The sequence below is a fragment of the Mycolicibacterium canariasense genome, assembly GCF_002101555.1.
In the GTDB taxonomy this organism is placed as follows: domain Bacteria; phylum Actinomycetota; class Actinomycetes; order Mycobacteriales; family Mycobacteriaceae; genus Mycobacterium; species Mycobacterium canariasense.
Genome location: NZ_LQOL01000064.1, coordinates 55,509 through 109,365, shown reverse-complemented (window position 1 = coordinate 109,365; position 53,857 = coordinate 55,509). Strand labels below are relative to the sequence as shown.

Genomic DNA, 53,857 nt, shown 5'->3' with positions numbered 1-53,857 from the left:
TCATAACGAGACTTAAAAGACATCAAAGCGCCCTCAGCGCCCGGACGTGCATAAACAGTCACGGTTGATCTCCTGCCATGAGACGACGAAAGTGTGTCGGTCGTCACTCAATGTACGAAGAGCAGGGTTGCAGCACCGTTGCAACCGGCAGGCGGTCAGCCGAGTTCGAAATCGAGTCCGGCCAGATGGCCGCCGGCCTGGGCGCGGCCCACCGGGTCGATCGACGCGCTGTTGCGCAGCGCCTCCCACCCTTCCCGGTCGTCACGCCCTTCCGGCATCTCCAGCCAACGCCGCAGGGGCGCCATGTCCCCTCGGGAACACTCGGCCAGCACCGCACCCCGCATGCTCGCGGACACCTGCATGCGTAATCGGGCGATGGACGGCGACACCGACTGCGGCAGCAACGGGCCGTGATAGGCGTTCAGCGCGGCCTCGACGTCGCCGAGATCGAGCGCGTCGAACACCTCGCCGATATCGGTGGTGATGGGCGCCAGCAGCCGGTACGGCCGGGACGCCAGGTACTCGGCACCGATAACCTTGCGCAACCGGGACATCTCGGCCCGGACCGTCACCACGTCCAGGTCCTTGTCGTCGAGCAGCACGGCGAGGTGATCGGCGGACAAACCTTCGGGGTGCCGGCTGAGCAGGACCAGGATGTCGGCGTGCCGGCCGGTGAGCATGGTGGCCCGCAGGTGGCCGTACACATCGGTGGTCACCCAGCGCGGCCGGTCCGAACCCAGCACCACCAGGTGCGGCTTGCGGGTGGCCGGTTCCGGCGCGCACCCCGTCAACCGCAGCAGCGCGAGGTGGCTCTCTACCGCCAGCGCGGTCGCCCTGACCAGCGCCAACGTCTGCGACGACGCCGCCTGGGGACCGCCGGTCAGGTCGATGGCACCGAGCAGCGCGCCGGTGCCGGGATCGTGCAGCGGCGTCGCGGTACAGCTCCACGGCTGCACGACGCGGGAGAAATGCTCCGACCCGCGGATCTGCAGCTCACGGTCCAGCGCCAGCGCCGTGCCCGGCGCGTTGGTCCCGGCGCTGCGCTCGCTCCAGTCGGCACCCGGCACGAAGTTCATCTGTTCGGCTCTGCGGCAGGCTTTCGGATCGCCTTCAACCCAGAGCAGGGTGCCGTCGGCCGAGGTCACCGCGACGACGACACCCGCATCCATCGCGTCCTCGACGAGGAGCCGGCGAATGACGGGGAGCGCGGGCGCCAACGGATGCGAATCACGCAACTTCGCGATGCCGGACGCCACCGCCGCGGGCCGGGCCCGGTCGAAATCCGGGTCGACCCCCTTGGCCAAGCTGCGCTGCCAGCTCTTGGCAACGACCGGCCGCACCGTCGTGGGTTCCAGCTCAGTGACATCGACCTCGCCGGCCACGAAAAGCTCGTGCACAGCACGCAGCTCCCGAGCACTCGGACCCTTGATCGTCCTCACAAATGATCACGCTCCCGATCACGACCGGTCGCCTCACTGCCTCGGCCGCATCCCACACCATAGCGCCAATTCGTGCCGACCGGCACAAACCCGTAAGGGTCGCGGACTCCGCCCATCGCGAGTGGCATGTCGGACAGGACATTTGACTACGTTTGTCATGTCGGCACCTGCACCTCAACGCCCCCAGGCGTTGGCGGCCTGCCGATCGGTCGCGGCGATCTCGTCCGCGCCGGCACGCACGGCGTTGCCCAGACGGAAGAGGATGTCCTGCAGTGCCGACGCCGATTGATCCCAGCGCAATTGTTCGTCACGGTAGGCCTCGGCTGCCTGGCGGGTCCAGACCTGCTGCAGCGGGGCGATCTGGGCGCGCAGATCCTCCAGCGCCGCGCTCAGCCGCGCCGAGGTGGTGTGGATGTCCTGACGCACCGAATACTCGATCTCGTCGAAATTGTAGGAAAGCGTGCTGTCCATGATGGCTCCTTACAGGTGGTTGATGACGGCGCCGATCTGCTGCGAGTGACTCTCACCGGCCTCGCGTAGGGTGCGTTCGTTGAGTCGAATGGTGTCGGCGATGCGCGCCAGGGCGGTGTGCAGCGCCAGCGACTCGGCGTTCCACCGGTCGACGACCTCGCGGAAGCGCAGCGCCGCGGCACCACCCCAGACCGACGGCGGGACCGAACCCATCCGGCCGATGAACGCTGCGAGCATGGTCCGGATTTCCTCGTTGCGGTGGTCGATCTGCGCCGCGACCGCGTGCATGAGATCGAAATCGGTGTTGAGCGAAGCCATCTGCCGTCCTCTCGTTGGATGCCCTTACTGTGATTGGACGCCGGCGACGCCGGTTAGGTTCCCGCCATGTCACGAAATCCCGTGCGCGGACCGGATCACCTCGTCGCAGACCGCCACCATCCGCGCGGCCTGACCGGGCGGGCTCTGACATCCCACGGCAATCCGTACGGCGCCGTCGAGAAAGACGGCCCAGTCGATTTCCCGTCCGGCTCTGGTCTCGGTGTAACCGATGACGGTCCGGCCGCCACGCTCCACCGCTGTCCGCAGCGCCGTGAAAACGCCGGGATCCTGGCGCTGCAGCGCGGTGTCGAGCGTCGCCGCCGTCGCGGCCAGGTCGGCTTCGGCCCGGGACTGCACGATGAGCACGGCGCGGTTGCCGCCCGGCTCGACGGCTTGTACACGGCGGGAACCGGCTCCCGCCGTGATCCGTTCGACGGTCCAGCCCGTCGGCACCCTGGCCGCCACCCGCCCTTCGACGACCGATACCGTTGTGCCACTGTCCGGTTCATCGGGCAATGCCAACGTGGTTGCCGATACCGCCAGCAGCCCGGCGGCCACGATCCACGGAAGTATGCGGCGCGACGAGTCACCGGCCGCCGTGGTGGTATCGGCCCACCCGGTGGCGGCCCGGGACAGCTGCCGGTCGCCGGTGATGGCAACGTCGGTGCCGCCGCGGCGCAACCGGGCGGCGATATCGGTCGCGACGGTGCGCGCACCGGCCACCGCGGTGGGCACGTCGACGAGCACCGACGCCGGTCCGCCGAGGCCGGACACCACCGCATCCGCCGGATCGGCCTGCCGCGGGACCACCAGCGCCGCGGTGTAAGCCCCGTCCGTCAAAGCGCCCGCGACGACGAACTCGTCGGCGATCTCGATGAGCACCTCGACATCGGGGTGTGCTCGCCGGTACACCTGCGGCCGTTGCAGCACAACCACTTCCGGACAGTGTCCGGCGGCCGCGGCCCGGACCCGATGCAGCCTGGCGGCCGGCCACCAGCCGGGACAGATCAGGACGATCTCGCGGGGGCCGTCGCCGGCGGCGGTGCCCACGATGTCACCCAGTACGGCGTCCACCTCGACCACCCGATCGTCGACGACGGTGTGCCGGTCGTCCAACGCGGCCAGCCCGGCCCCCACCAGCTCCGCCGGCACCGCACAGGCACCGCGCACGGTCGCCGGACCGAAAACGACAGGCGTGGCGATCATGGCGGGTCCGCCCAGACGATCTGGACCCGTTCGTCCGGCGCCCCGCGGACACTGAGCGTCGCGCGGCCGGGAGGCAGCCGAACCGGCCGGGCGGAGCCCAGCAACACCCCCTCTTCCGGGCCCGCGCTCATCATCAGGCCCGCGCCACCGAGTTCTCGCAACCCGGCCAGGAGCGGGTCGAACAGGGCCCGCGCGGCCCCACCGGACCGCCGGGCCACGATGACGTGCAGGCCCAGATCCCCGGCGTGCGGCAGATATTCGAGCAGCGGCCCGAGCGGGTTGCCGGAGGCGGCAGCGACCAGGTCGTAATCGTCGACGACGATGTAGATGTCGGGTCCGGACCACCAGGACCGGTCCCGCAACTGTTGCTGTGTCACGTCGATCCCGGGCCGGCGCCCGCGTAACCGCTGCAGGACCGGCTCCAGCCGGGCCTGCACGGCGTCGGCCGAGATCGCGTAGCCGGCGAGGTGCGCGGATCGGACCACCCCGAGCAGGGCGCGCCGGTAGTCCACGATGAGCAGCTGCACGTCGTCGGGACCGCCGGAGCGGGTCAAGGCCAGGCACAACGCCCGCAGCGCGGCCGTCTTCCCGCAGCCGATGTCGCCGAGCACGATGAGATGCTGGTGGTCCGCGAAATCGATTGCCACCGTTTGCATTGCGCTCTCCCCGATGCCGATGGGGACGGCACCGGGGCCGGTGGCCGCGGGTGCACCGTCGGGCCAGGTCAGCATGGTCGGTAGCACCTCGATGCGCGGTGCCGCCGAATCGCCGTGCCGCGCGCGCAGCGCCTGGACAGCCGCTCCGGTGTCCAGGCCGAACAGGGTCGGTCGCGCGATCAACGAGAACAGGCCGTCGCGGGTGAGGCAGGTACCGGGGCCGCGGTCCACGAGCAGCCGGGCGCGTTTGCGATCCGTCTCCGATTCGGCGGGCTCGCCGAGCCGTAGTTCGATGCGGGTACCGAGCTGATCCTTGAGTGCCGGCCGCAACTCGGCCCACCGCGACGCCGCGATGACGACGTGGATGCCGTGCGCGAGGCCCTGGGCGGCCAGCGCGGTGATGGCGTCCTCCAGACCGTCGCACACCTGGCGCATGGCGGCCCACCCGTCGACCACCAGGAACACCTCGCCCTGATCGTCAGGCAGTTTCGCCTCCCGCCGACAGAGCAGATCGTGCAGGTGCCGTACGGCGCGCCGGGCCAGTTCGGCATCGGCACGGCCGGCGTAGACGCCGGTGTGCGGCAGTGCCTCCAGCGGTGCCAGGGCACCACCGCCGAAGTCGAGCAGGTAACACTGGACCTCGCCGGGACCGTGGGTGGCGGCCAGTCCCAGCACGATCGAGCACAGCGCGGTCGATTTCCCGGAGCGGGTGGCACCGACCACCGCGGCGTGACCGGTCGCGCCGGTCAGGTCGAGCAGCAGGGGGTCGTACCGTTGGGCGAACGGGTTGTCCACCAGTCCCACGGGTACCCGCAGCGGCCCGGCGCCGTGCGCGCGGAGCAGGTCGCCGAGCGGCGGCGACTCGGCCAGCGGGGGAAGCCACACCCGGTGTGCCGGCGTGCCGTGGCCCGCCATCCGGTCCAGGACGGTGTCGAGCAGCGTGGACCGTCGCGCCGGATTTCGCGCCGACCGGTCCGGCACCGGCGCCGCCGTGAACGGGCGCACCGCGGCGGCCGGTGTGTGCACCGGCGTGGTGAGGGGACCCGAGACGAACGCGGTGTGGAACCGGATGGTCTCGCCCGTCGGTGTGCGCAGGTACGCCGCCCCCGGCGCGGCGGGTAGCTGATAGGCATCCGGGATGCCCAGCACCGCACGGGATTCCCCGGTCGAGAAGGTGCGCAGACACACCCGGTAGGACAGGTGCGTGTCCAGTCCCCGCATCCGGCCTTCGTCGAAACGCTGGCTGGCCAACAGCAGGTGCATGCCCAGCGAGCGGCCCACCCGGCCGATGGCGACGAAGAGATCGGCGAAATCGGGTTGTTGGCTGAGGAGTTCGGAGAACTCGTCGACGACGATGAACAACACCGGCAGTGCCGGCAGATCGGCGCCGGCGGCCCGGGCGCGCCGGTAGTCGTGCACGCCGGCCAGGTTGCCGGCGGCCCGCAGCAGTTCCTGCCGCCGGTTCATCTCACCGGTCAGCGCATCCCGCATGCGGTCCACCAGGTGCGCCTCGTCGGCGAGGTTGGTGATGACGGCCGCCACGTGCGCGGCCCGGTGCAGGCCGAGGAAGGTGGCACCACCCTTGAAATCGATCAACGCCAGATTGAGTTCGTCGGGTGGATGGGTGGCGATCAGACCGAGGATCAGCGTGCGCAGGAACTCCGATTTCCCCGAACCGGTGGCGCCGATGCACAGCCCGTGCGGCCCCATGCCGCCGTGCGCGGCCTCCTTGATGTCGAGCGTGACGGGTTCGTCGCGCTCGCCAGGTGCCGTCGCGAAGCCGATCGGTACCCGTAGTCGATGCTCGTCCGCCCGCGGCCGCCACCCCTGGGCCGGATCGAAATCGCCCGATGCGACACCGATCAGTTCGGGCCAGCCCGGCGCCGCGCTCCGCGCACCGTCGGGCGCCTGCCCGGCGATCCGCCGGGCACACCGCAATGCCTGCCCGGGGCCGAGTTCGTCCGGGCGGCAACCGGCGGTGATGGCGATAGGCGCCGCACCGACATCGAACCGCGTCACGCCGGCGGCGACCGAGGTGTCCGAGACATCCACGCCGTCCACCACGATCACCGTTCGCACCGCACCGAGGGCTGCACAGGCACCCTGCGCGGCGGCCAGGTCGGTGAAGGTCAGCCGTCGCGGCCCGGCGCCGTCGAGCACCAGGGGATCCCGGTGGTGCGGCAGCCATTTCAGCCAGTCCCAGTGCGTGTCACCGGGTGGTACCACCGCGGCGATCCGGACGTCGGTCGGCCTGTGCCAGGTGGCGAGTTGACAGAGCATGGCGCGCACCGCGCTCCGCGACACCACCGGATCGGAGTGGGTCGATATCCGGTCGCACTCCCCCACCGCGAACGTGACCGGGACGCCCTCGAGCAGCGCCCACCGTTGGAGCACATCCCGCAGTGCGCCCTCGGTCACCGGGTCGGTGTCATCGGTCGAGCCGGGCTCCGGGGCAATCAGCGGGGTGGCCAGTGGCGCGGGGCCGAGACCGAGCCTGATCACCCCGAAATCCGGATCGCCGGGACGCCGCTCCCACATCCGCGGCCCGCCGGCCACGGTCCACAATGCCGCCGGGTCGGGATGCCTCCAGTGCAGCCAATCATGTTGTCGGCGTGCGGTCTCCGCTACGTCGTCCACGATGCCGTCGAGGTAGCGCAGGTAACCGCACCGCGCGGCATTGACCTCGGTGGTGCGGCCGCGGAAGGTGTGTGCCAGCGTGCCCATCGCCGAGGCCAGCATCATCACCGGGAAGAGCAGGAACATCGGATTGCGTGCGGTGCCCTGACCGGAACTCAGGTACACGGCGGCCATCCCGCCGATCGCCACCAGCATCACCACGGGCAGCAGCCGCGTCAACGGGTTGACCGGCTGGACCGTCGGCAGGTCGGGCGGCCGCCGCAGCTCCACCGCACCGGAGGCTGGTACAGCCGGCTCCACAAGTCCCACACCATGTTCGACGCAGCGGTGCGCAACCAGGTTCCGTCGGATTTTGGTGCACGGAGTACGGGCCGCCGCCGGTTACCGTCAGAGACGTGCAGGACTCGTGGTGCCGGGTATCGGTTGCCTACGCGGGCGCCGTGACCGATCTGGTGTTCTCGGCGGATATGGCCGTGGGCGCGGCGCTGCCCGACATCGTCGAACTGGTGGTCGCCCCGGACGCCCGGTCGGGCCGGAGCTGGCACCTGTGCCGACCGTCCGGTGATCGGTTGGACGAGGACATGACATTGCGCCAGAACGGCGTTCGCGACGGTGACGTGCTGGCCATCTCCGCGTCACCGGTGCCGGTGTTCGCCCGGCCGGCCGGCGATTTCGGCACCGTGGCCACGGCCGAGGCACCGCCACCGGGGCCGTGGGCGGCCGCGGCGTGGGCGTGGGGCGCGACGGTCGTCGCCGTCACCGTCCTGGGCTCGGTGCTGATGTGCGGGCTTCCGGTGGTGGCGTCGGTGGCCGCCGCCGCCGGCATCGCCGCGACGGCCGCCGTGGCCGCGCGCCGGGCGCCTACCCCACCGGTGGCCACCGCGGGCAGTGTGGTCGCGGTGGTGTTCAGCGCCGCCTCCGGATACCTCGCCGTCGGGACCGCAGCGCCCGTACCCGGGGCGTTGCTGGCGGTCGCCGCCGGTGCGTCGTCCGCCGTCCTGCTGGCCCGGCTGACAACTGCCGACACGGTACTTCTGACCGCGGTCGGGACCTGCGCGGCACTGCTGGCCACGGCAGCCGCCCCGGCGGCGCTGTGGGCGACCGGGCTCAGTGTCAACGCCGCGGTCCTGTGCGCGGCCGCCGTCGGCACCCTCGGCGTCGCCGCCCGGTTGGTGATCGTCGTGACCGGGCTGAACCCGGCGTTGCCGGGCCGCAACGACATCCGGGTCACCGGCCGGCGCGCCCGGCACGCGCGGCGGGTGTTGACCGGGATCGTCGGCGGTGCTGCCGCCGCGGCGGCGGTCGGCTGCGTCCTGCTGGGGATCGCATTCGCCGGCCGGGCGGCCGAACCGGTGCTGGCGGTGGTGGTCACCGGTGCGGTGCTGCTGCGCTGCCGGCTACATGCCGACGGCCGGTGCAAGGTGGCCCTAATCACCGGCGGATTGGCCAGTGCCACTGCCACTTCGGTGCTGCTGCTGCGCTGGATACCGGCGTACGCCGGCTGGGTGAGTGCCGTCGTCGCGGCGGTGGTCGCGGTGATGTATGCGCAGCGAAGCGCGGCGACCCCGTCCATGGCCCGCGTCGTCGACATCGTCGAGGTGGCGTTGCTGGCCGCGGTGGTCCCGGCGGCGGCGTGGTGCGCGGGCATCTTCGGTACGGTCCGCGCGCTGAGTCTGCCGTGGTGACCCGAGCGCTCGTCGCCGCCCTGCTGGCCATCGGTCCGGCGCTCGCGCCACCGGCGGCGCGAGCGATCACCCCACCGGCGGTGGACAGCGGTTTCTTGCCGGTACCCGGCCCGGCCGCCCCGCCGTATCCGACCGAACCGTCGGCTCCGTGCGCCATATCTGGATCCACCGTGTCCGGCCGCGTGCCGGATCGCCCGGATCTGCGGTCGGTGTGGGCGGTGACGCGCGGCGCCGGGCAGACCGTCGCGGTCATCGACACCGGCGTGGCGCGGCACCGCCTGCTGCCGCATCTGGTGGCCGGTGGTGATTTCGTGTCGACCGGGGACGGGACGCAGGACTGTGACGGGCACGGCACCATCGTCGCCGGGCTGATCGGCGCGGCACCCGACGACGCATCCGGGTTCAGCGGCATCGCCCCCGAGGCGACCATCATCGGGATCCGGCAGTCCAGCAGCAAATTTCGTGAGGCGGGTGGCGGTGCGGGCGTGGGTGACGTCGACACCCTGGCGGCGGCCGTGCGGCTGGCGGCGGATCTCGGGGCGACCGTCATCAACATCTCCTCGGTGGCGTGCCTGGCGGCCGGTGACGCACTGGACGACCGGGCGCTGGGCGCCGCACTGAGCTATGCGGTCGACGTCAAGAATGCGGTGGTGGTGGCCGCCGCGGGCAATGTGGGAGGCCACGGCAGCTGTCCGAAACAGAACCCCGTTGCCACGACCGGGCCGGCGCCGGACTGGCAGCGGGTGGACGTCGTGGCCAGCCCGTGCTGGTACGACGATCAGGTGCTGACCGTCGGGTCGGTGCGCGCCGACGGCACGGCTTCCGAGTACAGCCTTGCCGGCCCATGGGTCGACGTGGCCGCACCCGCCGAAGGCGTCGTGTCGCTGGATCCGGACGGTGAGGGCCTGATCGACCGAGCCCCGGATGACGCAGGGATGCAGCCGATTTCGGGCACCAGCTACGCCGCCCCGGTGGTCGCCGGATACGTGGCGTTGCTGCGTTCGGTGGCACCGCACCTGACGGCACGCCAGGTGATGAAACGGATCGAGGACACTGCGCTGCCCGCCGCGGCGGGCTGGAACCCGCGGACGGGTCACGGCATCGTGGACATTCGCAGCGCTCTGGACGGGGTCGGCGCCGCGGCCCCACTACCGGCGCGCCCCGTGCCGGGGGTCGCACCGACGGCGCCGGCCGACCCAACCCACGCCGGCCGGTTCGCGGCGGCAGGGGCGGCACTCTGTTTGGCCGTCGCGGTGGCGTCCATCGCGACCGGCCGGCTACGCCGGCGCCGTGATGGCGTCCCGCTGGACTGACGCGCGTGCGACACCGAGCGCGGGACCGCGAGGTAGCACGGCGAGCACCGGCCACGGGCCGCTGACGGCGTCCTCGGGCATCCCCAGGCTCGATGCGGACTCCTCGTCGTCGATGCCGTAGGCGACGCCGGCCCGATCCACCAGGAACAGTGGCCCCGTTGCGGCGCCCGCTCCCGCGGCACCGGTCGCGTGCACGTAGGCACCCTCGGTGTTCACGACCGCGTCGATGCGCGGGCCCGCACCGTCGGCCTGTGCCAGGACGACGGGACGGAGTTGCGGTGGAAGGCTTTTACGGGTCGATACGGTGACCTCCGGGGCGGTGCCCGCACCGCCGGGCACCCAGCGGACGCACACCTGGGCTGTGAGATCGGCACCGGCGGGTACCGCGGCGGCACGCGGAAAATGGTCGAGCGGAAGGGAATCGACCACGGGTACGTCGGCGATCCGGTCCGCCGGGACGGTCTGCACACGGTTGTCTTGATGCACCGCGAACCGGATCAGATCCGCGGCGACCTGCCCGATGCGTTGCACACCGGTGGCCAGCACCAGGTAATGGTCCGGGGCGGCATCGGCGCGGCGCACCTGCAGCACGGTGCCCACCGTGCTGGCCGGCAGTTGCGCCGGACCGGGTCGGCCTGCCCCGTCGATCACCGGTGCGGTGAGCGCGTCGACCGCGGGCACCAGGTTCAGCAGAACGGGCGAGATCGGCAGTGGTTCAACACCTTCCAGTCGTAGCGCGCGGACCGCCGGGCGATCCCGCAGATCGACCGCGGCGCGGCGGCCCTCGAACAGCAGATAGACCGCGGCCGCGCTCTCCCCGACCGGACGGACCAGCAACGGTGCCGCAGGCCCGTCGTCGAGTGCGGCGCCGATGATCACCGTGGTGGCCTCGCCGTCACACACCGTCCACGCCGCGGCGGCCGCGGAGGCAATCGGCGGCAGGGTGGCCGGCGCCCCGGGGATCCCCATCGACGGACCACGTTTGGCCGCCGCGATGCTGGCGGCACTGACCAGAGCCGGCGTCGCGGGTGTGCGCGCGATCAACCGGGCCGAGGCCAGGTTCAGCGCCGGATGCAGGGTGTCGCCCACCCGCACGTACACCTCGCCGGACTCACGGGCGACGACGATCTGGGTGGATCCGACGGCACCGCGCGGTGTGACCACCGAAAGCGCCACGCAGATTGCGAGTCCGATGGCGGTCAGGACCGCCCCTGTCGCCAGTGCCATCGACTGTGCCCGGATCGGGTCGTCGAGCATGCGGGTGTCGCGACACACCAATGCGTATTCCATGCGCCGCACAAGAAAGCGGTGGCCGCTGGCGAGCAGCCGGGTCGACGATCGCCCGTCCATGTGTTTCCCCCGGTGTCGACCTTAACGGTGCGACGGCGCAGTCAAGCGCACCAATTTACTTGCGTTTGCACATAACCTCCCTTTGCGAGGATCATCCGACGGCTCGCGAGATCCATGCTCATCAGCCACTCTCACACCGTGGGAAACGTTAAGCTGACGCATTGCGGCCGTACAGGCGGGAGCGGCCAGACGGCGTGGGAAGGCAGCGTCACGAGAATGGAACCGACGCGGCAGTGAAGACCCCGATACTCGATTTCGACGGACGGGTGGTCGACCGACGGCAGGAGCTGACCGACCTTCGCGAGGCCGTCGAGTCCGCGGGGCGAGCCGCGGGGTCATGCGTCCTGATCAGCGGTGTGTCGGGGGTCGGCAAATCGACACTGGTCCAGGCATTCGGTACCGAGGTATCCGAACGGAACTGCGTCTTCGCTTACGGACGGTGTCGTGACGGAGCGCCCGCGCCGTACACGGCGCTGGGCGAGGCCCTCAGCGCGCTGGTGTGCACCATGGAGTCCACGCCGGCCGCCGAACGCAACCATTGGCGCTCGGCAGTGATCAGTGCGACGCCGCCGCTGTCGGACGTGCTCGGTGCCCTGGTGCCCGAACTGCGTCACATCTCCACGCGGGATGCGACAGCCCCGGCCCCGACATCGCAGGCGGCCGATATGCGCCGCCGATTGCACCGCGCCGTCATCACGCTGCTTTCCGAGACGGCGGCCTTCCGCCCAGTCGTGTTGACGATTGACGATCTGCAATGGGCCGACGGCGATTCGCTGATGTTCCTATCCGAACTGTTGACGGTGTCGTTGCGCAACGTGCTGCTGGTCGGCGCGCATCGGGCCGGCGAATTCGAGCCGAGCGAAGCCGGTCTGACGGCGCCGACGACTCAGCGCATCGACCTTGCCCCGTTGTCCCGCCCCGACATCGAGGAACTACTCGCCGGCGTGAGCGGGCCCAGCGTCGAGTTGAGTCACGTCGCCAGGGAGTTCCATCATCGGACCGACGGCAATCCGTTGCAGGTGCGGCAATTGCTGTACCACGCCCAGCAGGCAGGCGCGCTCGTTCCGGTCGGTCCCGAAGGCCGGCCCCGGTGGGACCTTCGCATTCTGAGTTCGATGGAAATGTCGGCGTCGGCCGCGGAATCCCTTGGCCGCTACCTCGACCAGCTCCGACCGGTCGACCGGGACGTGCTCAGATCGTTGACCGTGATCGGCAGCGAGTTCGACCTCGCGGATGCCACGACCGCGGCGGCCGCCCCACCGGACACGGTGGCACAGACGCTGTGGACCGGCCTCGAACTGCGGTTGATCGAAGCCCTCGACCGGGACGGTAAGCGGATCGGCAACGCGATCAGCCATGAAGCGCGCTACCGATTCAGCCACGACAAGGTGAAGGAGTCGGCCCGCGAAGGGCTCTCGGCAGAGGACGCCCGGCACACCCATCTCCGGATCGGCCGGCGGCTGCTGGAGCTCGGCGACGACCGGCTGTTCGAGGCGGCCCGCCACGTCGGGCTGGGAGGTAGCGCCGCGACCGACGCCGGGGAGCGCTTGCGCTTCGTGGAGGTGCTGCATCGCGCAGCGAGCAAGGCCAGGGTCCAAGCCTCGTTCCCGCTGTGCCTGGAACACTGCCGCAATGCACTGGACCTGTTGGGCGAGCAGCGCTGGTCGACGAACTTCGACCTGACCCTGCAGCTGCAGCTCGAGGCGGCTGAGGCGGCGTTACTGGTCGGTGATGTGACAACGTTGCACGACCTGCTCGACGAGGCCGAAGAGGTGCTGCAGGACCCGGCCGACCGCGCCCGCCTCGCCTATCTGCGCCTCAAGGGCCGAGTGGCGCAGAACCGCATCCAAGAGGCCTTGTCGGTCGGGCTGCGGGCGCTCGACGAGCTCGGCGAGCCGCTCCCCTCCGATGCCGGCACGCCCCGAATAGTCAACGCGCTGGGGCGGATGAAACTCACCACGCGCCGGTGGAGTACCGAGCAACTCTTGCAGTTGCGGGCATGTGAGGACCGCCGGGTCATCGAGGCGCAACGCATCCTCGCCGAGTTGCGCAGCATGTCGTATATCGCGCGGCCCAATCTGTTCCCGCTCATCGTCCGTAAACAACTATCCCTCAGCCTCGCGCACGGCCACACCCCGTCGACGCCGTTGGTGCTGGTGAGCTATGGCGTGCTGCTGGTGATCGCCGGTGACCGCACCGGCGCCCAGCGCTTCGGCGAGGTCGCCCTGCAGTTGACCGAGCGCGCCGAGTTCCGACAAGCGCGGCCCGAGACCTTGTTCCTCTACCTGAACTTCATTCGGCATTGGCGCCACCCCGTGCGCGACGGTCTCGGCCAGGTCCGCGACGCCGTCACGGCGGCCCTCAACCAGGGCGATCAGGAGTACGCCGGATTCCTGGTCACCGTGCTGCTGGCGCAATCGTTCTGGGCGGGTACCCCGACGACCGAAATCGACACCATGGCCCGCTCGCTGATCCCACAGATCCGGTCGCAGCCGGTGCCCAGCACGCTCAGCCAGGCCCTGCACCAAATGTGCCTGAACCTACTCGGCCGCAGCGAGGACCCGATGCTGGTCGCCGGCGAGAGCGGCTACGACGAACGCGTGATCGTTCCGGCAGCCCGCCACGAAGGCGACGAGGTCACCTTGAGCGTCGCGGCCGATGTCAAACAGGGTCTTCATTTCTGGAGCGGGGACTATGCCGGGGCCGTCGCCGTGACCGAGGAGGTGATGCAGCACCTGGCCGGAACGGTGGGCACCACTGGCTTGCAGCTGGTGCACATGGTCAGCGCGCTCAGCCGGATCCACTGCGCTCCGGGCGACCGCGCGACCAAGAAAGCGGTGCACGAGTCGCTTGAGCTGCACCGCAAATGGGCGGCCGAGGCACCGGCGAATTATGCCGCACCGTGCGCGCTCGTCGAAGGGGCCTGGGCGCGGGCGCGCGGACGGCATCGCGACGCCGAACGGCTCCTGGACACCGCCATCGAGCTGGCCGACGAGCATCAGCTGCCCTTGATCGGCGCGCTGGCGCATGAGGAGGCGGCCGAGCTGTACACCGATACCGGCCGGGCCCGATTGCACGAGCACATGCTGCGGTCGGCCTACCAGCGTTGGCTGGCCCTGGGCTTCACATTGCGGGTCGACCGACTGGCCCGCCGCCACCCGTGGTTGCTCAGCCGCGAGTTGGTGCAATCCGGAGCCGGGATCGACCCGGTCGGGGCACACCACCTGGTGCGCACGCTGGCGGCGGCGCGAACGCCGGACAGCCTGGCCAAACTCACCCTCGGCGCCGCCGCGGACATGACGGGTGCCGATCGGGTGCTGTGCCTCACCGGCGAGCCGGACCAGCTGACCGTGCGCGCCGTCCATCAGGGTGGCGTCACCACAACCATCGACGGGCCTTGGACGAAGGTCCCCTACGACACGTCGGTGGTGCGCCGCGTCATCGCGACCGGAGCGCCGCTGTGCCTGAGCTCCGAAACATCGATCCTGGCGGCACCGATCAGGTTGCAGGACAAGACGATCGGTGTGGTGTACGCCGAGCGAACCGGAGCGGGCCCACACTTCAGCGCCCAGCACGAGGAAGCGATGGCCTTCCTGTGCGCGCAGGCGGCGGCACCACTGTGGAATTTTCAGCTCGAAGCCCAGCTGCGCGCCGCCGACGAGCACCGTCAGTCCCTGATGGATGTCCAATCCCGGTTCGTGCCCAACGAACTGTTGCGCATGCTGGACATCGACGACGTCCGCAGGGTGCACAGCGGGTACCGCGTCGAGCGGCAGATGACGGTGCTGGTGTCCGATATCAGGGGATACACCACGCTGCTCGAGGATATGGACGTGCTGGAGGCCAACACACTGGCCACCGGGTTCCTACGGGCGGTGGAACTGCCGATCGTCGCCTGTAACGGCATGATCCAGGACATGCGCGGCGACGAGATCCTCGCCGTGTTCGAGGGCAGCCCCGATGATGCGGTTCGGGCCGGTCTGGGCATGCTCCGCTCGTTGCGAGAGCACAACGGTGACCGGTTGGCGCACGGCTCCGAGGAATTGCGGGTGGGCATCGGTATCAACTCCGGGGTCGTCGGACTCGGCCTGGTCGGCGGTGTCAACCGGATGGTGCTCAGCACGGTCGGCGATGCCGTCAACCTGGCCGCACGGATCGAAGGCACCACCAAGCGCTACGACGCTGCGCTGCTCATCTCCGATGCCACCTACGCCGAACTCTCCGATCCCGCGCAGTTCTGCATTCGCCGGATGGAGCGGGTGATGGTGGTCAACCGCCGGCAACCGGTGACCATCTACGAGGTCTACGACGAAGATCCCGAGGATCTCCGGGCGGCCAAAATGGCGGCCCAGCCCGTCTTCGACGAGGCTTTCGACCTCTTCGACGCCGGCGACGTGGACAAGGCCCGCGCCGCCTTCGAACGCTGCCACCACCTACTACCCGACGATGCGGTGGCCACCCTGCACATCGCGCACTGCGACGCCATGCAACGAGGGGAATTGACGCCTGGCCAGGACGTGGCGCTGCGCCAAAAGTACGCCGATTGACCGACACAACTCCCACCCGGGAAACGGCGAGGTCTGCGATCATTTGAGCCATATCCGAGGGGGGTCGCCGCCATGTATCTCAGTGCCGAACGCGTCGCCATCGTCAACCACACGATCAAGGAGATGTTCGAGCAGACCTGCATCGCGTGGCAAGCCATTCCGCACTGGGATACCGGTGATCCCGGCCAGACCAAGGTCGTGAACGACAATCCGAACCTGACCAATGTCCCCGTGGTGCCGGCATCAGAAACCGTTCAGGTCACCGTCGCCGACCTGATCGCCCCGACGCCTGACGCGCTGCTGAGCAGGATCACCGACGCCGTGGTTCAGCTTGCGGCGGATGTCGACGAGTATGTGTTCCCGATCCTGCGCAATGCCGCGGCGAAGGTCATCGACCTCGCAGCCTTGGCTGCTGCCCCGGACATCCTCAATGGCCTCATCGACGCGCGGGTCGCCGTCGAGAACGCAGGTTTCCGCGCGCCGGCGAGTCTGTTCGCGGATACCGACACGGTCAAGGAGCTCTACACACTGGTCTCGGGCTATGCCCCGGTGAAGGATCCCATCCTGGATGCCGGCAACGTCAACGCGCTGCACCGCGTGGACACACTCGGCGACCCCGCCCCGGCCGGCGCCATCGCGGTCAATCCGAATACCAATCTGGTCCGCGCGATTGTGCTCGGCCGCCGTCAGCGCATCGCTCCCGGTTACGCCGCCGAGGCATCCCCGGGTGAGGAACCCGTCGACCTGGCTGTCAGCATCCCTCCAAGCTTCGAGGTCATCGGCGACATCGCTAAGAACAACATGATCGAGATTGTGGTCCGCATCCGGTATGCCGTACGCCCGAAGAACGGCGGCGGCCTGGTCGTCATCTCCAGCCCGTAATGACCACGGCCGCACCCGAAACACCTTCGGTCCCAGCGGCCCCCGACCCGCTGGAGGACTACCTCGCGCAGTGCAAGCAAGCCTGCGACGGTGAGATCGAGAGGCTCTACGGTGCCGGCCGCCGCGGCACCAGCAGCCTGCACGAGCTGATCCTCGACTACCCACTACGCGGCGGCAAGGCCCTGCGACCGGCCCTGAGCATCGCGATCTGCCTCGGCCTGGGCGGCCACCTCGACGCGGTGCTCCCGACCGCCGCCACCCTGGAGCTCTATCACAATGCCTTCCTCATCCACGACGATATCGAGGACGAATCCTGGTGGCGCCGTGGGAAACCCACCCTGCACATCGACCACGGCGTCCCGATCGCCGTGAACGTGGGTGACGCAATGCTCTCGCTCACCCTGCAACCGTTACTGGACAATGTGGAGCGCGTCGGGCTCGGTCCCGCGCTGCGCATCCTGCGTGCGGTGGCCCACATGACCAGGCAGACCGTCGACGGCCAGGCTCTCGAGCTGGAGTGGGTGAAGACCAATGCATGGCAACTCGACGACGCCGACTATCTCACCATGGTCGAGCTGAAGACCAGCTGGTATTCGTTCATCACGCCGCTGCAGGCCGGTGCCTTGGCGGCCGGAGCCGACACCGAGCGGCTCGCCCCGCTGGAGGCGCTGGGCCGGCACATCGGGGCGGCCTTCCAGATCACCGACGACCTGCTGAACCTGCGCGCCGACCCGCAGGACTACGGCAAAGAGATCGGCGGCGACCTGTGGGAGGGCAAGCGCACGCTGATGCTGCTGCATGCCCTGCGTAACGCGACGGCCGATGAACGTGACCGCGCCGTGGGCATCCTGGCCCGCCGGCGCCCCGGTATCGACGACGAGTTCAGCCTCGCCGACGTGCTGGAGCGACTCACGCGGCGTGGGGAGCTTTCGCACAGCGGACGGGACGAGATCATCGGTCACCTTCACCGGCAACAGCATTCGGAGCCCAAGCGGCTCGACGACATCCGCTGGTTGTTTGCGCTGATGCAGCGGGTCGGATCACTCACGCACGCCCGCAATGTCGCCGCCGGCCACGCCAGGGCGGCCGCCACGGTGCTGGCCGGGCTGGACTGGCTACCCGCCAGCAAGCATCGCGACATGCTCGCGGGCCTGATCGACTACGTGCATGGGCGAACCCGATGAACCCAGAAGTGCTGGTGGGCATGCTCACCGAATTGGAACGCATCAGGGAGGCCACCCTCGATCTCGTCGAACACGTTGCCCCGCAACTGCTTCCCACCCCCGACCCCGACTCCGACGGACCCGAGCGGGCGGTGTTCGAGCTGCTCAGGGGTGCGCGCCGAGCCGTGCTGGGCAACCCCGCCGCCGCACGACGGGTGCACGACATCCTGATCGCCGAAGGCGCCAGGTATGCGCGCACCCCCGAAGGCGCCCGGCTGCGGGAGGCACTCGCCGCGTCCGAGGCCGTCGAGAACCTGCGCCGCATCTGGGAAGCGGTGAGCCTCAACGTACTTGACGGCCCCAGCCATCCCGACGCCACTCCGCCGGCGTGGTCGGAGCTGCTGACCGACGCGATCGTCGGACACGGCCTCGACGACTCCATCCTCGCCCGCTTCCGGCCGGAAGGATTCGCATGAATCTCACCGACCCGCAATCGGCGCTGGCCGAAGCGAGCACCTTCGTCGACTACCTGGTGGGCTTGGCCGGACTCGGCCGATTGGTTCACTCGCTGGCGGCCGAAACCGGGGCCACCGCGACCGATGCCGACGATTTCGTCCACCTCTTGCTCGGCGTTGCCGGCATGGCTGCCCGGGTGGAACAGCTGGCCGCCTCACCGGCCGGCGCGGCAACCGCGTCCGAAGGCACCGCCTATCCGGACTCCGGGCGGTGGCTGCGATGACGGCGTCGCTGGCGGCAAGCGACTTCATGCGCACACCGATGCTGGGCACCGCCGAACCCGACGGCTTCAAGGAATGGCACCATTTCGTGGTTCATGCCAACGGTTTCCGACTGTTGATCAACTTCAGCCTGAACAACCAGACCACCGCACAGGGCGGTTTCCGGCTGATGCCCAGGATGATAGTGATCGGCCACGAGGACAGCTGGCACGGTGAGATCGCCCGGTTCGACGAGGCGGAGGTCGACATCTCCGCGACCCTCGGAGACCTGGCGATCGGCGGCAACCGGATGCTGGTGCGGCCGGACGGCTATCGGGTGATCGTGGACCTGCCCGCACACGGCGTGCACGGAGAACTGGACTTCGTGTCGGTGAGCCGGCCGTTCGTGGTGAACAACCAGCCTGTCGGGTCCGGACGGTTGAACTGGTTGTTCGTGCCGCGCTTGCACGCCACTGGCTGGATCCGGATGCGCGGGCGGGAGCACCGATTCGACGGCGACGTCGCCTACCACGACCACAACTGGGGCCGGTTCTGGTGGGGCGACGACTTCGGCTGGGAGTGGGGCACCGTACTGCCACGCGAGTCCGGCGATCCGTGGTCACTGGTGTATCTGCGGATGACCGACAAACGGCGCCTGCGCTATCTGTCCCAGGCGCTGTACGTCTGGCATCGCGACGAACCGGCGGCCATCTTCCGGCACGCCTCGGTACAGGTGCGGACCTCGGGGGTGCTCGCCCGCCCGCCGGATTGCACCCTACCGGCACCGATGCGGCTGCTGCTGGACGGCGACGTGCCAGGGGTGCCGGCCACCGTGGAGGTCACCGCGGCACACTCCGGCGACCTCGTGTGCGCACGCTTCTTCCCCCAGTCCTACGCTCGGTTGGCGCAGCCCAGCGAACTCGCCCTGGACGGCACCACCGTACTGTGCGAATCCAGCGGGACCGCCACGATGACCGGCTCGATCAACGGTGAGGGTATCGACTTCGCCGGCACGGGTGTATTCGAGTTCCTCCATGGCTGAGGCGGTTTCGTCCTTGCTGCGGCAGTCGGTCGACCATCTCGCCGACGAGGTTCCCGACAGTTACCGGTTGGTGCTGCGCACCCTCGGGCCGCTGGTGGTCGACCTGGCCGTGGACGGCGAACGCTTCTCGCTGCGGGGCGGCCGGCGGCTGCAGGTGTGCGGTGGTGACGACCGCGCGGGGACCCGGGTCGTCACCACCCGAGCCGGCATCCTTGATGTGCTCGACGCCGCGATCACCCTCGACGAGGCCGTGGAGAGCGGTGCAGTCGGGGTCCGCGGCAGCCTGGATGACGTCCTGCGCGCCCACGACACGATGCGGGCTTACGTGCATGCGGCGGTGCGCGCCCCGTCCCAGCCGGCGCTGCTGTCGGCCCTGCGGGCAGGCATGCCGTGAACCCACCGATCATCCCGCCCGCGGCTCAGCGCAGTCGGCCCACGGTGGCGGTGCTGGGAGCGGGTATCGCCGGCCTGACCGCGGCCCAGGAGCTCGCCGAACGGGGTTTCACAGTCACCGTGTACGAGGCGCGCGCCGATGAGCGCGCCGACCTGCAGTCTGGCCACCCACCGGTCAAACTGGGCGGTCTGGCTGCGTCACAGTTCGCGAAGGTGGGACCACACAAGGGATCTCACGGTGAGCTGCGCCCCTTCCCCGGCCGGCGTGGCCAACCTCCGGCACCCGGCCAGGCGGTGGCGGGTGAACACGGGTTCCGTTTCTTCCCGGCCTACTATCTGCACACCTGGGACCTGTTCAACCGCATCCCGATCTATGACCGGGTCAGTTCCGCCGGCGCCGAGCACTGGGTGCCGACGTCGCGCACCGTACTGGACAACGTCCGGCGGGTGGTCACCCAGGGCACGACCGTGTCCGGCAAGCCTTCGCTGGTCTTTCCGCGTGAGGCACCCCGTAGCCTGGCCGAGTTCCTCAGCGTGGCAGGACAACTCACCGGTCTGGGTTTCACCGTCGCCGATGTGCAGACCTTCATCGGCAGGTTATTGCGCTACCTGGTCACCAGCCCGGTCCGCCGGGCGACCGAATTGCAGAACCTGTCCGCCTACGACTACTTCGTCGGCCGGGAGGCCGACGGAACCCGCCGGTTCTACTACACGCCACGATTCGATGCGCTGCTACTCGAGATGCCCAGGGTGCTGGCAGCTTTCGATTCCCGGTGGGGTGACGCCCGCACCAATCTCACGACGTACCTGCAGTTGCAGTTGCAGATGGACCGGCGCGACAACAAAGCCGACGGTGTTCTCAACGGGCCGACCACCGAGTCCTGGTTCGATCACTGGTACCGGCACCTGGTTCAGCTCGGGGTGCGGTTCGTCCGCGCGGCCGCCGAATGTCTGGATCCGCCGGTCGTCGACCCAGACCAGCCGCCGCATCTACGCCCGCGGGTCCGGGTGACGTTCGCCGACGGAACGCGGGTCACCCCGGATTACACCGTGGTGGCCGTCGACGCCCCGACCGCGGAGCGGATCACCGCGGCCCTGCGCGCGGCAGGCACCGGGGGAACCGTTGCTGGCCTGGATGGGTTCACCACGTCGATGCCCCCGCCCGACGGACCGCTGCAGCCCGGCACCACGCGGTCGGGCGCTCGGCGCGATCCGTATGCGATGGATCAGATGGGCCGGTTGCCGTGGGACCGTTTTCAGACGCTGTCCGGGATCCAGTTCTTCTTCGACACCGAGTTCCAGTTGCTGCGCGGGCACATGTACTACTCGGGCACCGAGTGGGCGCTGTCGTCTATCAACCAGCATGGATTGTGGCAGAAGCGGCCCAGCCTGGCCCGTGACGGTTATGTGTCGGTGCTCTCGGTCGACATCGGTGATTTCAACACGCCGTCAAAGGCATTGGTGGACGAACGAGGGCACGGTAAGGCCGCCCGCGACTGCACGCCCGATGAACTCGCCGCCGAGGTCTGGCGCCAGATCGTTGCGGCCCTGACCACCGATGCTGGCGGTTCGCCGGAAGAGATCATCCCGTGGCCCGCGTGGTACACAGTGGACCGGGGGCTGATCACCTCGCCCGATACCGGGCTCATCGTGCGCAACGAGACCCCCTATCTGGTGCCGATCATCGGCGATTGGCCCAATCGCCCCGGTGGTTACCCGTGGAATCCGCACGGTACGTCCTGGACCTACCGCCCGACCGAGTCGTGGTGGTCCGACGACCTGTGGTTGCGCTACGTGTGGCAGGCTCGGCACGGTGGTTACCAGGTGCACCACAACTCCGTGGTGTTCGCCGGCACGTGGACCAAGACCTTCACCAGGATGACCTCCATGGAGGCGGCCTGCGAATCGGGACGCCATGCCGTGAACGCGATTCTGGATCACTATGTATGGGTGGGATCCGATGGCGCCGACCGCCGGGAACATACCATCCTGGACTGGCGGTTTCCCTACGGTTTTCTCGACCAGGGTTTGTCGAGTCCCATTCGGATGCCCACCCCCGCCGGCGATTATTGCTACATCTTCGATATCGAGAATCGCGAGCCGGCCGACGCGCGGCCCCTGCGACTACTCGATTCCCAGTTCGCCGCGGAATCGCTGCCGCATCCGCTGGATGCCCCCACACCGCCGCCCGCGACCAGTCCCCTATCGCCGTTCCAGATGCCGGAGGCCGACACATGACAGCACCACGGTTCGACGCGAATCTGCTTGCCTACCTGCAAGCCTGGCGCCAATACCTGGAACAGATGGCCAGTTCGGCGACGATGGGCTTCGGAGTACCCACCGCCGCCCAGTGGCCCGTCACGGCAGCGCCACCCATGCCGCCCATTCCCGCCCCGCCAACCATGGCACCGGTTCCCCCCATGCCGCCGGCACCGCCCGCGCTCGCGCCACCACCGGCGTATTCGCCGGCCCCGCCGATGGATTACACGCAGCAACTGCTGGCCACCCTGCAGGCCTGGCGGCACTATTTGGAGCAGGCCACCCCGGCCCAGGGCGCGCCCCCGGCCACTCCGACTGCGGCGCAGGAAACGGTGCCTCCACCGGTCGAGGGGCCGCAAATCACCGCGCCGACGTACACCACGTCACCACAGCCATCGGCCCCGGCCCACCGCACGGGCTCGGCCTACACCTCCAAGACCCCTTCGGCGACAACCGGTTACGCCCCACCGCCGCCGCGATCGCTGTACAGCAGTGCCGCGGTGCCCGATGCCGGCGGCCCCGGCGCCACGACCACGTGGTGGGACGGTGGCCGCCCACCGTCCGGCACCCCGAAACCACACTCGATCCCACAGGCGCCTCCCAACCCACAGGGCAGCCAGATCAAGGCCCCGCCGGATCTGGAGCCGCAGGCACCGATCCACGAAGGTTCGGCTGCGCCGCAGATGCAGGCCGTCCCCCGGGATCAGCTGGTTCAGCCGTCCTTCGACCGCCGTTCCCGATAAGCGGCCACGTGCTGGCGGTTCCCGCAATTACCGGTATCGCAGAACATCCGGGACCGGTTGCGCGACAGGTCGAACAACGCCGCATCGCAATCGGGTGCGGCACAGATCTTGAGCCGGCGCAGCTCGCCGCCGCGGATGAGGTCGGCCAGCGCCATCGCCATTTCGGCACCCATCCGCTGCCATAGCGGGTCGTGGATGGACGCCAGGTGCAGATGCCATTCCGGCATCTCCGGGTGCCGGGTCAGCCAGGGTGCGGCATCGGTGTCCGCCAACAGCGCGTTGACCTGTCCCACGACGCGTTCCTCGTCGCCGGCAGCCGCCCAGATCCGGCCGAGCCGCTCACGTAGTTGCTGCACCGATGCCAACTCGGCGGCGTCGCTGTCCCGACGGCCGGTCCAGCCGAAGCCGTCGAGGTAGTCGTCCAACGCGGCGGTGTCGCCGAGTTGTTCACCGTCGACGCGGTTGCTGTTGATCAGGACACACGCGGCGCGCAACGTGAGCTCCGTGTCATGAGTGAAAATCATTTGACGCCTGACTCCCCTCCCCGCTAACGTCATGACCAATCACTATTTTACTCATGACAGCTCGGGGGTTTCCGATGAGCGTGATCGACACGCGCGCCGACACCGGCCGGTTCCGGCTCGGCCTGCTGTTCGCCGTGGCGTCCGCCTTCACCTTCGGGATGTCCGGGCCGCTGGCCAAAGCCCTGATGGAGGCCGGCTGGACGCCCACTGCCGCCGTCACCGCCCGACTCGTCGGTGGCGCGCTGGCCATGGCCGTCTTCGCGAGCTTCGTCAAGCCGGACTGGATCCGCGACGCGGTGGCCCACCGCAGGACCGTCGTGGCCTATGGCCTGATCCCGATCGCCGGGGCCCAACTGTGCTACTACAACGCCGTCGCCCACCTGTCGGTCGGTGTCGCCCTGCTGCTGGAGTACACCGCGCCCGTCCTGGTTGTCGGTTGGTTGTGGGCCACCACCAAACGCCGGCCCGGCCGGCTCACCCTCGCCGGCGTCGCGCTGGCCGTCGCCGGCATCATGCTGGTGCTCGACGTCTTCGCCGGAGCCCGTGTCAACACCGTCGGCGTGAGCTGGGGCCTGGCCGCGGCCATCTGCGCCGCCTGCTACTTCATGATGTCCGACGAGGCCACCGCCGACGGCGACGGAGATGGCCTGCACCCCATCACGCTGGCCGCCGGCGGGCTGATCGTGGGCGCCGTCGCGGTGGCCGCCCTGGGCGCGTCGGGCGTGCTGCCGATGGTGTTCACCACCCACGACACCATGGTCGCCGGGCATACGCTGCCGTGGTATCTGCCGGTCGTCGCGATGGCGCTCATCCCTACCGCTATCGCCTACACGCTGGGCATCTTCGGCGTGGCCCGACTCCGGCCCCGGTTCGCATCACTGGTCGGTCTGGCCGAGGTGCTGTTCGCGATCCTCATCGCATGGGCCTTTCTCGGCGAAGCCGTCACCGCGATGCAGGCGTTCGGCGGCGCGGTGGTCCTGCTGGGGCTCGGCCTGGCCCGACTCGGCGACCGCGCCGAGAACGCACTGGAAACCGGCTGGCCGGATGTTCCTCCGGGCCGGCCGCATGCCGAGCAAGCGATTGGCAGCAACTAGCCCGCAAGTGTCAAGATGCTGTCCGTGACGTTGCCCAAGTTGTCGGCGCGGATAGCCGCCGTCGGTTCTGCCCTGGTCGCCGCCTTCGCCTTCCTGGCCGGTCCAGCACCGGTGGCGAGCGCCGAGCCGTGTTCGGATGTCGAGTTGATCTTCGGCCGCGGCACCAGCGAGGACCCCGGCATCGGTCGCGTCGGCCAGGCCCTCGCCGACGCTCTCATCCCACAGCTGGGCGGCCGCACGCTGAGCACGTACGGGATCAACTATCCGGCCACCTACGACTTCCTGACCGCCGCCGACGGCGCCTATGACGCGCAGTCGCGGATCGCGACCCTGGCCGCGCAGTGCCCGTCCACCAAGATCGTGCTGGGCGGCTACTCGCAGGGCGCCGCGATAGTCGACATGCTCATCGGGATTCCGCCCGTCGGCGACCGGATCGGTGAGTTCGGCTCGGCCCCGCCGCTGCCCGGCAACCTGGCCGGAAAGGTCTCGGCCGTCGCAGTCTTCGGCAATCCAGGTGCCAAGTTCAGCCACCCGGCCAACACCGCACCGGCGCCCTACGGCGCCCGGGCCATCGATCTGTGCGCCGACGGCGACCCGATCTGCTCGCGCGGCCGGAACCCGTTCGCGCACACCCGGTACGAGTCCTCGGAGTTCATTCCGCAGGCCGCCAGCTTCGTGGCAGCACTTGTTTAGCTAAGCTTCGCGTTAGAATGCGGCGTGACGTTTGATCTTGTGCGCCGTGTCGCCCTGGCCGCAGCCGCTGCCCTGCTGACCGCTACCGCGGTGATCGCCGGCCCGGCATCACTGGGCAGCCTTGCTGCCGCCCACGCCGACGGCTGCCCCGATATCGAGGTGGTCTTCGCCAGGGGGACCAACGAGGACCCCGGCCTCGGCCGGATCGGCAATGCGTTCGTCGGCTCCCTGCGCGGCAAGGTCGGCGGTCGCTCGGTGGGCACCTACGCGGTGAATTACCCCGCCAGCTACGACTTCCTGGCCGCCGCCAACGGTGCCAACGATGCCAGCGGGCACATCCAGTGGATGATGGACAACTGCCCCGCCACCCGGCTGGTGCTCGGTGGATACTCGCAGGGCGCCGCGGTGATCGACGTCATCAGCGCCGTGCCGTTTCCGGCGATCGGATTCAACGCTCCCCTGCCGCCCAACGCTCCCGACCATGTGGCGGCCATCGCGGTGTTCGGGAACCCGTCCGCGAAGCTGGGTCTGCCGCTCACCTCCAGCCCGGTGTGGGGACCGAAATCCATCGATCTGTGCAATCCCAGCGACCCGATCTGCACCGACGGTGACAACGTGGAAGCACACCGCGCCTACACCGGCGGCCCCACCAACCAAGCCGCGAACTTCGTCGCCGGCCTTCTGTAGAAGAATTTAGGAAAGTCACAGAGATTCGTTCCCGCGGACGGGAATGCGCCGCACAGACCTCTCGTTGATCTTGTTACGAGTTACCGCTAGTGCAAACAAGATTGATGGGGAATCTGGGAACATGAACGCGCACAAGATCTCTCTGAGTGGCGCCCGCGTGCGGGTCGCCGCCGTGGGTGGCCTCGCATGTATCGGCGCATTGGCCACCGGTGCCGTGCTCCAGCAGTCGCAACTGTCCGTCGCGGACGGTGGGGACATGCAACTCGGCACCACGCAAACCAGCAGCACGCCGCTCAAGGCGCCGGCCATTCCGAAGGCCGAACCCGCCATCAAGGGCCCGGCTCCGCTGCCCATCGAGGAGCAGGGCCTGCCGGGCTGACGCGTGAGCGGCCCGACATACGCAGCCCGATCACTCCAGCGGGACGGCTAGTATTTGCTGGGTGGTCACCTTATCGATCTCCGTACGGCGCTCTGCCGCCTCCATTCTGGTGGCGGCGAGCGCCGTCGGTGTTTTCACGGCATGGTCGACGGCGGGACCGCCCGCCGCGTTGCCGGTCGCGAGCGCCGACCCGTGCCCGCCCGTCGAAGTGATCTTCGCGCGCGGTCGCAACGAGCAACCGGGCGTCGGTCGCCTCGGCCAGGCATTCGTCGACGCGCTCCGCGCCCGGGTGCCCGACAAGGAGATCGGCGTGTACGGCGTGAACTACCCCGCCGACACCCAGATCGCGGAGGGCGCCAACGACATGAGCAACCGCATCCAGTACATGGCCGGCGCGTGCCCCGACACCCGACTGATCGTGGGCGGCTATTCGCTGGGAGCCGCATCGGCCGCCGTGGCGCTGTCGGCCACCGGCGGCGGTTTCGGCTTCAAGAATCCGCTGCCACCCGGCGTGGATCCCCATATCGCCGCCGTGGTGCTGGTGGGCAATGTGACCCGGCGGATGGGCGACTCATCCATCGCGCCGCAGTACCAGGGCAGGACGTTCGAGGCGTGCAATCCGGCCGATCCGGTGTGCGGCGACGGTTTCCCGCGGACCATCGCCGACCTACAGCGTGACTGGAGCAGCCACCTGCAGGACGCGTACATCGGTTCGGGAATGGTCGACCAGGCCGCCGACTTCGCCGCGGGCCGGGTGCAATAACGCCGACTGGCAGTACATCTCGGCAACAAAAGACAGATAAACGCCCACGTCAATTGTTACCGCTACAATCGAACCGGTGATCTTGATGTCGAGGGGTCGATTTCGCTGGTATGCCGCATTGCTGGCCGTGGTCGGTGGGGTACTGGTCGCGGCGGCACCCGGCGGCATCCTCCCGTCCGCATCGGCGGCCGCCTGCCCCGATGCCGAGCTGATCTTCGCCCGCGGCCGGATGGAACCACCCGGGGCCGGGCAGATCGGCAATGCACTGGTCGCGGCGCTACGCCAGAAGACCAAGAAGAACATCACCCTGTACTCGGTGAACTACCCGGCGGACACCCAGATCGACCTCGGCGCCAACGACATGAGCCGGCGCATCCAGGCCACCATGGCCAACTGCCCCAACACCCGGCTCGTCCTCGGCGGCTACTCACTGGGTGCGGCCGCCACCGATGTGGTGCTGGCGGTGCCGTTCCCGGTGCTCGGCTTCAAGACGCCGCTACCGGCGACGGCCGATTCGCATATCGCCGCAATCGCGTTGTTCGGCAACGGCATTCAATGGGTTGCGCCGATCACCCAGTTCAACCCCGCCTTCCAGAGCCGCACCATCGAGCTGTGCCACGGCGACGACCCGATCTGCAATCCCACCGATATGGAGAACTGGCAGGCCTACTGGCCCGATCACCTTGCGCCGGCCTACATCAAGGCCGGCATGGTGACCCAAGCGGCCGACTTCGTGGCCGGCAAGCTCAAGTAGGCCTGGTCCGCAGGTCCCGGGTGATCAGGATGCGGGCCTCCAACTGGTCATCGGGCGGGTAGTCGACCCCGACCAGGGACAGCCCGCGCGCTGGGGCGGCCGCGAAGGCGCTGGAGCGCACGGTCGCGTCCAGCAGTCCCGCGCACCACGCTGCCTCGCGACGGCCTTCCCCGACCGCGAGCACCGCGCCCACCAGGGAGCGCACCATCGACCAGCAGAACGCGTCCGCGGTGACGTACGCGGTGACCAGATCCCCGGCTACCGCCCAGTCGAAGCGCTGCAGATCCCGGATGGTGGTGGCGCCCTCACGATGCCGGCAGAACGCGGCGAAGTCGTGCAGGCCGACCAGACCGGCCGAGGCCGCCGCCATGGCGGCGACATCCAGCCGGCGCGGCCACGGGGTGACGAAGCGAGCCTGTTGCGGTGTGGCGCCGAAGGCCGCGGTGGTCAGCCGGTACTCGTAATGTCGGCGCAGTGCCGAGAATCGGGCGTCGAAACCGGCGGGGGCACGGACGATATCGAGCACCCGGACGTCCTCGGGCAGGAATCGGCCCAGCCGGCGCACCAGGGGGCCGAATTCCGGGTCCTGCGGCCGGGGGGTGCGTGGGTAGGCGTTGTCCAGCGCGGCCGCCGGCACGTCCACGTGTGCCACCTGACCGCTGGCATGCACCCCGGTGTCGGTTCGCCCGGCGGCACGCAGCACCACGGGGGTGCGGAACACCGTCCCGAGCGCCTCCTCGAGCACGCCGGCGACGGTACGCTGCCCGGCCTGGGTGGCCCAACCGGCGAATTCGGTTCCGTCGTAAGCGATATCGAGCCGCAAACGAACAAACCCGCCATCGGGATCGATGGCGGGTTCGTTCGTTGCGTCGTTACTTGGCGTCATCCTCGGAGTCAGCCTTGTCGTCCTTGGCTTCCTCGGTCTCGGTGGCCTCGGTGGCCTCGTCGACCGGGGCCTCGGTGGCCTCGGCGTCGGTGGTCTCCTCGGTCACGGCCTCGTCGACGGTCGTGTCCTCGGCAGCCTCGGGCGCGGCCGCAGCCGCCACCTTCTGGGCCGCATCCACGCGCCGCGCCCGGTCGGCTTCGGACGTCACCGTCTTCTCCCGCACCAGCTCGATAACCGCCATCGGGGCGTTGTCGCCCTTGCGGTTCTCGACCTTGATGATGCGGGTGTAGCCGCCGTTGCGGTCCGCGTAGAAGGGTCCGATCTCGGCGAACAGGGTGTGCACCACATCCTTGTCGCGGATCTTCTTGAGCACCTCACGCCGGTTGTGCAGCGTGCCCTTCTTGGCGTGGGTGATCAGCTTCTCGGCGTACGGACGCAAGGCCCGGGCCTTGGGCTCGGTCGTCTTGATGCGGCCGTGCTCGAAGAGCGAGGTCGCCAGGTTGGCCAGGAGGGCCTTCTGGTGCGAGGACGACCCGCCGAGGCGAGCACCCTTGGTGGGCTTGGGCATTGCGACTATCTCCTAAATGGGGCCGGCCCCCGTATCAGGTAGGACCGGGACGGATTCCGGGCGGGCGAAGCCCGGGGGTTGCGCCCTGTTAGAGCTGTTCGGTTTCGGCGAAGTCCTGGTCGGTGTCCAGGTCGTAGCCGGCGTCACCGGTCCAGGTGCCGGTGGCGACGTCGTAACCGGCGACCTCGGACGGATCGAAGGTGGCCGGGCTGTCCTTGAGCGACAGACCCAGCTGGTGCAGCTTGATCTTGACCTCGTCGATGGACTTCTGGCCGAAGTTGCGGATGTCCAGCAGATCCGACTCGGTCCGCGACACCAGTTCGCCGACGGTGTGTACACCCTCGCGCTTGAGGCAGTTGTACGACCGGACGGTCAGGTCCAGATCGTCGATCGGCAGCGCGAAGCTGGCGATGTGGTCCGCCTCGGCCGGCGACGGGCCGATCTCGATGCCCTCGGCCTCCACGTTCAATTCCCGTGCGAGCCCGAACAGCTCGACCAGGGTCTTACCGGCCGAGGCCAGCGCGTCCCGCGGGCTGATCGAGTTCTTGGTCTCGACGTCGAGGATCAGCTTGTCGAAGTCGGTGCGCTGCTCGACACGGGTGGCCTCGACCTTGTAGGTCACCTTGAGCACCGGCGAGTAGATCGAGTCGACCGGGATGCGGCCGATCTCGGCGCCGGAAGCCTTGTTCTGCACGGCCGGCACGTAACCGCGACCCCGCTCGACGACGAGCTCGACCTCGAGCTTGCCCTTCTCGTTGAGGGTGGCGATGTGCATGTCGGGGTTGTGCACCGTCACGCCGGCCGGCGGCACGATGTCACCGGCGGTGACGGCACCCGGGCCCTGCTTGCGCAGGTACATGGTGACCGGCTCGTCCTCCTCCGAGGACACGACCAGACCCTTGAGGTTCAGGATGATGTCGGTGACGTCTTCCTTGACCCCCGGAACGGTGGTGAACTCGTGCAGCACCCCGTCGATGCGGATGCTGGTGACCGCCGCGCCCGGGATGGACGACAGCAGCGTGCGCCGCAGCGAGTTGCCGAGGGTGTAACCGAAGCCGGGCTCCAGCGGTTCGATGGTGAACCGGGACCGGTTGTCGGCCAACACATCTTCGGACAGGGTGGGCCGCTGAGAGATCAGCATTTTTTCTATCTCCTTCTCGGCACCCGCTATTTGATGCCGGTTGGGTGATCCGCAGGACCGGTTGGCCTGCGGACATCTTCATTACTTCGAGTAGAACTCGACGATGAGCTGTTCGGTCAGCGGCACCTGGATCTGCGCCCGCTCGGGCAGCTGGTGCACCAGGACCCGCTGACGCTCGCCGACCACCTGCAGCCAGCCCGGGATGGGACGCTCACCGGCGGTGGCGCGTGCGAGCTCGAACGGCAGGGTGTTCAACGACTTGTCGCGGATGTCGATGATGTCGTACTGCGACACCCGGTAGCTGGGGATGTTGACCTTCACGCCGTTGACGGTGAAGTGCCCGTGGCTGACCAGCTGACGCGCCATCCGTCGGGTCCGGGCCAGGCCGGCCCGGTAGACGACGTTGTCCAGCCGGCTCTCCAGGATCTGCAGCAGCTCCTCACCCGTCTTACCCGGACGCCGCACGGCCTCCTCGTAGTACTTGCGGAACTGCTTCTCCATCACGCCGTAGGTGAAGCGGGCCTTCTGCTTCTCCTGCAGCTGCTGGCGGTACTCGCTCTCCTTGATCCGCGCGCGGCCGTGCTGGCCGGGCGGGTAGGGGCGCTTTTCGAACGACTGATCGCCGCCGACGAGGTCGACGCCGAGACGACGCGACTTGCGGGTGGCAGGGCCGGTATAACGAGCCATGAGTCTCTAGTCTCCTTCTAGACCCGGCGCCGCTTGGGCGGACGGCAGCCGTTGTGCGGCTGCGGGGTGACGTCGGAAATGGCGCCGACCTCAAGTCCGGCGGCCTGCAGTGAACGGATCGCGGTTTCGCGGCCCGAACCCGGGCCCTTCACGAACACGTCGACCTTCTTCACACCGTGCTCCTGCGCCTTGCGGGCAGCGTTCTCGGCGGCCAGCTGCGCGGCGAACGGCGTCGACTTACGCGAACCCTTGAAGCCCACGTGGCCCGACGACGCCCAGGCGATGACATTGCCCTGGGGATCGGTGATCGACACGATCGTGTTGTTGAACGTGCTCTTGATGTGCGCGGCGCCGAGCGGGATGTTCTTCTTTTCCCGGCGGCGGGTCTTGGCGGCACCCTTCTTCGGAGCGCCCTTCTTAGCTTGTGCCATCTCGGGTTACCTGGCCTTCTTCTTGCCGGCGATGGTGCGCTTGGGTCCCTTGCGGGTACGCGCATTGGTCTTGGTCCGCTGGCCACGCACCGGCAGGCCGCGGCGGTGCCGCAGACCCTGATAGCAGCCGATCTCGATCTTGCGGCGGATGTCTGCCTGAACCTCGCGGCGCAGGTCACCCTCCACCTTCAAGTTGGCTTCGATGTATTCGCGGAGCTGGCTCACCTGATCGTCGGTGAGGTCCTTGCTGCGCTGGCTCCGGTCGATACCGGTGGCGTCCAGGATCTCCTGGGAACGGGTACGGCCGATGCCGTAGATGTAGGTCAGCGCGATCTCCATGCGCTTGTCGCGCGGCAGATCGACGCCCATGAGACGTGCCATCAGGCAGTGTTTCCTTCTTCTATGCGGAGGTCTGGTCCCAGCCCGTTCCCTCGTCTTGATGGGGTCCGGCCTCCGTGCCGGACGTGTATGCGGGCCCTATGCCCGCACTGGAACTGGGATGTCTGCATTCAGTTGTGGGTGGAGCTACTGCTCGAACAGGGCTAGCCCTGCCGCTGCTTGTGCCGCGGATCAGAGCAGATCACCATGACCCGCCCGTGCCGGCGGATCACCCTGCACTTGTCGCAGATCGGCTTGACGCTCGGGTTCACCTTCACGGCTTCGCGATCCTTCTTGGTTGGGCGGTGACGAGCGCGAGCGCGCGCCACCGCTCTGGTGGTGGTTGCGGTTGAGGGGCGTGTTACTTGTACCGGTACACAATGCGGCCCCGGGACAGGTCGTATGGAGAGAGCTCCACCACGACGCGGTCCTCGGGCAGGATGCGGATGTAGTGCTGCCGCATCTTGCCGCTGATGTGGGCCAGGACCTTGTGTCCGTTCTCCAACTCAATGCGGAACATCGCATTGGGCAGGGGTTCGACCACGCGACCCTCGACCTCGATGGCACCGTCTTTCTTGGCCATACTGTCTAGCGATCCTTGCTTTCGTTTCGTATCGTGCGCCCGCTTCTGCAGTAGGTGCACACCGTCGTTCCGACTACAAGACGTGGGCTGGATCGGCAGAACGCTGGTTCCGGCGAAACACAGGGTCCATGGACAGGCACGCAAACAGTCGGCGCGGAGGCCGCACCGTTGTTCCACAATACCCTCTGCGCGGGCTGCACCCAAATCGCCGCAGGCCGCCGCCTCCGGCGGCCATGTGCGGAGGTCAACCGCCAAATCAGTGGACGGCGGGAGCATAATTGAGGGCGATATGACTGGACCCGCGGCCCAGCCCCGCAAACCCGTAATCCTCACCGTCGACGACGACCCTGCCGTGTCCCGTGCCGTGGCCCGCGATCTGCGCCGCCACTACGGCGAGCGGTACCGCATCGTGCGCGCCGAATCCGGCCTCGACGCGCTCGAAACCCTGCACGAACTGAAGCTGCGCGGCGACACCGTGGCGGTGTTCGTGGCCGACTACCGGATGCCGCAGATGAGCGGTATCGAATTCCTCGAAGCCGCGATGGACCTCTACCCGATGGCGCGCCGCGTCCTGCTGACCGCCTACGCCGACACCACGGCCGCCATCGACGCCATCAACGTCGTCGACCTGGACCACTACCTGCTCAAGCCATGGGACCCGCCGGAGGAGAAGCTGTACCCGGTGATCGACGGACTGCTGGAGGCCTGGCACGCGGTCGGCGACCGCGCCATCCCCTACACCAAGGTCATCGGACACCAGTGGAATCCGCGGTCCTGGGAAGTGCGCCAGTTCCTGGCCCGCAACGGCTACCCGTTCAAGGCGTTCACCGCCGAGGAACCCAAGGGCAAGCAGCTGCTCGACGCGGCCGGGCTCGACGGCAGGCAACTGCCGGTCGTCATCACCGAGGAGGGCACCCCGCTGGTCGAACCCTCGGACGCCGAACTGGCCGACCTGTTGGGGCTGTCCACCAACCCGTCCCTGGAGATGTACGACCTGGCCGTCATCGGCGGCGGGCCCGCCGGGCTGGCGGCGGCGGTGTACGGCGCCTCCGAGGGGCTGAACACCGTGCTCATCGAGCGGGCCACCACCGGCGGGCAGGCCGGGCGCAGTTCGCGCATCGAGAACTACCTCGGCTTCGAGAACGGGATCTCCGGCGTCGAGCTGACCACCACGGCCCGCCGGCAGGCCGAACGGTTCGGCGCCGAGGTGATCACCACCCGCAAGGCGATCAAACTGCAGGCCGGCGAGGTCGGCACCGCCCGCACCATCTCGTTCGAGGATCACAGCACCATCGGTGCCCGTGCCGTCATCCTGGCCACCGGCGTCGACTACCGGGAACTGTCGGTCACCGGTTGTTCGGCGGCCGAGGACTCCAATCTCATCGGCAAGGGCGTGTACTACGGCGCATCGGTGTCGGACGCCTCGGAGTGCGCCGGGGAGGACGTGTACATCGTCGGGGGCGCCAACTCGGCCGGTCAGGCGGCCATGTTCATGGCCAGGGAGGCCAAGTCGGTGACCCTGCTGGTGCGCGGGCCGTCGCTGGAGGCCTCGATGTCCTATTACCTGATCCAGCAGATCGAGCAGACCCCCAATATCCACGTGCGTACCTGCACCGAGGTGGTCGGCACCACCGCCGAGGACGACCACCTGGCGGGGCTGACGCTGGAGAACAAGCGGACCGGCGAACGCGAGGACGTGCGCTCGACCCGGTTGTGCTGTTTCATCGGCGCCACCCCGCGTACCGAATGGCTCGACGGTGTGGTGGCCCGCGACGACCACGGGTTCATCCTGGCCGGACCGGACCTGCGCGACGTGTGCGGATGGACGCTGGAACGTCCGCCGCACCATTTGGAAACAAGTGTGCCCGGTGTGTTTGTTGCAGGAGATGTGCGCGCCGAATCCGCCAAGCGGGTGGCGGCCGCCGTCGGCGAGGGGTCGATGGCGGTGATGCTGGTGCACCGCTATTTGGCAGAAGCATGATGGCCGGCCGGCTTGACGGGAGTAGATGACAACGATGGGCGAGACCTGCGTGCGCGACGAACTTCGGACCTTGTTCCTGTTCGAGCACCTGTCGGACGAGCAGCTCGACACGCTGTGCGAGGCCGGCACCATCGAGACGTTCCCGGCCGGGCCGATCGTCACCGAAGGGGACCCGGCCACCTGCTTCTATGTGCTGATCGACGGCGAACTGATCATGTCGAAGCGTTCCGGCGGCGTCGACATCCAGACCAACCGCACCTCGCAGCGGGGCGTGTACTTCGGCGCGTGGTCGGCCTACATCCCGGGTGAGGAACACATCTACCAGGCCTCGGTTCGGCTGGTGGAGCCCTCCCGGGTGTTCGTGCTGGACGCCGAGGGGTTCGCGGCCTTCATGCGCTCGCAGTTCCCGATGGCCGTGCACCTGCTGGAGGGCCATCTGGTCGGCGGCCGCCGGCAGAGCCAGATCATCGGGCAGCGCGAGAAGCTGCTGGCGTTGGGCACCATCACCGCGGGGCTCACCCATCAGCTCAACAATCCGGCGGCGGCCACCGCACGTGCGGTGGCCGATCTGCGCGAGGGTGTCGGCAAGATGCGGCACAAACTGGCCATGCTCGCCGACGGCAAGTTCTCCCCCGACGCGCTGCGGGTGCTGATCACCATCCAGGACCAGGTGGCCGAACAGGTCGCCAAGAGCAAGGGCTTGGAGCTGACGGCGCTGGAGACCTCCGACCGCGAGGACCAGATCGGGGAATGGCTGGAGGACCACGGCATCGCCAGCGCCTGGGACTATGCGCCGACGTTCGTCGAGGCGGGCCTGGACATCGACTGGCTGGAGCGGATCTCGGTGTCCTGTGAGGACGCTGATGCGACGGCATCGCTGCAGAGCGCGATCGGCTGGCTGAAGTACACCATCGACACCGAGCTGCGGATGAACGAGATCGCCGAGGCCAGCCGGCGCATCTCCGCGTTGCTGGCCGGCGCCAAACAGTACTCGCAGATGGACCGCGGCTCCTATCAGAGCGCCGACGTGCACGAACTGCTGCGCAGCACGATCATGATGTTCGGCGACAAGATCGGGCATCAGGGCAAGCCGATCACCCTGGTCAAGGACATGGACAAGTCGCTGCCCGAATTGCAGTGCTACCCAGGCGATCTCAATCAAGTGTGGACCAACATCATCGACAACGCGATCCAGGCCATGGACGGGCACGGCACCCTGACCATCCGCACGGCACGCGAGAGCGATCAGATGATCCGCGTCGAGATCTGTGACGACGGCCCGGGGATCCCCGAGGACATCATCGGTCGCATCTTCACCCCGTTCTTCACCACCAAGCCGTTCGGCGAGGGCACCGGCCTGGGCCTGGACCTGGCCTGGCGCATCGTCGTCGAGAAGCACGGCGGTGATCTGCGGGTGATGTCCGAACCCGGCAACACCCGGTTCATCATCTGCCTGCCGCTGGTCGCACCGCGCCCCGCCGAGGCCGACCCCGGCGAATAGTTTCTGCTCATGCGGATCGAATCGGAATACCGCCGCACCGGCGACCGGTTGATCTGAACCATGACCCAGAACACAGCCAAACCCGATCTCGGCCCTTTCGGCGTCTTCGGCCACTACACCCAGTGGCAACAGTTCTCCCCCGCCCAACTGCGCAAGATCGAGGCGCTGGGCTACGGCGCCGTCTGGGCCGGTGGCTCGCCGCCCGCCGAACTGGACTGGGTCGAACCGATCCTGGCCGCCACCGAAACCCTGCAGGTGGCCACCGGCATCGTGAACATCTGGACCGCGGATGGGGGCGCCACCGCCGAGTCGTTCCACCGCATCGAGAAGGCGTATCCCGGCCGCTTCCTGCTCGGCATCGGTGTCGGCCACCCTGAGGCCATCACCGAGTATCAGAAGCCGCTCGACGCCCTCAACGCGTACCTGGACAGGCTCGACGAGCACGGGGTGCCCAAGCACCGCCGGGTGGTGGCCGCGTTGGGCCCGAAGGTGCTGCAACTGTCGGCTGACCGATCCGCGGGCGCACACCCGTACCTCACCACGCCCGAACACAGCAAGCGGGCCAGGGAGCTCCTCGGCGCCGATGCCTTCATCGCGCCCGAACACAAAGTGGCGGTAACCACCGACGCCGAGCAGGCGCGCGCCGCCGGCCGCAAGACCCTGGAGATCTACCTGAATCTGGACAACTACCTCAACAGCTGGAAACGCCTGGGATTCACCGATGCTGACGTGGCCAAGCCGGGCAGCGACCGTCTCGTGGACGCGGTGGTCGCCTACGGAACCGTCGACGCGATCGCGGCTCGGCTACGCGAGCACCTCGACGCGGGCGCCGATCACGTCCCGGTGCAGGTTCTGACGTCACCGGACAAGGTGTTGGACGCTCTGACCGAACTCGCCGGGCCGTTGGGCCTGCGGTGAACCGAAAGGGATTGTGATGACGATCGACGTGGGCCGGTACGGGGTGTGGACGTTCGGCAAGGTATCACCCGAGCAGGCGGCGGCCATCGAGCAACTGGGGTACGGCGCGGTGTGGATCGGCGGTTCACCCTCCGGTGATCTGCCGTTCGCCGAGGCCATTCTGGACAGCACCGACACGCTGCAACTGGCCACCGGCATCATCAACGTCTGGTCGTCGCCGGCCAGTCAGGCCGCCGAGACCTATCACCGGCTGGAGAAGTCCCATCCCGGACGGTTCCTGCTGGGTATCGGCATCGGCCATCCCGAGCACACCGAGGAGTACCGCAAACCCTACGACGTGCTGGTCGAATACCTCGACGCGCTGGACGCCGCCGACGTGCCGGCGCAGCGCCGGGTGGTGGCCGCGCTGGGCCCCAAGGTGCTGCGGCTGGCCCGTGATCGCAGCGCCGGTGCGCATCCGTACCTGACCACCCCGGAGCACACCGCCGAAGCTCGAAAGATATTGGGCGACGGCGTTTTCCTGGCTCCGGAGCACAAGGTGGTGCTCACCGACGGGTCCGCGGAGGCGACGGCCGAGGCCCGCAGGATCGGCCGTGAGACCGTCGACTTCTACCTGAATTTGAGCAACTACCTGAACAACTGGCGCAGGCTGGGTTTCACCGAGGAGGACATCGCCAAGCCGGGCAGCGACAAGTTGATCGACGCGGTGGTGGCGCACGGGACGGCCGAGTCGATCGCCGCGCGGCTGGCCGAACATATCGACGCCGGCGCCGACCACGTCACCATCCAGGTGCTCGGCGGATGGGACAAACTGTTGCCCACACTCACCGCGCTCGCCGGGCCACTCGGCCTGAAGGGCTAGATCGGCTTCCCTTCAATCCCGTTGATCGGCAAGCGCAGCCACGCTGCGCTTGCCGATTTTTCTCGTCATGGGACCCGCTCGGAGCCAGACCTTGCCAACCACACTGCGCCATTACTAGGATATGCAAGTATCTCCTGATCGGGATTCTTCGTGCACACCCTTTGGACGGACGCCATGACCACACAGATTCAGCACTTCATCAACGGCCGGCGCACCGCCGCCGGCTCGACCCGCACCGCCGACGTGCTCAACCCCAGCACCGGCGAGGTCCAGGCGCAGGTGCTGCTCGCATCGGCCGCCGATGTCGACGCCGCGGTCGCCGGCGCCGCCGAGGCCCAGAAGGAGTGGGCCGCGTTCAACCCGCAGCGCCGGGCCAGGGTCTTCATGCGGTTCATCGACCTGGTCAACCAGAACGCCGACGAGCTGGCCGAACTGCTGTCGCTGGAGCACGGCAAGACGGTGGCCGACTCGCTGGGCGACATCCAGCGCGGTATCGAGGTCATCGAGTTCGCCGTCGGCATCCCGCACCTGCTCAAGGGCGAATTCACCGAGGGCGCCGGAACCGGTATCGACGTGTACTCGATCCGCCAGCCGCTCGGCGTGGTCGCCGGGATCACCCCGTTCAACTTCCCGGCCATGATCCCGCTGTGGAAGGCCGGACCGGCGTTGGCGTGCGGAAATGCCTTCGTGCTCAAGCCTTCCGAGCGCGACCCGTCGGTTCCGGTGCGGCTGGCCGAACTGTTCATCGAGGCCGGCCTGCCACCGGGGGTCTTCCAGGTGGTGCACGGCGACAAGGAGGCCGTCGACGCCATCCTGGAGCACCCCGCCATCCAGGCCGTCGGCTTCGTCGGGAGTTCGGATATCGCGCAGTACATCTACTCGACCGCCGCGGCGCACGGCAAGCGGTCCCAGTGCTTCGGTGGTGCCAAGAACCACATGATCGTGATGCCCGACGCCGACCTGGACCAGGCCGTCGACGCCCTGATCGGTGCCGGTTACGGCAGCGCGGGCGAACGGTGCATGGCCATCAGTGTCGCGGTGCCCGTCGGCGAAGAGACCGCGAATCGGTTGCGCGCCCGCCTGGTCGAGCGGATCAACCAGCTGCGCGTCGGCCACAGCCTGGACCCCAAGGCCGATTACGGGCCGCTGGTCACCGGCGCCGCGCTGGAGCGGGTGCGCAACTACATCGGCCAGGGCGTGGACGCCGGTGCCGAACTGGTGGTCGACGGCCGCGAACGCGCCAGCGACGACCTCACCTTCGGCGACGCCGATCTGTCCAAGGGCTACTTCATCGGCCCCACCCTGTTCGACCATGTCACCACCGACATGTCCATCTACACCGACGAGATCTTCGGTCCGGTGCTGTGCATCGTCAGGGCCGCCGATTACGAAGAGGCCCTGCGTCTTCCGACCGAGCACGAGTACGGCAACGGCGTCGCGATCTTCACCCGCGACGGTGATGCCGCCCGGGATTTCGTCTCCAAGGTGCAGGTCGGCATGGTGGGGGTGAACGTACCGATCCCGGTGCCGGTGGCGTATCACACCTTCGGCGGCTGGAAGCGCTCCGGCTTCGGCGACCTGAACCAGCACGGCCCGGCCTCGATCCAGTTCTACACCAAGGTCAAGACCGTCACCGAGCGCTGGCCCTCGGGGATCAAGGATGGCGCCGAGTTCGTCATCCCGACGATGAAGTAGCTGGCGCGGATGAGCGCTTGCACGAGGAGACGATGACGGTGGACCTGCACGACCTCGATGACGACGAACGCGTGATCGCCGAGACGGCGGCCGCATTCGCCGAGAAGCGCATCGCACCGCATGCGCTGGAGTGGGACCAGACCCACCACTTCCCCACCGATGTACTGCGCGAGGCCGCCGAACTCGGGATGGCGGCCATCTACTGCAACGAGGACACCGGCGGCAGCGGGCTGCGGCGCCTCGATGCGGTGCGCATCTTCGAGGCACTCGCCGCGGCCGACCCCACCATCGCGGCCTTCCTGTCGATCCACAACATGTGCGCGTGGATGATCGACACCTACGGAACCGACGAGCAACGCAAGACGTGGGTGCCGCGGCTGGCGTCGATGGCCTCGATCGCCAGCTACTGCCTGACCGAACCGGGCGCCGGCTCGGATGCCGCCGCCTTGCGCACCAAGGCCGTCCGGGACGGATCGGATTACGTGCTCGACGGGGTGAAGCAGTTCATCTCCGGTGCCGGCGCCTCCGATGTGTACGTGGTGATGGCCAGGACCGGCGATCCCGAAACCACACCGGGACCGAAGGGCATCTCGGCGTTCGTCGTCGAAAAGGGTTCTGCGGGACTCAGTTTCGGCGCCAATGAGGCGAAGATGGGCTGGAACGCCCAACCCACGGCACAGGTGGTGTTCGACGGCGTCCGGGTTCCGGCCGACGCCTTGCTCGGGGGTTCGGAGGGCACCGGTTTCGGGATCGCGATGAACGGTCTCAACGGTGGCCGGCTCAACATCGCCGCGTGCTCACTCGGTGGGGCGCAAGCCGCCCACGACAAGGCCGTCGCCTATCTGGCCGACCGGCAGGCCTTCGGCGCCGCCCTGCTCGACGAACCCACCATCCGGTTCGCGCTGGCCGACATGGCCACCGCACTGGAGACGTCGCGGAACATGTTGTGGCGGGCCGCGACAGCACTGGACAACAACCACCCGGACAAGGTGACGCTGTGCGCCATGGCCAAGCGATACGTCACCGATTCCTGCTTCGACGTGGCCGATCAGGCACTGCAACTGCACGGTGGGTACGGGTATCTGCGCGAATACGGACTGGAGAAGATCGTCCGGGATCTGCGCGTGCACCGCATCCTCGAAGGAACGAACGAAATCATGCGCGTGGTGATCGGCCGCGCAGCCGCCGCACGGGCCTCGGCCTAGCGGCATAGCGGCGTAGAAAGGACTCGCCATGAGCACGATCGCATTCCTGGGACTCGGCCACATGGGCGGCCCGATGGCCACCAACCTGGTGGCCGCCGGGCACACCGTACGCGGGTTCGATCCGGTTCCGGCCGCCATCGAGGCGGCAAAAGCCAACGGCGTCACCGTGTTCGCCTCCGGAGCCGAAGCGGTGGCCGGTGCCGACGTGGTGATCACCATGCTGCCCAACGGCGCGCTGGTGAAGAGTTGCTACGCCGAGGTGTTGCCGGCCGCGACGGCGGGCGCGCTGTTCATCGACAGCTCGACCATCTCCGTCGACGACGCCCGCGAGGTCAACAAGCTCGCCGCCGAGCACGGTTTCGCGCAGCTGGACGCGCCGGTGTCCGGTGGCGTCAAGGGCGCGGCGGCCGGGACGCTGGCATTCATGGTCGGCGGTGCCGCCGAAGCGGTGGAACGCGGCCGCCCCGTGCTGGAACCGATGGCGGGCAAGATCATCCACTGCGGCGACTCCGGTGCCGGGCAGGCCGCCAAGGTGTGCAACAACATGGTGCTGGCGGTGCAGCAGATCGCCGTCGGCGAGGCGTTCGTACTGGCCGAGAAGCTCGGCCTGGACAAGCAGTCGCTCTACGACGTCATCACCGGCGCCACCGGCAACTGCTGGGCGGTGCAGGTGAACTGCCCCGTTCCGGGACCGGTACCGACGTCGCCGGCCAACAACGACTTCAAGCCCGGGTTCGCCACCGCCCTGATGAACAAGGATCTCGGGTTGGCGATGGCCGCGGTGGCCTCCACCGGCGCGACGGCACCGCTGGGCACGCACGCCGCCGAGATCTACAGCAAGTTCGCCGCCGAGCACGCCGACAAGGACTTCAGCGCCGTCATCGAGCTGCTGCGCGAAGGCTAACCGCGATTCCACCAGTGCCGGTGCAACCGCACGCACCCGTCGACCGTCCACCCCTCGTAATCACCACGGACGGCCGCGGCACCGGTGAAATCCTGGCCGGCGGTGTAGGCGGTCGGGACGACCACGGTGGCCAGCTTGGCCGCCGCGGCGGCGCGCAGCCCGTGCGCCGATCCGGCGATCGCCAGTGCGCACTCCGGGCCGATACCCAGTTCCCACAGCGCGTGGCCGTGCAAATCCGGTTCGCGAGCCGGCGACACGTCATCCGGGGTGACCACCACCTCGGCGATGCCCTCACCGATCAGCTGACGCACCAAGGGTTCCACCCATACCGGTGATCCCACGCTGACCGCCGCGATCGAGATGCCGGCGGCATACAGGCGGTTCGCCAGGTCGACCAGCCCCGTACGCGGTGTGACGTCACCGTCGAGCACCCACTCGACGAAGATGTCGTTCTTGGTGTGCTGGATATAGCTCGCGATCTCCGGGCTGATCCGCCCGTACCCGCGCCGGCGCAGCGCCGACGCGATGCGCCGACGCTCGTCGCCGATCCGTACCAGCCTGCCGTACTCGGCTACCGACCAGGTGATATCGAAGCCGTGCTCGGCGAAGGCAGCGTTGAACGCGCGGCGCTGGCCGTCCCGCTCGATATCCCCCAGCGCGCCGTCCACGTCGAAGACGACGGCCCGCAGCTCCTCGACGACAGCCCCCGCAGGCCGACCAGCATCCCACCAGAAACATCGCCCAGGTGTATCGTCCCGCATACCTCACAGCGTGGCCCAGGTCACACCTTGCCGGCCTCCCCCAAAGGGGGGATTTGGGAGGCCAACTTGCGGACAATGGTCGCCATGGCTAGCCAGCCGGCACCCGAGAGCGGTCCACGCACCGCTCTACGCCTGGTCCTGGTCGACGACCACGAAATGGTCATCGAGGGGCTCAAGGCGATGCTCGCCGCCTTCGGTGACCGGGTGCAGGTGGTCGGCCAGGCCGTCGGCACCGACCGCGCACTGGCGGTCGTCGACGAACTCGACCCCGACATCGTGCTCTGCGATGTCCGGATGCAGGGGTCCAGTGGGTTGGATCTGTGCCTGCAACTGCGCGGACGCGATCCGAACCGCAAGGTCGTCATGCTGTCGGTATACGACGACGAGCAGTACCTGTTCCAGGCGCTGCGGGTGGGCGCATCGGGCTACCTGCTCAAGAGCATCGGCAGTGACGAACTGGTCCGGCAGCTGGAGTTCGTGCATCTGGGTCAGACCGCACTGGATCCCGGGATGGCCGCCAGGGCCGCCGACACCGCCGCGCGCCTGCAGCGCGACGAGTTCTGGCCGGGAGCGCGGCAGGGCCTCACCCAGCGGGAGAGCGAGATCCTGTCCTATGTGGTCGACGGGCTGTCCAACCGCGGGATCGCCACCAAGCTGGTGATCGGGGACGAAACGGTGAAAAGCCACCTCAGTTCCATCTACCGCAAGCTCGGCGTCACCGACCGCACCGGTGCCGTCGCCACGGCGCTGCGCGAGGGGATCTACCGATGAGCGACCCGGCCCCTGCCCCGGGCCGCAACGTCCTGACCGCCGATCGCGAACTCGCTCTGCTGCGCGAACTCATCCAGGCCGCGTCCAGCGGGCCGGGGGTGGAACCCCTGGCCGCCGCCGCTGCCCGGATGATCACGGCGGCCACCGGCACCGACGTGTGCTTCGTGCACGTGCTCGACGACACCGAACGGTCCCTGACGCTGACCGGCGCGACGCCGCCGTTCGACAGCGAGGTCGGCAGGATCCGGCTGCCGCTGGGCGAAGGCGTGTCCGGCTGGGTGGCCAGCCACCGCGAGCCCGTGGTGATCATCGCCGACAAGGAAGCCGACCCGCGCTACCGGCCGTTCGAGACGCTGCGTGGCTCCGATTTCACGTCGATGGTCTCGGTGCCGATGGAGACCGATCCGGGTGGATTGGTCGGGGTGCTCAATGTGCACACGGTGGCCCGGCGCGAATTCGGTGCGCGCGATGTCGAGCTGCTCCTGGTGATCGGCAGGCTGATCGCGGGCGCCATGCACCAGGCCCGGTTGCACCGGCAGTTGGTGGCCCGCGAACGGGCCCACGAGAACTTCGTGGAACAGGTGATCCAGGCCCAGGAGATCGAGCGCAGGCGACTGGCCGGCGATATCCACGACGGCATCTCGCAACGGCTGATCACCCTGTCGTACTGGCTGGATGCCGCCACCCGCACGGTGGCCGAAAGTCCCGCCGAACTGTCCAGGGCGGGAGACCAATTGCGTCGAGCCCGCGAACTGGTCGACCTCACCCTGCAGGAGGCGCGCACGGCGATCGGCGGCCTGCGGCCACCGGTGCTCGACGATCTCGGGTTGGCCGGCGGATTGGCCAGTCTGGCGCGCTCGGTGCCCCAGCTACGCCTGGAGCTGGACCTGGCCGACGAACGGCTGCCCGACCACATCGAGGTGGCGCTGTACCGGATCGCCCAGGAATGCCTGCAGAATGTCGTCAAGCATGCGCAGGCCGGCACGGCCAGGCTGAGTTTCGCGGTAAAGGACGACACCGCGCGTCTCGAGATCGTGGACGACGGTGTCGGTTTCGACACCTTCGAGAACCCGTTGGGCAGCGACGAGATGGGCGGCTACGGCCTGCTGTCGATGGCCGAACGCGCCGAGATCGTGGGCGGGCGGCTCAACATCAGGTCCCGCCCCGGATCCGGTACCGCGGTGACGGCGACCATCCCGGTGCCATCGGTATGACCGGCCGGGCCGCCGGCTTCACCGCCCGCCTGCCAGACACACCGCGACATCGGCATCTGCGAGAAGCTTCGTGCTGGTGGCGTCGAGGCCGGCGTCGGTGATCACTTCATCGAGCTCGGCCAAGCCGATGACGCGATACGCCGCGGTCGCACCGTATTTCGACGCGTCGGCGAGCAGGATGTTGCGTCGGCTCACCGCCATGGCGGCCTGCTTGAGCGCCAGTTGACTGGCGCGGCGCACCGTCAGGCCTCCTTCCAGGCTCCATGCACCCGTGCTGAGAAGACACACGTCGAAAGTCAGCACCTCGAACATCCTGGTGGCCAACGCCCCTGTGGTGGAGCCGCTTTCGGCGTCAATGCCGCCACCGAGATGGACGGCTTCGATCTGCGGGTGCTCGAGTAACGCCACCGCCGAGTACAGATCGTTGGTGACCACGGTGAGGTTTCTCTTGCGGACCAGATGCGGCACGAGCGCCTCACATGTGGTGCCCGCGTCGATGAAGATCGTCGCGCCGTCGGCGACCCGCGCAGCGGCCTCAGACGCTATCGCTTGCTTGGCGGCGATCTGCAGTTCCGCGCGTTGCCGGCGTCCCGTCGGCGTCTGACCATCACCGGCATCGACGAGACGCACACCGCCGGCCACCGATTCGACGAGTCCGTCCGCCTCCAACCGGGCGATGTCGCGGCGAACCGTCATGTGGGACACACCGAGCTCGTCCGTCAGCACCTTCGTGCTCAGGACACCGTGGATTCGCAGCAACTCCATCAGCGCTTTGTGCCGCTGGAAGGGGATCATCACTTTCCTGACGCTCGTCGGACGCTTCGAGTGTGCCGGTGCCGAGCACACGGCGGCGGCGCGACGCACCCATCTCACTCAGGGTCACAAAAATTCACTCTTTATGTTCATATCTGTGAAACTTTGTCGTATGGTGAGACGGTGATCACAGCACAGCGCACCTTGTCCCTGCTCGAACGCACGGGCGCCATCCTGATCCTTCGCACCGCGGCGGCCGACCCCGCCGAGCGCATTGCACACGCCGCAATCGCCGGCGGTTTCACGGTCCTGGAGATCCCGCTGACCGTGCCCGACGCCCTCGGGGCGATCTCCCGCTTGCGCAAGGAGTACGGCGACGAGATCAGCGTCGGCGCCGGCTCGGTTCTCGATGCCGACCTCGCCGAACAGGCCCTCGACGCCGGGGCCACCGTCCTGGTCACTCCTCATGTCGCCCCGGACGTGATCGCCACCGCGAAGTCACGCGATGTCGCCGCCATCAGTGGCGCCTTCACTCCCACCGAGGTGGTGCAGGCACACCGAGCCGGAGCCGATCTGGTGAAGCTCTTTCCCGCCGAGTTGCACGGCCCGGCCTATCTGACGAGCCTGCGCGCCCCCCTGCCGCACATCCCGATCTGTCCGACCGGCGGCGTCACCCCGGACAACGTGGGCGAGTGGTTCGCTGCGGGCGCTGTAGCGGTCGGCGTCGCCGGCCACATCGCCCGCGCCGGCGGCCCCGAGCTGGACACAGACCGAATCCGCACGGCCGCAACCGAATTCCTCGACCTCCTCGCGGACATTCGAGCCTGACCCGCCCACCCAGCCCAGCAACCGACCCCGAGGAACGCCCGCATGACCACTCCAGCCACGGCCTCTCACCGCCACACCGGCCAGACGCCCCGCCGCACCATAGCGGCCTCCCTCAACCGACTCCGCTGGATGTTCGTCGCGCTGCTGGTGCTCGGCGGGATCGTGAACTACCTCGACCGCAGCACGCTGAGCGTCGGCAACACGACCATCGCCGGTGACCTCGGCCTGTCCAACACTCAGATGGGCCTGCTGCTGTCGGCCTTCTCCTGGCCCTACGCGATCGCCAACCTGCCGGCCGGCTTCCTGGTCGACAAGTTCGGCCCCAAGAAGATGTACGCCGCAGCGGCCGGGGCCTGGTCCGCGGTCACCATGCTGACCGCGGTGGCCTCGAGCTTCGGTCCGCTGTACGCGGCTCGGGTGGCGTTGGGCATCGCCGAATCACCGTTCTTCACATCGGGACTCAAAGTCGCGGAACGCTGGTACGCCAAGGACGAACGGTCCATCCCGCTCGCCGTGGTCAACACCGGATCCCAGATCGCCAACGCCATCGCACCGCCGCTGCTCACCTTCCTCATCATCGCCTTCGGCTGGCGCGGGATGTTCGTCGTGCTGGGCGTAACCGGCGTCGTCGTGGTCGCGCTGTGGTGGCTTGCCTACCGCAACCCCACGCCGGAGGAAGAGGCGTCGATCAAGCAGAACAGCGTGCTCAGCGCAGCGGAGCAGGAAGCGACCGATGCCGCCGGCGTGACGCAGGAGTCGACGATGCGCACCTGGGCAGCCCTGCTGGGCAAGCCCAACACCTGGTTCATGGTCATCGGCGCGTTCGGCATCTTCTACACAGTGTGGGTGTACCTGACCTGGCTGCCGGGCTACCTGGAGAAGTCTCGTGGCTTCAGCCTCAAGGAAGTCGGCTGGGTGGCCGCGCTCCCCTATCTGTGCGGCATCGCGGGCGTGCTTGCCGGCGGCTTCGCGTCCCGCGCGCTGGTGGTCCGCGGGCTCCCGGTGCTGCGAGCGCGCAAGCTGCCCATCGTCGTCGGCGCCGTTCTCGCGGCCGCCGCCGTGCTGCCCGTGGCGTATGTGCAGTCGACCGTGCTGAGCATCGTGCTGCTGTGCGTGGGGTATTTCTTCGCCCAGGTACCGATCGGCGTGATCTGGACGCTCGCCTCCGATATCGCGCCCGACCATCAGGTCTCGTCACTCGGCGCAATCCAGAACTTCGGCGGGTTCCTCGGCGCTGCCTGCGCGCCGGTGGTCACCGGAATCATCCTGGACAGAACCGGCGGCAACTATCACTACGTCTTCGTGATCGGCGGCGTAATGCTCCTGGTCGGAGCGGTGTCCTACGGACTGTTCGTCCGCGACAGGAGCCGGGCCTGATGACAGCTGCAACCCCGGTCGTCGCAGTGGTGCTCGGTCCGGCCGGGTCGGGCAAGAGCAGCGTGAGCCGGCGACTGGCGTGTCGGCTCGGTGCCGCCCATCTCGACAAGGACACCATTGTCGGCGGTCTGACCGAAGAGATCCTGCGTCTGGCCGGCCACGACCCTCACGATCGCGACAACAATCCCTACTACGTCGACAACGTCATGCCGCTCGAGTACGCGGCGCTGCTCCGCGTGGCCGGCGACTGCCTGCGAGCCGGCACGTCAGTGGTGCTGGACGCGCCCTTCGGGGCATTCCTCGACGACACCGAATTCCTGACCCGCGCAAGCCTGGAATACGAATGGCCACCGGCACAACGCTTGGTGATCCGGGTGGTGACCGACGCCGACACGATTCGCCGCCGGATCGTCCGGCGAGGTCTGAGCCGGGACACCTGGAAGCTGGAGCACTGGGACGAATTCTGGGCCCGCGCCAGCGCGCGAGACGTCCGCTGGTCGGACGTCACTTGCGTCGACGTCGACAGCAGCGGCGACTCCGTCGACCTGACGTTCCTCGACGGGATGCGCTGATCGGCTAGAAATCCCCCGCGTGCCGGCGCAGGGTCTCGATGGCCCTGGCCAGCGCCCGGGAATCCTCCGGCGAGACACCCACGTCGGCGAACACCTCTTTGTTCAGCGTCTCGGTGGCGTCCTCGACGGTGGAACGGCCCAGATCGGTCAACCGCACCAGCGTGGTGCGGCCGTCGGTCGGGTGTGGCAGGCGTTCCACCAGACCGTCGGCCTCCAGCCGCCGGATCGCGTGGGTGACGCTGGTGACGTGCACCTGCAGGCGGTCCGATGCCTTGGTGATCGGCAGCGCACCGGTGCTGCTGAACGCCAGCAGTCGCAGCAGTTCGAATCGCGAGAAACTGAGGTCGTAGGGGCGCAGCGCGGTCTCGACACGCGCCAGCAGAATCTGGTGCGCCCGCATCACGGAGGTGACCGCCACCATGCCGTCGGCCACATCGCCCCAGCCCGCGCGTTCCCAGTTGGCGCGCGCCAGCGCGATCGGATCACGGTTGTCCGGCGGAGAGGGCATCCCCTGTTCTTACCGCATGCCGCGACTCAGCCACCAGCGCGGAACCCGGCGACGGCGGACAACACGGCCTTGGTGGACGGCCGCATGCCGACGGTGATGCGGACGCCGCCGTCGCCGTAGTGCCGGACCCGCGGCCCTTGACCGTCGAACACCTGCCGCCACACCGTCCGGTCCCCGCCGGGGGCGGGCAGGTAGACGAAGTTGGCCTGCGCGTCCGTGCTGTAGATGCCCAGGCCGGACAACTGGGTGCGCAGTCGCCTGCGCTCGGTGTCGATGATCCGGATGCGGTGGCGCATCTCGTCTTCGGCGCCGTAACAGGCCGCCACCGCCACCAGGCCGGTGAGCCCCACGCCGAACGGCAGTTGCATCGTCCAGAGTCGACGGGCCAGCTCGGAACCGCAGAACCCATAGCCGATGCGCAAGCCGGCCAGCCCGTACGCCTTCGAAAAAGTCCGCACCACAACCAGATTCGGGTGGCGCCGCACCAGCTCCCGGGTGTCCAGCCGGTGTTCGGGGGCCAGGAACTCGACATAGGCCTCGTCGAGCACCACGATCGTGTCGACCGGCACCGCACGCAGGAAGCGACGCAGCGCCGCGGCCGATTCCACGGTGCCGGTGGGGTTGTGCGGCCGGCACACCACCACCACCCGGGCTCCCGCAGCGGCGGCGGCGGCCATCGCGTCGAGGTCGTGGTGACCGTAGGCGTCCAGCGCGACCGGGATCGACCGCAGCCGGGCGATCTGGGCGAAGATCGGGTAACCGTCGAAGGTCGGCGTCGCCATCACCATCGCGTCGCCGGGCCGGGTGACCGCTTGCAGCACCTGCATGATGACACCGGTGGCACCGGTGCCGATCACCACCTGGGCCTCGTCGACACCGAGGTGCTCGGCGATCAGGCCACGCAATCGCTCGGGCAGGAACTCGGGGTACCGGTTGGCCACACCGATCGAGGCAACCAGTGCCGACCGCACCGACGGCAGCGGCGGAAAGGGGATCTCGTTGAGCGACAAGGCAAGCGGATCCTGAGCGGCCGGGAGGGTGTCGAATACGTCGGCCAGCACCCCATCCGGGATGCTCATCGCCCGCCCCATCGGACGGCGGCCGCACCGGCGAAGTCGCCGGCATGCGCGAAGGCCGCCATCAGGACGGTGTCGCCGGCCTTCACCCGGCCTTCGGTGATCGCGCGGTCCAGGTTGATCGGGATCCCGGCCGCGAACAGGTTGCCGCAGTCGTCGAAGGTATCGACGTGCCGCTCCTTGGGAACTTCCAGCGCCTCACGCCAGTTGCGCAGGAACACCCGGTTCGGCTGATTGGTGACCAGCAGATCGATATCCCTGGGCGCCAACCCGATTCGGTCGCATACCGCGTAGGACACCTCGGGCACCTGGCGATTGCCCCGGGCCAGCACCTTGGTGATCTTGGACTCGGTGAAGCCGATGCAACCCTCGCCGGGGCCGGCGGCCCACCACTTGCGCGGCGGATCCACCGCGATGGTCATGTCCCCGGCGAACTCACCGTAGGTGCGGCACTCCACATCCAGAATCGGTGACGTATCCGAGCAGGTCACCAACCCGACGGCCGCACCGTCACCCGGCACCGAGGACTGCGCCTTGCGCCGCACCGTTTCCTGGTCGAAGATCTGGCCCGCCGCATTCTGCGCGACGGCGATCAGCGCGGTACGCCCCTCGCCGGAGGCCAGCAGATTGCGGGCCATCTTCAGTCCCAACACGAACGCGGCGCAGCCGCCGTTGTGCAGATCCACCACCCAGCCCGGCTTCATGCCGAGGCGATGCGCGATCGCCCCGCCGCCACCGTAGAACGGCATATCGGGCAACTGGGTGTGCGTGATCAGCACGTCGACCTGGGACAGCACATCGGCGCCGTGCCGCTGCACCAATCCAGCGGCGGCGCGTTCGATCATGTCGGTCGCGGTCTCGTCGGGTGCGACGTGATGGCGGTGTTTGGGCGCCCGGAACATCAAGTTGTCCCGCAGTTCGTCGGAGTCGGCGAACCGGGCGTAGTAGTCCGCGCCGATCGGGTCACCGGGCAGATAGGTCGAGACATCGAGCAGGCTGACATTCATCGGGACCTCACTTCATCCAGTCGGGGGTGATCGGCAGGCCATTGCGATGCCGGTATTCGGCGATCGCCTTCAGGTTGCGCAACTCCAGTTCGTGGCCGGCGCCGAACATGTCCCAGAAATCGCCGACCCAGACCGGGCGCTCCGGCGGTGCCGTCTCGGGGTAGGGGTTCTTGTCGTAGAACGGGTGGTGGCAATTGGTCCACAACACCACCGAACCCGGCTTGTCGAGGACGACCTGCGCGTCCACGACCCGCATCAGATAGATCATCCACAGGTGATGGCCCTGATCCCAGGCGCAGTGGTAGTCGACGGTCATGGCGTCGCGGTTGGCCACCGTGCGGGTGAAGATCTTGGTCTCCGAACCGAGCCGGTCATAGGCCAACCACAGGCCGTCCTCGTCGGTCGGCGTGAACCCGCGCAGGCTGTAGGTCCACTCCTCCAGGCTGCGGGTGTCGGCCAGGTAGTCGAAGAGTTCGGCCGGTGGACAGTCGATATAACCGTTCACGGGGCAGAATTCACCGAACACCTGGTCGTGTGGATACACCGACCGCATCATCTCCATGATGATCGGCGTGGCCTGTTCCCGGGGTGAGGTCTCGATGCGGACCACACCGTCGATGGGCTCGGTGATGTCAGCGAGTGCGGGCAGGGACATGGGCGGGGCTCTCCTTGTTCTCCAGAAATGGTGCAAACGGCGGTATTTCATCGGCGGAGCATTCGATGCTGACCACCGAGGGTCCCTCGGCATCGAGGGCGGTCTGCAGCGCCTGGGGTAGCGCGCCGAGCTCGGCAATGTCGACGGCGGGCAGGCCGGGGAACATCGCGGACAGTCCGGCACCGAGCTTGCTCGGCGCGAAGCGGTTGTAGCTGTGCAGGTCTCGGTAGAACAATTGCTCGCGGGTGACGCACATGGCGTGGGCATTGTTGTTGAACAACACCACGGTCACCGGTAGGCGGTACTGGATGGCGGTGTGCAACTCCAGGCCGTGCATGAAGAACGATCCGTCGCCGGCGATGATGACGGTTCGCCGGTGCCGTCCGAAACACATTCCGATACCGGCGCCGAAGCTGTAGCCCATCCCACCCATCCCGAGCGCCACCACGAATCGCCCGCCACGGCGCACCGGCAGGTAGTGGATCGCGGACGCACCGGTGTTTCCCGCGTCGACCACGATGTCGGTACCGTCCGGCAGCGCCCGGTCCAGTGCGGCCATCGCGTCGCGGTACCGGATCCCGTCGCCGTGATGAGCCGGCGGGCTCAGTTCGGCATGCGGAATCCGTTCGGGCACAGTGACTCCAAGCGGACCTGATAACGCGGCGTTGAGCATGCGCAGAGATCCGCGCAGATCGTCGGTGTGCACGTGCAGGCTCGGCGGGTACGGCGGTTCGGCCCCCAGCGACAACACCGGGACCTGGGCCAGCGCGCCGTCCAGCCCGGCGCGTGCCGTGGCCGGCAGCCGGGTGCCGACCAACACGCAGACCGCACTGTCGGCCACCACCTCGGCCACACCGGGATGCCCCATCACGCCGGTCACGCCCAGCGCGGAAGAGGAACCGAGACCGGGTGCGCCGCTGACATCCTTGGCGTCGGGCACGGTGGCCACCCTGGCCCGCAGGATCGCACGCAACCGTTCCAGTTCGTCGCGGGCGTCGTCGCGGGCGACCTGCTCACCGGCGATGATCGTCACGGGTCCGTGCGCCCGGCGCAGGTGCGCGGCTATCGGGGCCGGATCGCCGAGCGAAACGCTGGGCGGCAGTGGGGCAGCTACGTTGGCGTCGATATCGGCGTCAAAGAGACTCTGCTGCACGTCTTTTGGCAGCAACAACACCGCGGGACCGCGGCGTGTGGCGGCCAGCGCCTCGGTCAGCGCGGTATCGATGGTGGCGGGGTCCAGCACCCGCCGGCAGTACACCGACACCGCCGAGAACAACGCCTCGGCGTCCAGCGCCCCGCCCAGTCCGCTGGTGTCCTGGAACGAGCCGCGGCCATCCATGGCCGTTGGCGGTTGGCCGACCAGCGCCAGCACCGGGATCCGGCTGGTGAGCGACTCCCCCAGTGCGGCAACAAGATTCAGTGAACCACCACCCGAGGTGGCGGCCACCACCCCCAGCCCGGCACCGCCGCGGCGATACCCGTCGGCCATTGTCGCTGCCGAGAATTCGTGTTTGGCCAATACCGCGGTGAGTTCTTCGCAGAAATGCGCCGCGTCGTAGAGATCCTCGATATTGGCGCCGTCGACGCCGAAGATGTGCCGTACCCCGTGCCGCGCCAGCCGACCGACGATGTGGTCGACAACCCGGTGCGTGCTGGTCACCTGTTCGGACACTGCTCACCCGCTTTCTCGTTCTGCAGGTGACACGCGCCCGGTCCGGATCGGGTTCACTCATCGGACCGATTCACAGGTTTCTTTCCAGCAGCACCTTTCCGTCGTCCGCCGAAACCAGTTGCACGGCCGCGATTTCGTTCATCGGCAACGGGGTGTTTCCGCTGGGCAGCGCGGTGGCGCCGGACAGTCCGAGCCAGGTGGCGATCTGGTCGCGCCGGCCGTCCTTGCCGACCACCACCATTCCCAGGTTCTGCGGCTTGGCGCCGCGCTGTCCCCAGTCGCCGTAACTGCACGCCATATCGATGCGGGTGCCCCAGGTGTAACCGGACATGGTGATGCTCGCCGCGATCGGCGTCTGGTTGACCTTGGTCATCTCCAGCGACGGCGCGGCCTGCTGGGTGGTGCCCTGCTGCAGGCCGAAGACGTCGGGGCGGATGGCCACCACGGCGCCGACCGCCAGCAGCGCGGCCGCCAGTCCCACCGCGGCCGTGGTCACCCACCGGGACCGGCGCCGGCGCGAACGCACCTGGTCGATCACCTGTTCGCGGAGTTCCGGCGGCGGGGCCGGTGCGGGTTCGCCGGAATCCATCGCCTCGATATCGGCCGCGTCGACCATCGCCAGAAGGGCGGGCATACCGGTCAGTTCGGCCACCGCGGCGCTGCACCGGGCGCAGCCGCGCAGGTGCGCCTCGTATTCACGCCGCTCGGCCGGAGAGAGCGCACCCAGCACATAGGAGGCGTCCCAGGTGGCGTACTGATCGCCGTCGGAGATCGTGTCGAACCCGGTCATCGCGTCACCCCCATCTCCTGCAGATTGAGACGTAGCGCCCGTACCGCGTAGTGCAGGCGGGACTTCACGGTGCCTTCGGCTATCTGGAGGTCGGCGGCGATCTGGGCGGTGGTCATGCCCTGGTAATAGGCACGCTTGACCACCGCGCGATGATCCTCGGAGAGTTCGCTCAGCGCGGTGCTGATGAGTAGCCGGTCCAGCGCGGAATCCACTTCGTCGGGGCCGGCCCGGTCGGCGGCCTGTTCGACGTCGGGGGTGCCGGTCTCGTTCCGATACCGTGCACTCCGCCGTTCGTCGATGACGAGATTACGCGCGACGGTGAACAGCCATGCACGCGCGGGGCGGTCCGGATCGGCGGTCACCTCGGGATGCCGCCAGGCCCGCAGCAGCGTTTCCTGCACCACGTCCTCGGCGCGGGC

Annotated in this window: 51 protein-coding genes and 1 pseudogene (1 of these 52 running past the window's edge); 28 read left to right on the top strand and 24 right to left on the bottom strand. The window is 68.4% G+C overall.

Going from position 1 to position 53,857, the window contains the following annotated elements:
• Positions 1-155 precede the first annotated feature (155 nt).
• The 5 genes from AWB94_RS23480 to eccCb form a co-directional block, all read right to left on the bottom strand.
• Entirely contained in the window at positions 156-1,397 is a 1,242-nt protein-coding gene (locus AWB94_RS23480; RefSeq protein ID WP_084395329.1) for a helix-turn-helix domain-containing protein, read from the bottom strand.
• 216 nt (positions 1,398-1,613) lie between these two features.
• Positions 1,614-1,910: a WXG100 family type VII secretion target gene (locus tag AWB94_RS23475; RefSeq protein ID WP_062658171.1), complete on the bottom strand. Its 297-nt coding sequence runs from the start codon at positions 1,908-1,910 to the stop codon at positions 1,614-1,616.
• Between the two features lie 9 nt (positions 1,911-1,919).
• Positions 1,920-2,228 (bottom strand): WXG100 family type VII secretion target, encoded by a 309-nt coding sequence (locus AWB94_RS23470; protein WP_062658172.1) that lies wholly within the window; start codon positions 2,226-2,228, stop codon positions 1,920-1,922.
• Positions 2,229-2,297: 69 nt separating this feature from the next.
• Complete coding sequence (locus AWB94_RS23465) at positions 2,298-3,434, bottom strand: type VII secretion-associated protein (protein ID WP_062658173.1); 1,137 nt, start codon at positions 3,432-3,434, stop codon at positions 2,298-2,300.
• The gene (eccCb, locus tag AWB94_RS23460; protein ID WP_307188183.1) at positions 3,431-6,997 is read right to left on the bottom strand and encodes a type VII secretion protein EccCb; all 3,567 of its coding nucleotides are present in this window, start codon (positions 6,995-6,997) and stop codon (positions 3,431-3,433) included. Before eccCb ends, AWB94_RS23465 begins: the two co-directional genes overlap by 4 nt.
• A gap of 125 nt (positions 6,998-7,122) precedes the next feature.
• On the opposite strand from eccCb, the gene eccD reads away from it, so the two are divergent.
• Together eccD and mycP are read left to right on the top strand one after the other, a co-directional pair.
• Positions 7,123-8,412, top strand: coding sequence for a type VII secretion integral membrane protein EccD (gene eccD, locus AWB94_RS23455; protein WP_165605361.1), 1,290 nt, complete (start codon positions 7,123-7,125; stop codon positions 8,410-8,412).
• On the top strand, positions 8,409-9,725 hold the full coding sequence (gene mycP, locus AWB94_RS23450) for a type VII secretion-associated serine protease mycosin (protein WP_084395332.1): 1,317 nt from the start codon (positions 8,409-8,411) through the stop codon (positions 9,723-9,725). Before eccD ends, mycP begins: the two co-directional genes overlap by 4 nt.
• On the opposite strand, the gene eccB is transcribed toward mycP, so the two are convergent.
• The gene (eccB, locus tag AWB94_RS23445; RefSeq protein ID WP_062658177.1) at positions 9,690-11,075 is read right to left on the bottom strand and encodes a type VII secretion protein EccB; all 1,386 of its coding nucleotides are present in this window, start codon (positions 11,073-11,075) and stop codon (positions 9,690-9,692) included. The genes mycP and eccB overlap by 36 nt on opposite strands.
• A gap of 245 nt (positions 11,076-11,320) precedes the next feature.
• Here eccB and AWB94_RS23440 point away from each other — a divergent pair, with 245 nt between their 5' ends.
• The 8 genes and pseudogenes from AWB94_RS23440 (at position 11,321) to AWB94_RS23405 (ending at position 22,820) form a co-directional block, all read left to right on the top strand.
• Positions 11,321-15,622 carry an AAA family ATPase gene (locus tag AWB94_RS23440; protein WP_062658262.1) on the top strand — a complete coding sequence of 1,434 codons (4,302 nt, stop codon included), beginning with the start codon at positions 11,321-11,323 and terminating at the stop codon, positions 15,620-15,622.
• A gap of 72 nt (positions 15,623-15,694) precedes the next feature.
• Entirely contained in the window at positions 15,695-16,504 is an 810-nt protein-coding gene (locus tag AWB94_RS23435) for a hypothetical protein (protein WP_062658178.1), read from the top strand.
• A complete protein-coding gene (locus tag AWB94_RS23430) occupies positions 16,504-17,688 on the top strand; it encodes a polyprenyl synthetase family protein (protein ID WP_062658179.1) in 1,185 nt (394 codons plus the stop codon). The genes AWB94_RS23435 and AWB94_RS23430 overlap by 1 nt, the downstream gene beginning before the upstream one ends.
• On the top strand, positions 17,685-18,143 hold the full coding sequence (locus AWB94_RS23425; protein ID WP_062658180.1) for a hypothetical protein: 459 nt from the start codon (positions 17,685-17,687) through the stop codon (positions 18,141-18,143). The genes AWB94_RS23430 and AWB94_RS23425 overlap by 4 nt, the downstream gene beginning before the upstream one ends.
• Complete coding sequence (locus tag AWB94_RS23420) at positions 18,140-18,406, top strand: hypothetical protein (RefSeq protein WP_062658181.1); 267 nt, start codon at positions 18,140-18,142, stop codon at positions 18,404-18,406. The genes AWB94_RS23425 and AWB94_RS23420 overlap by 4 nt, the downstream gene beginning before the upstream one ends.
• Positions 18,403-19,425: a hypothetical protein gene (locus tag AWB94_RS23415; RefSeq protein WP_062658263.1), complete on the top strand. Its 1,023-nt coding sequence runs from the start codon at positions 18,403-18,405 to the stop codon at positions 19,423-19,425. The genes AWB94_RS23420 and AWB94_RS23415 overlap by 4 nt, the downstream gene beginning before the upstream one ends.
• Positions 19,418-19,819, top strand: a complete 402-nt coding sequence (locus AWB94_RS23410; protein WP_062658182.1) for a hypothetical protein — start codon at positions 19,418-19,420, stop codon at positions 19,817-19,819. The genes AWB94_RS23415 and AWB94_RS23410 overlap by 8 nt, the downstream gene beginning before the upstream one ends.
• Positions 19,816-22,820, top strand: a pseudogene (locus AWB94_RS23405) (FAD-dependent oxidoreductase). Before AWB94_RS23410 ends, AWB94_RS23405 begins: the two are co-directional and overlap by 4 nt.
• Here AWB94_RS23405 and AWB94_RS23400 read toward each other — a convergent pair.
• The gene (locus AWB94_RS23400) at positions 22,790-23,344 is read right to left on the bottom strand and encodes a CGNR zinc finger domain-containing protein (protein ID WP_062658185.1); all 555 of its coding nucleotides are present in this window, start codon (positions 23,342-23,344) and stop codon (positions 22,790-22,792) included. The pseudogene AWB94_RS23405 and the gene AWB94_RS23400 overlap by 31 nt on opposite strands.
• Positions 23,345-23,418: 74 nt before the next feature.
• Between AWB94_RS23400 and AWB94_RS23395 the strand changes: the two genes are divergently transcribed.
• The 6 genes from AWB94_RS23395 (at position 23,419) to AWB94_RS23370 (ending at position 27,714) form a co-directional block, all read left to right on the top strand.
• Positions 23,419-24,438, top strand: a complete 1,020-nt coding sequence (locus AWB94_RS23395) for an EamA family transporter (protein ID WP_062658186.1) — start codon at positions 23,419-23,421, stop codon at positions 24,436-24,438.
• Between the two features lie 15 nt (positions 24,439-24,453).
• Positions 24,454-25,131 carry a cutinase family protein gene (locus AWB94_RS23390; RefSeq protein WP_062658187.1) on the top strand — a complete coding sequence of 226 codons (678 nt, stop codon included), beginning with the start codon at positions 24,454-24,456 and terminating at the stop codon, positions 25,129-25,131.
• Between the two features lie 24 nt (positions 25,132-25,155).
• On the top strand, positions 25,156-25,818 hold the full coding sequence (locus AWB94_RS23385) for a cutinase family protein (protein ID WP_062658188.1): 663 nt from the start codon (positions 25,156-25,158) through the stop codon (positions 25,816-25,818).
• Between the two features lie 121 nt (positions 25,819-25,939).
• Positions 25,940-26,197, top strand: a complete 258-nt coding sequence (locus tag AWB94_RS23380) for a hypothetical protein (RefSeq protein ID WP_062658189.1) — start codon at positions 25,940-25,942, stop codon at positions 26,195-26,197.
• A gap of 61 nt (positions 26,198-26,258) precedes the next feature.
• Complete coding sequence (locus AWB94_RS23375; protein ID WP_109762426.1) at positions 26,259-26,960, top strand: cutinase family protein; 702 nt, start codon at positions 26,259-26,261, stop codon at positions 26,958-26,960.
• Positions 26,961-27,045: 85 nt separating this feature from the next.
• On the top strand, positions 27,046-27,714 hold the full coding sequence (locus tag AWB94_RS23370; RefSeq protein WP_062658264.1) for a cutinase family protein: 669 nt from the start codon (positions 27,046-27,048) through the stop codon (positions 27,712-27,714).
• Here AWB94_RS23370 and truA read toward each other — a convergent pair.
• The 8 genes from truA to infA form a co-directional block, all read right to left on the bottom strand.
• Positions 27,707-28,600, bottom strand: coding sequence for a tRNA pseudouridine(38-40) synthase TruA (truA, locus tag AWB94_RS23365; protein WP_062658191.1), 894 nt, complete (start codon positions 28,598-28,600; stop codon positions 27,707-27,709). The genes AWB94_RS23370 and truA overlap by 8 nt on opposite strands.
• The gene (rplQ, locus tag AWB94_RS23360) at positions 28,587-29,168 is read right to left on the bottom strand and encodes a 50S ribosomal protein L17 (protein ID WP_062658192.1); all 582 of its coding nucleotides are present in this window, start codon (positions 29,166-29,168) and stop codon (positions 28,587-28,589) included. The genes truA and rplQ overlap by 14 nt, the downstream gene beginning before the upstream one ends.
• Positions 29,169-29,256: 88 nt before the next feature.
• Positions 29,257-30,318, bottom strand: a complete 1,062-nt coding sequence (locus AWB94_RS23355) for a DNA-directed RNA polymerase subunit alpha (protein ID WP_264021409.1) — start codon at positions 30,316-30,318, stop codon at positions 29,257-29,259.
• 72 nt (positions 30,319-30,390) lie between these two features.
• Positions 30,391-30,996 carry a 30S ribosomal protein S4 gene (gene rpsD, locus AWB94_RS23350; RefSeq protein ID WP_062658194.1) on the bottom strand — a complete coding sequence of 202 codons (606 nt, stop codon included), beginning with the start codon at positions 30,994-30,996 and terminating at the stop codon, positions 30,391-30,393.
• A gap of 17 nt (positions 30,997-31,013) precedes the next feature.
• Entirely contained in the window at positions 31,014-31,427 is a 414-nt protein-coding gene (rpsK, locus tag AWB94_RS23345) for a 30S ribosomal protein S11 (RefSeq protein ID WP_024449926.1), read from the bottom strand.
• A 6-nt stretch (positions 31,428-31,433) separates the two neighbouring features.
• Entirely contained in the window at positions 31,434-31,808 is a 375-nt protein-coding gene (gene rpsM, locus AWB94_RS23340; RefSeq protein ID WP_062658195.1) for a 30S ribosomal protein S13, read from the bottom strand.
• 161 nt (positions 31,809-31,969) lie between these two features.
• Positions 31,970-32,083, bottom strand: a complete 114-nt coding sequence (gene rpmJ, locus AWB94_RS23335) for a 50S ribosomal protein L36 (RefSeq protein ID WP_003879483.1) — start codon at positions 32,081-32,083, stop codon at positions 31,970-31,972.
• 83 nt (positions 32,084-32,166) lie between these two features.
• Complete coding sequence (gene infA / locus AWB94_RS23330) at positions 32,167-32,388, bottom strand: translation initiation factor IF-1 (protein ID WP_003418601.1); 222 nt, start codon at positions 32,386-32,388, stop codon at positions 32,167-32,169.
• Positions 32,389-32,677: 289 nt separating this feature from the next.
• Between infA and AWB94_RS23325 the strand changes: the two genes are divergently transcribed.
• From AWB94_RS23325 to mmsB, 7 genes are all read left to right on the top strand, one after another.
• Positions 32,678-34,369 (top strand): NAD(P)/FAD-dependent oxidoreductase, encoded by a 1,692-nt coding sequence (locus AWB94_RS23325; protein ID WP_062658196.1) that lies wholly within the window; start codon positions 32,678-32,680, stop codon positions 34,367-34,369.
• A gap of 34 nt (positions 34,370-34,403) precedes the next feature.
• Positions 34,404-35,870 (top strand): ATP-binding protein, encoded by a 1,467-nt coding sequence (locus AWB94_RS23320; protein ID WP_062658197.1) that lies wholly within the window; start codon positions 34,404-34,406, stop codon positions 35,868-35,870.
• A gap of 60 nt (positions 35,871-35,930) precedes the next feature.
• Positions 35,931-36,788: an LLM class F420-dependent oxidoreductase gene (locus tag AWB94_RS23315; RefSeq protein WP_062658198.1), complete on the top strand. Its 858-nt coding sequence runs from the start codon at positions 35,931-35,933 to the stop codon at positions 36,786-36,788.
• A gap of 16 nt (positions 36,789-36,804) precedes the next feature.
• Complete coding sequence (locus tag AWB94_RS23310) at positions 36,805-37,650, top strand: LLM class F420-dependent oxidoreductase (protein WP_062658199.1); 846 nt, start codon at positions 36,805-36,807, stop codon at positions 37,648-37,650.
• Between the two features lie 174 nt (positions 37,651-37,824).
• The gene (locus AWB94_RS23305) at positions 37,825-39,345 is read left to right on the top strand and encodes a CoA-acylating methylmalonate-semialdehyde dehydrogenase (RefSeq protein ID WP_062658200.1); all 1,521 of its coding nucleotides are present in this window, start codon (positions 37,825-37,827) and stop codon (positions 39,343-39,345) included.
• Positions 39,346-39,383: 38 nt separating this feature from the next.
• Entirely contained in the window at positions 39,384-40,550 is a 1,167-nt protein-coding gene (locus tag AWB94_RS23300; protein WP_062658265.1) for an acyl-CoA dehydrogenase family protein, read from the top strand.
• A gap of 28 nt (positions 40,551-40,578) precedes the next feature.
• Positions 40,579-41,454, top strand: coding sequence for a 3-hydroxyisobutyrate dehydrogenase (mmsB, locus tag AWB94_RS23295; RefSeq protein WP_062658201.1), 876 nt, complete (start codon positions 40,579-40,581; stop codon positions 41,452-41,454).
• Here mmsB and AWB94_RS23290 read toward each other — a convergent pair.
• The gene (locus AWB94_RS23290) at positions 41,451-42,215 is read right to left on the bottom strand and encodes an HAD family hydrolase (protein WP_062658202.1); all 765 of its coding nucleotides are present in this window, start codon (positions 42,213-42,215) and stop codon (positions 41,451-41,453) included. The genes mmsB and AWB94_RS23290 overlap by 4 nt on opposite strands.
• 84 nt (positions 42,216-42,299) lie before the next feature.
• On the opposite strand from AWB94_RS23290, the gene AWB94_RS23285 reads away from it, so the two are divergent.
• Positions 42,300-42,986 (top strand): response regulator, encoded by a 687-nt coding sequence (locus AWB94_RS23285; protein WP_062658203.1) that lies wholly within the window; start codon positions 42,300-42,302, stop codon positions 42,984-42,986.
• A complete protein-coding gene (locus AWB94_RS23280; RefSeq protein ID WP_062658204.1) occupies positions 42,983-44,200 on the top strand; it encodes a GAF domain-containing sensor histidine kinase in 1,218 nt (405 codons plus the stop codon). The genes AWB94_RS23285 and AWB94_RS23280 overlap by 4 nt, the downstream gene beginning before the upstream one ends.
• An 18-nt stretch (positions 44,201-44,218) precedes the next feature.
• Here the strand turns inward: AWB94_RS23280 and AWB94_RS23275 are convergent, their stop codons facing one another.
• Positions 44,219-44,995: a DeoR/GlpR family DNA-binding transcription regulator gene (locus AWB94_RS23275; protein WP_062658205.1), complete on the bottom strand. Its 777-nt coding sequence runs from the start codon at positions 44,993-44,995 to the stop codon at positions 44,219-44,221.
• 141 nt (positions 44,996-45,136) lie between these two features.
• On the opposite strand from AWB94_RS23275, the gene AWB94_RS23270 reads away from it, so the two are divergent.
• From AWB94_RS23270 to AWB94_RS23260, 3 genes are read left to right on the top strand one after another with little or no spacing between them, the layout of a single operon-like run.
• The gene (locus tag AWB94_RS23270; RefSeq protein ID WP_062658206.1) at positions 45,137-45,781 is read left to right on the top strand and encodes a bifunctional 4-hydroxy-2-oxoglutarate aldolase/2-dehydro-3-deoxy-phosphogluconate aldolase; all 645 of its coding nucleotides are present in this window, start codon (positions 45,137-45,139) and stop codon (positions 45,779-45,781) included.
• A 42-nt stretch (positions 45,782-45,823) separates the two neighbouring features.
• Positions 45,824-47,158, top strand: a complete 1,335-nt coding sequence (locus AWB94_RS23265) for an MFS transporter (protein ID WP_062658207.1) — start codon at positions 45,824-45,826, stop codon at positions 47,156-47,158.
• A complete protein-coding gene (locus AWB94_RS23260; protein WP_062658208.1) occupies positions 47,158-47,730 on the top strand; it encodes a P-loop nucleotide/nucleoside kinase family protein in 573 nt (190 codons plus the stop codon). The genes AWB94_RS23265 and AWB94_RS23260 overlap by 1 nt, the downstream gene beginning before the upstream one ends.
• Before the next feature lie 4 nt (positions 47,731-47,734).
• Here AWB94_RS23260 and AWB94_RS23255 read toward each other — a convergent pair whose 3' ends face one another.
• From AWB94_RS23255 to AWB94_RS23225, 7 genes are all read right to left on the bottom strand, one after another.
• Positions 47,735-48,238, bottom strand: coding sequence for a MarR family transcriptional regulator (locus tag AWB94_RS23255; protein WP_062658209.1), 504 nt, complete (start codon positions 48,236-48,238; stop codon positions 47,735-47,737).
• A 26-nt stretch (positions 48,239-48,264) separates the two neighbouring features.
• Complete coding sequence (locus AWB94_RS23250) at positions 48,265-49,317, bottom strand: aminotransferase class I/II-fold pyridoxal phosphate-dependent enzyme (RefSeq protein WP_062658210.1); 1,053 nt, start codon at positions 49,315-49,317, stop codon at positions 48,265-48,267.
• Positions 49,314-50,321 carry a 3-oxoacyl-ACP synthase III family protein gene (locus AWB94_RS23245; protein WP_062658211.1) on the bottom strand — a complete coding sequence of 336 codons (1,008 nt, stop codon included), beginning with the start codon at positions 50,319-50,321 and terminating at the stop codon, positions 49,314-49,316. The genes AWB94_RS23250 and AWB94_RS23245 overlap by 4 nt, the downstream gene beginning before the upstream one ends.
• A 7-nt stretch (positions 50,322-50,328) precedes the next feature.
• Positions 50,329-50,976 carry a hypothetical protein gene (locus tag AWB94_RS23240; protein ID WP_062658212.1) on the bottom strand — a complete coding sequence of 216 codons (648 nt, stop codon included), beginning with the start codon at positions 50,974-50,976 and terminating at the stop codon, positions 50,329-50,331.
• Positions 50,954-52,636 (bottom strand): thiamine pyrophosphate-binding protein, encoded by a 1,683-nt coding sequence (locus AWB94_RS23235; RefSeq protein WP_109762434.1) that lies wholly within the window; start codon positions 52,634-52,636, stop codon positions 50,954-50,956. Before AWB94_RS23235 ends, AWB94_RS23240 begins: the two co-directional genes overlap by 23 nt.
• Before the next feature lie 82 nt (positions 52,637-52,718).
• Positions 52,719-53,438: an anti-sigma factor family protein gene (locus AWB94_RS23230; protein ID WP_062658214.1), complete on the bottom strand. Its 720-nt coding sequence runs from the start codon at positions 53,436-53,438 to the stop codon at positions 52,719-52,721.
• On the bottom strand, positions 53,435-53,857 hold the 3' portion of the coding sequence (locus AWB94_RS23225; RefSeq protein WP_024449900.1) for a sigma-70 family RNA polymerase sigma factor. It continues 93 nt past the right edge of the window; the window shows 423 of its 516 coding nt (coding positions 94-516); the start codon falls outside the window, past its right edge; the stop codon is at positions 53,435-53,437. The genes AWB94_RS23230 and AWB94_RS23225 overlap by 4 nt, the downstream gene beginning before the upstream one ends.

What these genes read in the sequence shown, in the direction of transcription:
- AWB94_RS23475 (WP_062658171.1), bottom strand. Translation starts at nt 1,910, where the DNA reads ATGGACAGCACGCTTTCCTACAATTTCGACGAGATCGAGTATTCGGTG.
- AWB94_RS23470 (WP_062658172.1), bottom strand. Translation starts at nt 2,228, where the DNA reads ATGGCTTCGCTCAACACCGATTTCGATCTCATGCACGCGGTCGCGGCG.
- AWB94_RS23465 (WP_062658173.1), bottom strand. Translation starts at nt 3,434, where the DNA reads ATGATCGCCACGCCTGTCGTTTTCGGTCCGGCGACCGTGCGCGGTGCC.
- eccB (WP_062658177.1), bottom strand. Translation starts at nt 11,075, where the DNA reads ATGGACGGGCGATCGTCGACCCGGCTGCTCGCCAGCGGCCACCGCTTT.
- AWB94_RS23435 (WP_062658178.1), top strand. Translation starts at nt 15,695, where the DNA reads ATGTATCTCAGTGCCGAACGCGTCGCCATCGTCAACCACACGATCAAG.
- AWB94_RS23430 (WP_062658179.1), top strand. Translation starts at nt 16,504, where the DNA reads ATGACCACGGCCGCACCCGAAACACCTTCGGTCCCAGCGGCCCCCGAC.
- AWB94_RS23425 (WP_062658180.1), top strand. Translation starts at nt 17,685, where the DNA reads ATGAACCCAGAAGTGCTGGTGGGCATGCTCACCGAATTGGAACGCATC.
- AWB94_RS23420 (WP_062658181.1), top strand. Translation starts at nt 18,140, where the DNA reads ATGAATCTCACCGACCCGCAATCGGCGCTGGCCGAAGCGAGCACCTTC.
- AWB94_RS23415 (WP_062658263.1), top strand. Translation starts at nt 18,403, where the DNA reads ATGACGGCGTCGCTGGCGGCAAGCGACTTCATGCGCACACCGATGCTG.
- AWB94_RS23410 (WP_062658182.1), top strand. Translation starts at nt 19,418, where the DNA reads ATGGCTGAGGCGGTTTCGTCCTTGCTGCGGCAGTCGGTCGACCATCTC.
- AWB94_RS23400 (WP_062658185.1), bottom strand. Translation starts at nt 23,344, where the DNA reads ATGATTTTCACTCATGACACGGAGCTCACGTTGCGCGCCGCGTGTGTC.
- AWB94_RS23395 (WP_062658186.1), top strand. Translation starts at nt 23,419, where the DNA reads ATGAGCGTGATCGACACGCGCGCCGACACCGGCCGGTTCCGGCTCGGC.
- AWB94_RS23390 (WP_062658187.1), top strand. Translation starts at nt 24,454, where the DNA reads ATGCTGTCCGTGACGTTGCCCAAGTTGTCGGCGCGGATAGCCGCCGTC.
- AWB94_RS23380 (WP_062658189.1), top strand. Translation starts at nt 25,940, where the DNA reads ATGAACGCGCACAAGATCTCTCTGAGTGGCGCCCGCGTGCGGGTCGCC.
- AWB94_RS23370 (WP_062658264.1), top strand. Translation starts at nt 27,046, where the DNA reads ATGTCGAGGGGTCGATTTCGCTGGTATGCCGCATTGCTGGCCGTGGTC.
- truA (WP_062658191.1), bottom strand. Translation starts at nt 28,600, where the DNA reads ATGACGCCAAGTAACGACGCAACGAACGAACCCGCCATCGATCCCGAT.
- rplQ (WP_062658192.1), bottom strand. Translation starts at nt 29,168, where the DNA reads ATGCCCAAGCCCACCAAGGGTGCTCGCCTCGGCGGGTCGTCCTCGCAC.
- rpsD (WP_062658194.1), bottom strand. Translation starts at nt 30,996, where the DNA reads ATGGCTCGTTATACCGGCCCTGCCACCCGCAAGTCGCGTCGTCTCGGC.
- rpsK (WP_024449926.1), bottom strand. Translation starts at nt 31,427, where the DNA reads ATGGCACAAGCTAAGAAGGGCGCTCCGAAGAAGGGTGCCGCCAAGACC.
- rpsM (WP_062658195.1), bottom strand. Translation starts at nt 31,808, where the DNA reads ATGGCACGTCTCATGGGCGTCGATCTGCCGCGCGACAAGCGCATGGAG.
- infA (WP_003418601.1), bottom strand. Translation starts at nt 32,388, where the DNA reads ATGGCCAAGAAAGACGGTGCCATCGAGGTCGAGGGTCGCGTGGTCGAA.
- AWB94_RS23325 (WP_062658196.1), top strand. Translation starts at nt 32,678, where the DNA reads ATGACTGGACCCGCGGCCCAGCCCCGCAAACCCGTAATCCTCACCGTC.
- AWB94_RS23320 (WP_062658197.1), top strand. Translation starts at nt 34,404, where the DNA reads ATGGGCGAGACCTGCGTGCGCGACGAACTTCGGACCTTGTTCCTGTTC.
- AWB94_RS23315 (WP_062658198.1), top strand. Translation starts at nt 35,931, where the DNA reads ATGACCCAGAACACAGCCAAACCCGATCTCGGCCCTTTCGGCGTCTTC.
- AWB94_RS23310 (WP_062658199.1), top strand. Translation starts at nt 36,805, where the DNA reads ATGACGATCGACGTGGGCCGGTACGGGGTGTGGACGTTCGGCAAGGTA.
- AWB94_RS23305 (WP_062658200.1), top strand. Translation starts at nt 37,825, where the DNA reads ATGACCACACAGATTCAGCACTTCATCAACGGCCGGCGCACCGCCGCC.
- mmsB (WP_062658201.1), top strand. Translation starts at nt 40,579, where the DNA reads ATGAGCACGATCGCATTCCTGGGACTCGGCCACATGGGCGGCCCGATG.
- AWB94_RS23290 (WP_062658202.1), bottom strand. Translation starts at nt 42,215, where the DNA reads ATGCGGGACGATACACCTGGGCGATGTTTCTGGTGGGATGCTGGTCGG.
- AWB94_RS23285 (WP_062658203.1), top strand. Translation starts at nt 42,300, where the DNA reads ATGGCTAGCCAGCCGGCACCCGAGAGCGGTCCACGCACCGCTCTACGC.
- AWB94_RS23280 (WP_062658204.1), top strand. Translation starts at nt 42,983, where the DNA reads ATGAGCGACCCGGCCCCTGCCCCGGGCCGCAACGTCCTGACCGCCGAT.
- AWB94_RS23275 (WP_062658205.1), bottom strand. Translation starts at nt 44,995, where the DNA reads ATGATCCCCTTCCAGCGGCACAAAGCGCTGATGGAGTTGCTGCGAATC.
- AWB94_RS23265 (WP_062658207.1), top strand. Translation starts at nt 45,824, where the DNA reads ATGACCACTCCAGCCACGGCCTCTCACCGCCACACCGGCCAGACGCCC.
- AWB94_RS23260 (WP_062658208.1), top strand. Translation starts at nt 47,158, where the DNA reads ATGACAGCTGCAACCCCGGTCGTCGCAGTGGTGCTCGGTCCGGCCGGG.
- AWB94_RS23255 (WP_062658209.1), bottom strand. Translation starts at nt 48,238, where the DNA reads ATGCCCTCTCCGCCGGACAACCGTGATCCGATCGCGCTGGCGCGCGCC.
- AWB94_RS23250 (WP_062658210.1), bottom strand. Translation starts at nt 49,317, where the DNA reads ATGAGCATCCCGGATGGGGTGCTGGCCGACGTATTCGACACCCTCCCG.
- AWB94_RS23245 (WP_062658211.1), bottom strand. Translation starts at nt 50,321, where the DNA reads ATGAATGTCAGCCTGCTCGATGTCTCGACCTATCTGCCCGGTGACCCG.
- AWB94_RS23240 (WP_062658212.1), bottom strand. Translation starts at nt 50,976, where the DNA reads ATGTCCCTGCCCGCACTCGCTGACATCACCGAGCCCATCGACGGTGTG.
- AWB94_RS23230 (WP_062658214.1), bottom strand. Translation starts at nt 53,438, where the DNA reads ATGACCGGGTTCGACACGATCTCCGACGGCGATCAGTACGCCACCTGG.